The 56,059-nt window shown below is 72.6% G+C and carries 53 protein-coding genes and 1 riboswitch (2 of these 54 cut by a window edge); of the genes, 23 read left to right on the top strand and 30 right to left on the bottom strand.

Annotated elements, in window-relative coordinates; translation table 11 throughout:
• The 3 genes from EXE57_RS01030 to EXE57_RS01020 form a co-directional block, all read left to right on the top strand.
• Nucleotides 1–1,006: the 3' portion of a 3-oxoacyl-ACP reductase gene (locus EXE57_RS01030; protein WP_135073179.1), read on the top strand. 326 nt of this gene lie to the left of the window's left edge; the window shows 1,006 of its 1,332 coding nt (coding positions 327–1,332); its start codon lies beyond the left edge, outside the window; the stop codon is at nt 1,004–1,006.
• Entirely contained in the window at nt 1,006–1,848 is an 843-nt protein-coding gene (locus EXE57_RS01025) for a MaoC/PaaZ C-terminal domain-containing protein (protein ID WP_135073177.1), read from the top strand. The genes EXE57_RS01030 and EXE57_RS01025 overlap by 1 nt, the downstream gene beginning before the upstream one ends.
• A 72-nt stretch (nt 1,849–1,920) precedes the next feature.
• Nucleotides 1,921–3,789, top strand: a complete 1,869-nt coding sequence (locus EXE57_RS01020) for a Xaa-Pro dipeptidyl-peptidase (protein ID WP_135073175.1) — start codon at nt 1,921–1,923, stop codon at nt 3,787–3,789.
• 76 nt (nt 3,790–3,865) lie between these two features.
• On the opposite strand, the gene EXE57_RS01015 is transcribed toward EXE57_RS01020, so the two are convergent.
• From EXE57_RS01015 to EXE57_RS00995, 5 genes are all read right to left on the bottom strand, one after another.
• Nucleotides 3,866–4,858, bottom strand: a complete 993-nt coding sequence (locus EXE57_RS01015) for an NAD-dependent epimerase/dehydratase family protein (RefSeq protein ID WP_135073173.1) — start codon at nt 4,856–4,858, stop codon at nt 3,866–3,868.
• 70 nt (nt 4,859–4,928) lie between these two features.
• The gene (locus tag EXE57_RS01010; RefSeq protein WP_135073171.1) at nt 4,929–6,242 is read right to left on the bottom strand and encodes a M23 family metallopeptidase; all 1,314 of its coding nucleotides are present in this window, start codon (nt 6,240–6,242) and stop codon (nt 4,929–4,931) included.
• A gap of 102 nt (nt 6,243–6,344) precedes the next feature.
• Entirely contained in the window at nt 6,345–7,208 is an 864-nt protein-coding gene (locus tag EXE57_RS01005) for an acyl-CoA thioesterase (protein ID WP_135073169.1), read from the bottom strand.
• Nucleotides 7,209–7,219: 11 nt separating this feature from the next.
• Entirely contained in the window at nt 7,220–8,140 is a 921-nt protein-coding gene (locus EXE57_RS01000; RefSeq protein ID WP_135073167.1) for a PAC2 family protein, read from the bottom strand.
• A 91-nt stretch (nt 8,141–8,231) separates the two neighbouring features.
• A complete protein-coding gene (locus EXE57_RS00995; protein ID WP_135073165.1) occupies nt 8,232–9,164 on the bottom strand; it encodes a homocysteine S-methyltransferase family protein in 933 nt (310 codons plus the stop codon).
• Nucleotides 9,165–9,237: 73 nt separating this feature from the next.
• Here EXE57_RS00995 and EXE57_RS00990 point away from each other — a divergent pair, with 73 nt between their 5' ends.
• A complete protein-coding gene (locus EXE57_RS00990) occupies nt 9,238–9,849 on the top strand; it encodes a TetR/AcrR family transcriptional regulator (RefSeq protein WP_135073163.1) in 612 nt (203 codons plus the stop codon).
• A gap of 18 nt (nt 9,850–9,867) precedes the next feature.
• On the opposite strand, the gene dxs is transcribed toward EXE57_RS00990, so the two are convergent.
• From dxs to EXE57_RS00955, 6 genes are read right to left on the bottom strand one after another with little or no spacing between them, the layout of a single operon-like run.
• On the bottom strand, nt 9,868–11,772 hold the full coding sequence (gene dxs, locus EXE57_RS00985) for a 1-deoxy-D-xylulose-5-phosphate synthase (protein WP_135073161.1): 1,905 nt from the start codon (nt 11,770–11,772) through the stop codon (nt 9,868–9,870).
• A gap of 52 nt (nt 11,773–11,824) precedes the next feature.
• Nucleotides 11,825–12,478 (bottom strand): VOC family protein, encoded by a 654-nt coding sequence (locus EXE57_RS00980; RefSeq protein ID WP_135073159.1) that lies wholly within the window; start codon nt 12,476–12,478, stop codon nt 11,825–11,827.
• Nucleotides 12,475–13,341 carry an NUDIX domain-containing protein gene (locus EXE57_RS20065; RefSeq protein ID WP_244246934.1) on the bottom strand — a complete coding sequence of 289 codons (867 nt, stop codon included), beginning with the start codon at nt 13,339–13,341 and terminating at the stop codon, nt 12,475–12,477. The genes EXE57_RS00980 and EXE57_RS20065 overlap by 4 nt, the downstream gene beginning before the upstream one ends.
• Nucleotides 13,342–13,345: 4 nt before the next feature.
• Complete coding sequence (locus EXE57_RS00965; RefSeq protein WP_135073157.1) at nt 13,346–14,002, bottom strand: SDR family oxidoreductase; 657 nt, start codon at nt 14,000–14,002, stop codon at nt 13,346–13,348.
• 25 nt (nt 14,003–14,027) lie between these two features.
• Complete coding sequence (locus EXE57_RS00960) at nt 14,028–14,414, bottom strand: hypothetical protein (protein ID WP_135073155.1); 387 nt, start codon at nt 14,412–14,414, stop codon at nt 14,028–14,030.
• A gap of 57 nt (nt 14,415–14,471) precedes the next feature.
• A complete protein-coding gene (locus EXE57_RS00955; RefSeq protein ID WP_135073153.1) occupies nt 14,472–14,879 on the bottom strand; it encodes a YjbQ family protein in 408 nt (135 codons plus the stop codon).
• 36 nt (nt 14,880–14,915) lie between these two features.
• On the opposite strand from EXE57_RS00955, the gene EXE57_RS00950 reads away from it, so the two are divergent.
• Nucleotides 14,916–15,707, top strand: a complete 792-nt coding sequence (locus tag EXE57_RS00950; protein WP_135073151.1) for a GNAT family N-acetyltransferase — start codon at nt 14,916–14,918, stop codon at nt 15,705–15,707.
• Between the two features lie 85 nt (nt 15,708–15,792).
• Here the strand turns inward: EXE57_RS00950 and EXE57_RS00945 are convergent, their stop codons facing one another.
• Together EXE57_RS00945 and EXE57_RS00940 are read right to left on the bottom strand one after the other, a co-directional pair.
• Nucleotides 15,793–16,092, bottom strand: a complete 300-nt coding sequence (locus tag EXE57_RS00945; protein WP_135073149.1) for a thiamine-binding protein — start codon at nt 16,090–16,092, stop codon at nt 15,793–15,795.
• Nucleotides 16,093–16,096: 4 nt separating this feature from the next.
• On the bottom strand, nt 16,097–17,170 hold the full coding sequence (locus EXE57_RS00940; RefSeq protein WP_135073147.1) for an arginase family protein: 1,074 nt from the start codon (nt 17,168–17,170) through the stop codon (nt 16,097–16,099).
• A gap of 41 nt (nt 17,171–17,211) precedes the next feature.
• Between EXE57_RS00940 and EXE57_RS00935 the strand changes: the two genes are divergently transcribed.
• Genes EXE57_RS00935 through EXE57_RS00925 form a run of 3 tightly spaced genes read left to right on the top strand, consistent with a single transcriptional unit; the run spans nt 17,212 to nt 20,674 of the window.
• Nucleotides 17,212–18,282, top strand: coding sequence for a P1 family peptidase (locus EXE57_RS00935; RefSeq protein WP_135073145.1), 1,071 nt, complete (start codon nt 17,212–17,214; stop codon nt 18,280–18,282).
• Nucleotides 18,279–20,213, top strand: coding sequence for a CocE/NonD family hydrolase (locus tag EXE57_RS00930; RefSeq protein ID WP_135073143.1), 1,935 nt, complete (start codon nt 18,279–18,281; stop codon nt 20,211–20,213). The genes EXE57_RS00935 and EXE57_RS00930 overlap by 4 nt, the downstream gene beginning before the upstream one ends.
• A 38-nt stretch (nt 20,214–20,251) precedes the next feature.
• Entirely contained in the window at nt 20,252–20,674 is a 423-nt protein-coding gene (locus EXE57_RS00925) for a hypothetical protein (protein ID WP_135073141.1), read from the top strand.
• Here the strand turns inward: EXE57_RS00925 and EXE57_RS00920 are convergent.
• From EXE57_RS00920 to EXE57_RS00900, 5 genes are read right to left on the bottom strand one after another with little or no spacing between them, the layout of a single operon-like run.
• A complete protein-coding gene (locus EXE57_RS00920; protein ID WP_135073139.1) occupies nt 20,661–21,707 on the bottom strand; it encodes an ABC transporter ATP-binding protein in 1,047 nt (348 codons plus the stop codon). The genes EXE57_RS00925 and EXE57_RS00920 overlap by 14 nt on opposite strands.
• Entirely contained in the window at nt 21,704–22,675 is a 972-nt protein-coding gene (locus EXE57_RS00915; protein WP_135073137.1) for an ABC transporter ATP-binding protein, read from the bottom strand. The genes EXE57_RS00920 and EXE57_RS00915 overlap by 4 nt, the downstream gene beginning before the upstream one ends.
• Nucleotides 22,672–23,595, bottom strand: a complete 924-nt coding sequence (locus tag EXE57_RS00910; protein ID WP_135073135.1) for an ABC transporter permease — start codon at nt 23,593–23,595, stop codon at nt 22,672–22,674. Before EXE57_RS00910 ends, EXE57_RS00915 begins: the two co-directional genes overlap by 4 nt.
• A complete protein-coding gene (locus EXE57_RS00905) occupies nt 23,592–24,608 on the bottom strand; it encodes an ABC transporter permease (protein ID WP_208542927.1) in 1,017 nt (338 codons plus the stop codon). The genes EXE57_RS00910 and EXE57_RS00905 overlap by 4 nt, the downstream gene beginning before the upstream one ends.
• Nucleotides 24,609–24,619: 11 nt before the next feature.
• On the bottom strand, nt 24,620–26,443 hold the full coding sequence (locus tag EXE57_RS00900; protein WP_167305775.1) for an ABC transporter substrate-binding protein: 1,824 nt from the start codon (nt 26,441–26,443) through the stop codon (nt 24,620–24,622).
• 33 nt (nt 26,444–26,476) lie between these two features.
• Here EXE57_RS00900 and EXE57_RS00895 point away from each other — a divergent pair, with 33 nt between their 5' ends.
• Together EXE57_RS00895 and EXE57_RS00890 are read left to right on the top strand one after the other, a co-directional pair.
• Complete coding sequence (locus EXE57_RS00895; protein ID WP_167305774.1) at nt 26,477–28,645, top strand: S9 family peptidase; 2,169 nt, start codon at nt 26,477–26,479, stop codon at nt 28,643–28,645.
• Nucleotides 28,642–29,955, top strand: coding sequence for a M20/M25/M40 family metallo-hydrolase (locus tag EXE57_RS00890; protein WP_135073129.1), 1,314 nt, complete (start codon nt 28,642–28,644; stop codon nt 29,953–29,955). The genes EXE57_RS00895 and EXE57_RS00890 overlap by 4 nt, the downstream gene beginning before the upstream one ends.
• Here the strand turns inward: EXE57_RS00890 and EXE57_RS00885 are convergent.
• The 5 genes from EXE57_RS00885 to acnA all read right to left on the bottom strand — a co-directional run bounded on the left by EXE57_RS00885 (nt 29,952) and on the right by acnA (nt 36,674).
• Entirely contained in the window at nt 29,952–30,494 is a 543-nt protein-coding gene (locus tag EXE57_RS00885; protein WP_135073127.1) for a hypothetical protein, read from the bottom strand. The genes EXE57_RS00890 and EXE57_RS00885 overlap by 4 nt on opposite strands.
• Before the next feature lie 37 nt (nt 30,495–30,531).
• The gene (locus EXE57_RS00880) at nt 30,532–31,215 is read right to left on the bottom strand and encodes a toll/interleukin-1 receptor domain-containing protein (RefSeq protein ID WP_244246933.1); all 684 of its coding nucleotides are present in this window, start codon (nt 31,213–31,215) and stop codon (nt 30,532–30,534) included.
• Nucleotides 31,216–31,488: 273 nt separating this feature from the next.
• Nucleotides 31,489–33,207, bottom strand: coding sequence for a DEAD/DEAH box helicase (locus EXE57_RS00875; RefSeq protein ID WP_135073123.1), 1,719 nt, complete (start codon nt 33,205–33,207; stop codon nt 31,489–31,491).
• A gap of 50 nt (nt 33,208–33,257) precedes the next feature.
• A complete protein-coding gene (locus EXE57_RS00870; protein ID WP_244246932.1) occupies nt 33,258–33,986 on the bottom strand; it encodes a sulfite exporter TauE/SafE family protein in 729 nt (242 codons plus the stop codon).
• Nucleotides 33,987–33,992: 6 nt separating this feature from the next.
• Nucleotides 33,993–36,674: an aconitate hydratase AcnA gene (acnA, locus tag EXE57_RS00865; protein WP_135073121.1), complete on the bottom strand. Its 2,682-nt coding sequence runs from the start codon at nt 36,672–36,674 to the stop codon at nt 33,993–33,995.
• A gap of 207 nt (nt 36,675–36,881) precedes the next feature.
• Between acnA and EXE57_RS00860 the strand changes: the two genes are divergently transcribed.
• The 8 genes from EXE57_RS00860 to EXE57_RS00825 all read left to right on the top strand — a co-directional run bounded on the left by EXE57_RS00860 (nt 36,882) and on the right by EXE57_RS00825 (nt 41,537).
• Entirely contained in the window at nt 36,882–37,502 is a 621-nt protein-coding gene (locus EXE57_RS00860; protein ID WP_135073119.1) for a GNAT family N-acetyltransferase, read from the top strand.
• Nucleotides 37,499–38,179 (top strand): hemerythrin domain-containing protein, encoded by a 681-nt coding sequence (locus EXE57_RS00855; protein ID WP_167305773.1) that lies wholly within the window; start codon nt 37,499–37,501, stop codon nt 38,177–38,179. The genes EXE57_RS00860 and EXE57_RS00855 overlap by 4 nt, the downstream gene beginning before the upstream one ends.
• A complete protein-coding gene (locus EXE57_RS00850; protein ID WP_135073115.1) occupies nt 38,176–38,811 on the top strand; it encodes a transcriptional regulator in 636 nt (211 codons plus the stop codon). The genes EXE57_RS00855 and EXE57_RS00850 overlap by 4 nt, the downstream gene beginning before the upstream one ends.
• Nucleotides 38,808–39,041: a hypothetical protein gene (locus EXE57_RS00845; RefSeq protein WP_208543127.1), complete on the top strand. Its 234-nt coding sequence runs from the start codon at nt 38,808–38,810 to the stop codon at nt 39,039–39,041. Before EXE57_RS00850 ends, EXE57_RS00845 begins: the two co-directional genes overlap by 4 nt.
• A complete protein-coding gene (locus tag EXE57_RS00840) occupies nt 39,038–39,499 on the top strand; it encodes a P-loop nucleotide/nucleoside kinase family protein (protein WP_208542926.1) in 462 nt (153 codons plus the stop codon). The genes EXE57_RS00845 and EXE57_RS00840 overlap by 4 nt, the downstream gene beginning before the upstream one ends.
• A 57-nt stretch (nt 39,500–39,556) precedes the next feature.
• Nucleotides 39,557–40,285 (top strand): DinB family protein, encoded by a 729-nt coding sequence (locus EXE57_RS00835; RefSeq protein WP_135073113.1) that lies wholly within the window; start codon nt 39,557–39,559, stop codon nt 40,283–40,285.
• 97 nt (nt 40,286–40,382) lie between these two features.
• Nucleotides 40,383–40,952, top strand: coding sequence for a P-loop nucleotide/nucleoside kinase family protein (locus EXE57_RS00830; RefSeq protein ID WP_135073112.1), 570 nt, complete (start codon nt 40,383–40,385; stop codon nt 40,950–40,952).
• Between the two features lie 54 nt (nt 40,953–41,006).
• Nucleotides 41,007–41,537: an rRNA adenine N-6-methyltransferase family protein gene (locus EXE57_RS00825; protein ID WP_135073111.1), complete on the top strand. Its 531-nt coding sequence runs from the start codon at nt 41,007–41,009 to the stop codon at nt 41,535–41,537.
• 1 nt (nt 41,538) lies between these two features.
• Here the strand turns inward: EXE57_RS00825 and EXE57_RS00820 are convergent, their stop codons facing one another.
• Nucleotides 41,539–41,853 carry a DMT family transporter gene (locus EXE57_RS00820; protein WP_135073110.1) on the bottom strand — a complete coding sequence of 105 codons (315 nt, stop codon included), beginning with the start codon at nt 41,851–41,853 and terminating at the stop codon, nt 41,539–41,541.
• Nucleotides 41,854–41,867: 14 nt separating this feature from the next.
• A riboswitch (guanidine-III (ykkC-III) riboswitch) is annotated at nt 41,868–41,933 on the bottom strand.
• A gap of 47 nt (nt 41,934–41,980) precedes the next feature.
• Entirely contained in the window at nt 41,981–42,331 is a 351-nt protein-coding gene (locus EXE57_RS00815; RefSeq protein WP_135073108.1) for a hypothetical protein, read from the bottom strand.
• 92 nt (nt 42,332–42,423) lie between these two features.
• Here EXE57_RS00815 and EXE57_RS00810 point away from each other — a divergent pair, with 92 nt between their 5' ends.
• Together EXE57_RS00810 and EXE57_RS00805 are read left to right on the top strand one after the other, a co-directional pair.
• A complete protein-coding gene (locus tag EXE57_RS00810) occupies nt 42,424–43,734 on the top strand; it encodes a glycosyltransferase family 2 protein (protein WP_135073106.1) in 1,311 nt (436 codons plus the stop codon).
• Nucleotides 43,731–44,543: a class I SAM-dependent methyltransferase gene (locus tag EXE57_RS00805; RefSeq protein WP_135073104.1), complete on the top strand. Its 813-nt coding sequence runs from the start codon at nt 43,731–43,733 to the stop codon at nt 44,541–44,543. The genes EXE57_RS00810 and EXE57_RS00805 overlap by 4 nt, the downstream gene beginning before the upstream one ends.
• Here EXE57_RS00805 and EXE57_RS00800 read toward each other — a convergent pair.
• Nucleotides 44,530–45,495, bottom strand: a complete 966-nt coding sequence (locus EXE57_RS00800) for an NAD(P)-dependent alcohol dehydrogenase (protein ID WP_135073102.1) — start codon at nt 45,493–45,495, stop codon at nt 44,530–44,532. The genes EXE57_RS00805 and EXE57_RS00800 overlap by 14 nt on opposite strands.
• Before the next feature lie 45 nt (nt 45,496–45,540).
• The gene (locus EXE57_RS00795) at nt 45,541–46,080 is read right to left on the bottom strand and encodes a hypothetical protein (RefSeq protein ID WP_135073100.1); all 540 of its coding nucleotides are present in this window, start codon (nt 46,078–46,080) and stop codon (nt 45,541–45,543) included.
• A 150-nt stretch (nt 46,081–46,230) separates the two neighbouring features.
• Here EXE57_RS00795 and EXE57_RS00790 point away from each other — a divergent pair, with 150 nt between their 5' ends.
• Nucleotides 46,231–48,384 (top strand): MMPL family transporter, encoded by a 2,154-nt coding sequence (locus EXE57_RS00790; RefSeq protein WP_167305772.1) that lies wholly within the window; start codon nt 46,231–46,233, stop codon nt 48,382–48,384.
• Between the two features lie 29 nt (nt 48,385–48,413).
• Here EXE57_RS00790 and EXE57_RS00785 read toward each other — a convergent pair whose 3' ends face one another.
• Nucleotides 48,414–51,791 (bottom strand): ATP-binding protein, encoded by a 3,378-nt coding sequence (locus EXE57_RS00785; protein WP_135073096.1) that lies wholly within the window; start codon nt 51,789–51,791, stop codon nt 48,414–48,416.
• A gap of 99 nt (nt 51,792–51,890) precedes the next feature.
• Here EXE57_RS00785 and EXE57_RS00780 point away from each other — a divergent pair, with 99 nt between their 5' ends.
• Nucleotides 51,891–52,604 carry a hemerythrin domain-containing protein gene (locus tag EXE57_RS00780; RefSeq protein ID WP_135073094.1) on the top strand — a complete coding sequence of 238 codons (714 nt, stop codon included), beginning with the start codon at nt 51,891–51,893 and terminating at the stop codon, nt 52,602–52,604.
• A gap of 40 nt (nt 52,605–52,644) precedes the next feature.
• Nucleotides 52,645–53,334, top strand: coding sequence for a hypothetical protein (locus tag EXE57_RS00775; RefSeq protein WP_135073092.1), 690 nt, complete (start codon nt 52,645–52,647; stop codon nt 53,332–53,334).
• Nucleotides 53,335–53,697: 363 nt separating this feature from the next.
• On the opposite strand, the gene EXE57_RS00770 is transcribed toward EXE57_RS00775, so the two are convergent.
• Together EXE57_RS00770 and EXE57_RS00765 are read right to left on the bottom strand one after the other, a co-directional pair.
• Nucleotides 53,698–55,137 (bottom strand): MFS transporter, encoded by a 1,440-nt coding sequence (locus EXE57_RS00770; protein ID WP_135073090.1) that lies wholly within the window; start codon nt 55,135–55,137, stop codon nt 53,698–53,700.
• A gap of 116 nt (nt 55,138–55,253) precedes the next feature.
• Nucleotides 55,254–56,059, bottom strand: the 3' portion of a protein-coding gene (locus EXE57_RS00765) for an MFS transporter (RefSeq protein ID WP_167305771.1). Its footprint extends 562 nt past the window's final position; the window shows 806 of its 1,368 coding nt (coding positions 563–1,368); its start codon lies beyond the right edge, outside the window — the gene reads right to left on this strand; the stop codon is at nt 55,254–55,256.

Below are 56,059 nucleotides of genomic sequence, written 5' to 3'. Positions count from 1 at the left end.
CCCGCGGGTGGTCGTGCTCGGGACCCCGCCCGAGCAGGTCACCGGCAGCGAGCGGGTCGCGCAGCGCGCACTCGAGGGGTTCACCCGCTCGCTCGGCAAGGAGATCGGACGCGGCGGCACCGTCCAGCTCGTCTACGTCGCCGAGAAGGCCGAGGGGGCGGTCTCGTCCACGCTCGGCTTCCTGCTGTCGCCGAAGTCGGCGTACGTCTCGGGCCAGGTGATCCGGATCGGGACGCACGGCCACGAGGCGGCCGAGGTCGCGGACTGGCAGCAGCCGCTCGCCGGCAGGGTCGCGCTCGTGACCGGCGCCAGCCGCGGCATCGGCGAGCAGATCGCGCGCGTGCTCCACCGCGACGGAGCGACCGTCGTCGGGCTCGACGTGCCCCAGGCGGCGAGCGAGCTCCAGGCCCTGATGGGCGAGCTCGACGGCGACCACCTCACGCTCGACATCACCGCCAAGGACGCGCCGCAGCGGATCGCGCGCCACCTGAAGGAGAAGCACGGCGGGGTCGACGTCGTCGTCCACAACGCCGGCATCACCAAGGACAAGAAGCTCGCCAACATGGACGCGGCCCGCTGGGACGCCGTCCTCAACGTCAACCTCGTCGCCCCCGAGCGGATCAGCCGCGAGCTGCTCGACCAGGGCGTCGTCAACGACAACGGCCGGATCATCGGCGTCGCCTCGATCGCGGGCATCGCCGGCAACGTCGGCCAGACCAACTACGCCGCCTCCAAGGCGGGCGTGATCGGCCTGGTCGACAGCCTCGAGGACGAGCTGTCGAACGGCATCACGGTCAACGCGGTCGCCCCGGGCTTCATCATCACCCAGATGACGGCCGCGGTGCCGTTCGCGACCCGCGAGGTCGGGCAGCGGCTCAACGCGATGTCGCAGGGCGGACTGCCGGTCGACGTCGCCGAGACCATCGCGTGGTACGCCAGCCCCGGCTCCACCGCCGTCAGCGGCAACGTGGTGCGCGTCTGCGGCCAGATGATGCTGGGGGCGTAGTGATCCCCACGATCCTCCGCGCGGCACTCCCCTCGATCCCGGTCGTCAACCAGCTCCCCGGGGTCCGCAAGGACCCCTCGGCCGACCCGAGCACCCTGTCGTTCACGCGCAGCGGGGTCCGGATCGAGCGCGAGCACGTGGCGGCGTACGCCCGGGTCTGTGGCTTCGAGGCCCGCGACACCGTGCCGCTCCCCTACCCCCACCTGCTCGCCTTCCCCCTGCACATGGAGGCGATGACTGACCCGCGGTTCCCCTACCCCGCGATCGGGACGGTGCACCTCGAGAACGCCATCACCAGTCGCCGCCCGCTCCGCGCGGGCGAGGTCGTCGACGTCGCGGTCCGGGTCTCGCACCCACGGCCGCACGCCAAGGGCACGGTCGTCGACTTCGTGGCCGACGTGCGCGCGGACGGCGCACCGGTGTGGGAGTCCACGTCGACCTACCTCCGTCGTGGCCGGGGCGAGGAGTCCGCTGCTCCCGGTCTGTCCATCGACCGGACCCCGACCGGCACTGTCGAGTGGCGGCTCCCCGGCGACCTCGGGCGCCGCTACGCCGGGGTGTCGGGCGACCGCAACCCCATCCACCTCTACCCGTTGACGGCGAAGGCGCTGGGCTTCCCGCGCCAGATCGCCCACGGCATGTGGAGCCTGGCTCGGTGCGTCGCGGCCCTGGACAACCGGCTGCCGGACGCGGTCACCGTCGAGGCCGCCTTCAAGAAGCCGATCCTGCTGCCCGGCACGGTCGCCTTCGGCCACGAGGCCGTCGAGGGCGGCCAGGCCTTCGCCCTCACCAGCCCGAAGGACGGCGCTCCCCACCTCGTCGGCCGCGCCACGCGAGCCTGAGGAGCGCCTTCTCAGACGCTGTCTCCGACCCTAGGGTGTCGACCACTGGCTCACACTCTCGGGAGGCCGCTCATGCGTCGGTTCGTCGCGCTCGTGCTCACATCCGCCCTGGCGCTGGTCGCCCTGACCCCGGCGGAGGCGGCGCCCCGGCGCTCTGACCGCCCGGCGCCACCCCCCTGGCTGCAGGTCGAGGACGGGATGACCCAGCCGCAGTTCGACCTCGCCGAGGCGGTGGAGGAGACGCTGTGGGTGCAGACCACCGTCGACTCCGACCTCGACGGCCGGAACGACCGGGTGCGGATCCGGTTGTCGCGGCCGGCGGAGACCGAGACCGAGGGCATCGAGGTGCCGGTGATCTTCGAGCACAGCCCCTACCGCTCCAACACCGGGGGCGGCGTCAACCACGGCGTCGACTTCGCCCGGATGCCCCAGGAGGGGATCCAGCCGCGCAGCTCCGTCTCGCCGTTCTCCGCCACCCCGGTCAGCAAGCCGGACCTGCCCGGGAGCCTGGACAACTACTGGGTGCCCCGCGGGTACGCCGTCGTGCTCGGCGAGAGCATCGGGACCGGCTTCTCCGACGGCTGCGCGACGGTCGGCGACATGAAGGAGACGCTCGGCACCCGGGCGGTCATCGACTGGCTCAACGGCCGCGCCGCGGCGTACGACGAGGCCGGCAACCCGGTGGAGGCCGACTGGACCACCGGCGACGTGGGGATGACGGGCGTGTCCTACAACGGCACCCTGCCGAACCAGGTCGCGACCACGGGGGTCGAGGGCCTGCGCACCATCGTGCCGGTCTCGGCCATCGCCAGCTGGTACGACTACTACCGGGCCAACGGGCTGGTCAGGGCTCCGCACTCCGCACGCTCGGGTGTGGGCACGAACGCCTACCTCGGCGAGGACCTCGACGTGCTCGCCGACTACGTCAACGGCCCCACCCGCGTCGAGAAGTGCCGCCACGTCGTGGAGGAGATGCTCGCGCGCCAGGACCGGGTCACCGGCGACTACAACGCCTACTGGGCCGCCCGTGACTACCTCCCGAAGGCCGACGACGTGCAGGCCAGCGTCTTCGTCGTGCACGGCCTCGGGGACTACAACGTGATGCCCCGCGCCTTCGCCAGCTGGTGGGAGGAGCTCGGCGACGCCCGCGTGCCGCGCAAGATCTGGTTGCACAACGGCGGTCACGGCGGACCGGGCAGCACCTCGGGCTACCAGGACACGCTCAACCGGTGGATGGCCCACTGGCTCTTCGGCGTCCCCAACGGCGTCATGGACGAGCCCCGCGCCGACGTCCAGCGCCCCGACGGCACCTACGAGCAGTACGCCGACTGGCCGGCCCCCGGTTCGCGCCCGGCCACCCTCCACCTCGGCGCCACGCAGGCCGCCGAGCCCGGGACCCTCGACCTGCGACCGCAGTCCTCCGGCCCCCGCCCGAGGCAGTCCTTCACCGACAACGGTCGTGCGCTCAACACCGACGCGAGCCTGATCCAGGGTCCCGACACCGCGAACCCCCACCGGCTCGCCTACCTCTCGCCCCCGCTCCGACGGGCGGCGCACCTGTCCGGCACGCCGGAGGTGTCGCTGCGCGCGTCGGTCGACAACCGATACGCCGCCAACCTGACCGCCGTCGTCGTCGACTACGGCCCGGTCGGCAGCACCGCACCGCCCGTGATGGTGACGCGGGGCTGGACCGACGTGCAGAACCGCAGGAGCGTGGACCGCAGCACGCCGATCCAGCAGGGACGGGAGTACACGTTCCGCTGGGAGCTCGAGCCCGACGACCACGTCTTCCCGGCGGGTCACCGGATCGGTCTGGTCGTGGTGTCGACCGACCAGCAGTTCACCGTGCGCCCCGACCCGGGCACCGAGCTCACCGTGAGTCCCGGGCGCAGCTCGCTGACCCTCCCGGTCGTCGGCGGCGCCCGCACCCTTCGCCGCTGACCCGGCCCGCTCTGCTTGGGTAACGGCGGATCCGCGGCGCTCCACACGGGCCACAGCGAGGGCATCCGATCCGCCGTTACCCGAGACCAGAGGCCGCTTCCCACAGGCGCTGCTCGGCGGCGGCGTCCATGCCGGTGGCTGGGCGGTCGGCTGGCTGCGCCGGGAGACCCTCGCGCTGGAGCCACGCCCAGGTGTCGGTGACCGTCTCGGTGACCGGCCGGCAGCGCAGTCCCGCCGCCTCGGCCGCCGACACGTCGCAGTCGTGGAGGGCGGCGTACTCCCCCGTCGGCGGCACCCAGATCGGCAGCTCGGTCCACGGCTGCACGCCGGAGGCCTCGACCACCTCCGGGGCGAGCCACACCAGGTCGGCGTCCGCGCCCGTGGCGTCGACGCAGGCCTCGAGCACGTCCCCGATCGTGGCGTGGCCGGAACGGCTGACGGTGTTGAAGGTCCCGACCGGCCGGTGGTCGACGACCCACGCCGCCAGGTCGCGGGCGTCGATCAGCTGCAGCGGGCGCTCGCGGGGCCCGGGGGCCGGCACCCGGCCTCCCCGCCTGATCCGGGTCAGCCAGAACGGCAACCGGCCGACGATCTCGTACGGCCCCAGGATCAGGCCGGCACGCAGCAGCGCGACCGGCCCGTCGAACTCCTCGGTCGCGAGCTCGCCGCCCCGCTTGGCCGCCGCGTAGTCGACGGCGTCGGTGGAGGAGGGATCGGCCTCGACGACGGGTGCGGACTCGTCGGTGCCCATCGCCGGCGGCCAGGTGTAGACCGAGCGCGAGGAGACGTACGTGTAGTGGCCCGCCCGCCCCGAGAGCAGCCGGGCAGCGTCACGGACGGCCACCGGCCCCGACGACCAGGTGTCGACGACGGCGTCGAAGGAGTCGTCTCCCAGGGCGCTCGCCATCGCCTCCGGGTCGAGCCGGTCGGCGTGACGCGCGTCGACGTCGGGCGAGGTCACGCCGCTGACGCCGCGGTTGAGGGTGACGACGTCGTGACCGCGGTCGAGCGCGGTCTCGACGACGGCGCGCCCGACGTGGTGGGTGCCGCCGAGGACGAGGAGTCTCATGCGGCAGATGCTGCTGGCTGCGGCCGGCGTACGGAAGCCGCGTTCACCGAGAGCGCAACCGCGCTCCGGGTCAGCGCGGGTTGCCGAAGACGATCGTGGACGTGGTCGACCGGGCCGCGGTCGGTGCGGTGGCACGGCGCTGGGCGAAGACACCGGTCGTGGGGGTCCAGACGCCCACGTCGGTCTTGAGGTTGGCGTCCCAGTCGCCGGTCACCGGCAGGTCACCGGGCTGGCCGAAGGGGACCGACGCCGTCCACACCAGGCCGTCCTCGTCGGTGATCCGCAGCGTGAAGGTCGCAGACGCCTGGTCGTAGACGCCCAGGTCGGTGACGCCGTCACCGTCCCAGTCGCCGGTCACCGGCAGGTCGTCGACGTCACCGAGCTGGACGCCCGTCGTCGTGCCGTCGGCCATGCGCATCACGAACCGGTTCGACCTCGCGCGGCGGACGCCGACGTCGTCGATCCCGTCACCGTCCCAGTCCCCGGCGATCGGGAGGTCGTGCTGGTAGCCCAGCACCACCCGGCTGGTGCCCGCGGCCGTACGGAGCGTGAAGGTGCGGGTGGCCGGGGTACGGACGCCGACGTCGCTGCGGCCGTCGCCGTCCCAGTCGCCCACGACCGGTTGGTCGGTGGCGGCACCGAGCGCGATGACCTGGGGCCTCCGGCCGGGCCGCCGGATCCGGAACTGCGCCGGGGTGCCGCGCCGGAACACGCCCAGCTCGGCCCTGTCGTCGCGCAGGAAGTCTCCGGCCAGCGGCACGTCCACGCAGTTGCGGGAGGCGAGCGTCGAACCGAACGTGAACGAGCTCCCGTCGAACCACGGCCAGCGGACGCTGCCCGCCGCGGTGCGCTCCTCGAAGTGCAGGTGGGCGCCGAAGGAGTTGCCCGTGTTGCCGACGGTGCCGATCTGCGTGCCCTGGTCGACGCTCTGCCCGAGCGCCACCGTGAGGTCGTTCATGTGGGCGTAGACCGTCGTCTCACCGCTCGGGTGCTCGATCCGGACCCAGTGGCCGTACGACGTCGTCAGCCGCTCGGCCCGCACGACCACGCCGGGGGCACTGGCGACGACCGGGTCGTCCACGTCGTCGGCGCGGTTCCAGTCGACGGAGTACCGGCTCGGGCTGTGGCTGTCACGGGTGCTCCCGGTCCACTGCTGCCCGCACGGGAACGGCATCTGGAACCGGCTCTCGGGGGCCGCGGACGCCCGTGCCGCCGCGCTCGTCCCCGTCAACGGCTCGGAGGCGCGGTCGGGCGCGAGCCCCGGCCCGCTGCCGAGCGGCGTCGGGTCGCTCGCGGTGGCCGCGACGGTCGGCGCGGTGACCAGGCCGGTCACCAGCAGCCCGATGAGGGAACGGCGCGCACACAGCCGACGAGCAGTAGTCACAGAAACCTCACCAGGGCTCAGGAGTCACAGGGCTGATCCACCGTAGGGCCGCCAGTGGGTGCCTGTCCCGGAACTACAATCGTGTAGTTGCCGACGGCAGGGTCAGTCGGTGGCGTGCATCCGGATCAGGCCCTCCTGCGCCACCGATGCGACCAGCCGGCCGTCCTGGGTGAAGACCCGCGCCATGGCCAGCCCCCGGGCGCCCTGCGCCGCCGGGGCGTACTGGTCGTAGAGCCACCACTCGTCGGCCCGGAAGGCCTGGTGGAACCACATCGCGTGGTCCAGGGACGCCGGCTGCAGCCCGGGCGTCCCGATCGTCACCCCGTGCGGGACGAGGGCCGCGCCGAGCAGGGTCAGGTCGCTCGCGTACGTGAACGCCGCGAGGTGCTCCAGCGGGTCGTCGGAGAGCTCCCCGTTGACCCGGATCCACAGCCGCGCCCGCGCCGGGTGGTCCGGGTCCTCGGGCAGGCCCTTCCCGGGGATGCCGACGTAGCGGACGTCGAGCGCCGCCCACTCCCGGGCGAAGGCGTCGCCCTCCGCCTCGCCGCGCGCCCGGACCAGGTCGGTCAGCGGGACCCCATGCTCCGGTGGCACGGTCTCGGGCATCGCGTCCTGGTGCTCGAAGCCGCCCTCCTCGACCTGGAAGCTCGCCGTGAGGAAGAAGATCGCCCGCCCGTGCTGGCGTGCCACCACCCGCCGGGTGGCGAAGGAGCGCCCGTCACGCAGCTGCTCGACGTCGTAGACGATCGGCACGGCGGTGTCGCCGGGCAGCAGGAAGTAGGAGTGCAGGGAGTGGGCGTGGTACTTCGGGTCGACGGTCCGGCACGCCGCGATCAACGCCTGGGCAGCGACCTGACCACCGAACACGCGCTGCAGGTGGGTGTCGGGCTGCCTGCCGCGGAAGAGGTTGCGGTCGATCTCCTCGAGCGAGAGCAGCTCGACGAGCTCCTCGGTGGACGCAGGCATGGCGCTCTCCCTCAGTCTTCCTCGTCGGGGCCGTCGAGCCCGGCGAGGAACTGCTCGAACTCGGCACCGAGCTCGTCACCGGTCGGCAACGGCTGGTCGGTCGCGAGCAGGCTGTTCCCGCCGTCCTCGGCACGCTCGAAGGCGTCGTACTGCCGCTCGAGGGCGGCGACCACGTCGGCGACGTCCTCGTTGGCCGAGAGGTAGCGGGTGATCTCGGCCTCGCGGTCCTCCGCCTCGGCCCGCAGGCCCGAGAGGTCCACGGTCAGCCGGGCGGCGATCTCGAGGTGCTCGAGGAGCGAGATCGACGCCGCGGGGTAGTCGAGCTGCGCGAGGTAGTGGGGGATGTGCGCGACGAAGCCCATGGCGTCGTGGCCCCACTCCCCCAGCCGCAGCTCCAGCAGCGCCTGGGCGCTGGAGGGGATCCGCAGCTCGCCGCGCCACGGGCTCTCCCCGGTCAGCAGCTCGGCGTTGTTGGCGTGGTGGGTGATCGCGATCGGGCGGGTGTGGGGCACCGCCATCGGCACCGAGCCCATCGACACCACGGTGGTGACGCCGAAGCGCTGCACCACGGTGCGGACGGCGCGCGCGAAGGCCTCCCAGCGGATGTCGGGCTCGGGCCCGTGGAGCAGGAGGTACGCCGTCCCGCCGGTGTCCCGGACCAGCCGGACGACCAGCCGGGGCGGGTCGTAGTTGGCGTAGTGGTCGCGCACGAACGACATCGGTGGCCGACGGGCGCGGTAGTCGTGGAGCTGGTCCACGTCGAAGGTCGCCACCACCCGGCTCTCGCCGAGGTCGACGAGGTGCTGCGCCGCGCGGGCAGCCGCGTTGCCGGCGTCGAGGAACCCGTCGAGCACGAGCACCATCGGGAGCCGGTCGAGCCCCTCGAGCTCGGGCACGTCGTCGACGATGTGGACCAGGGTCGGTTCGGTCACGACAGTTCCTCCGGCACAGCCGCGATCCTACGACCCGACCGCGGGGCCGGGCCCCCTCGCCCCGCGGCGAGTGACCCGGCTCACCGCTCGGTCAGACTCCCCAGAGGGCTGCGACGTGCCGGGCGTCGGTGCCGCAGCAGCCGCCCACGACCGCCAGGGCGGGCAGCGAGCCCCGCAGCCCGTCGAGGGACGAGGTGAGCAGGTCGAGGTCGCCCTCGTCGAGCTCCTCCATCGCGTCGAGCTCCTCGTGGGTCATGGTCGAGGCGTTGGGCCGCACACTGGCGATCCGCTGCTGCCAGGCGCCGCCGTCGAGGGCCGGCGCGAGGTGGGTCGGGTGGGCGCAGTTGACGCCGAACCAGTCGGGGGCCGCCTCTGCGTCCAGCCGGACCACGGCGTCGCGAAGCGGGGTCCCGTCGGGCAGCCGGCCGTCGGTCTCGACGGTGAAGGACACCGCGACCGGCACCCCGACCGAGCGGGCGGCGCGGACGACCCCGATCCCCTCCTCCGGGGTGGTCATCGTCATGGCGTGGATCAGGTCGACCCCCTCCGCGGCGAACGACCGGGCCTGGACGGCGTGGTAGTCGGCCATCTCGTCGGCGTCCACGCGCTGACCGGCGACGTAGCCGTCGCCCCGCGGACCGTGGTCGCCCACCACGAGGGTCCGCTCCAGTCCCGACCGCTCCTGGGCGCGGCGCACGAGCGCCACGGCCGAGCGGTTGGCACGGTCGAGCGCGACGGCGTCGTAGCCGATCCGGTCCGCCCAGTCGGGGTTCGCCCGCCAGGTGGGGGTCTCGAGCATCAGCCCCTGGCCGGCCGCCGCGGCGATCTCGGCGTACTGGTCGTAGTAGGCGTCGAGGGCGTTCCGGCCGGCGGCGTCCTCGAGCAGCGGGAACGAGGCGAACTCGGGCAGCTCGAAGCCGTGGTGGAAGAGCAGGTCGGTCTCCAGGCCGCCGTCGGTGACGAACGGCCCCTGCGCGAGCAGCGGGCTCGCGGTGGTGCTGGCACTGGTGGTGGTCTCGGGCATGGTGCATTCTCCTGACAGAACAGACTGATCGGTCTGTTTGTACCAGACTATTTGGTCTGGTACAACGGGTTACATGCCCCGCGACGGAACCGCCACCCGCACCCGGATCCTCGACGCCGCCGAGCACCTCGTGATCGAGAACGGGTACGCCGCCACCTCGGTCGACCAGGTCCTCAGCCGGTCAGGGAGCTCCAAGGGCGCCTTCTTCCACCACTTCTCCTCCAAGCAGCAGCTCGCTCGCGCGCTCGTCGACCGGTACGTCGAGGGCGACCTCGCCCAGCTCGAGGGCTCCCTCGAGGCGACCGCCCACCTCACCGACCCCGCCGAGCGGGCGGTGGCGATCGTCCGCCACTTCGAGGACCTGGGCGACGAGATCATGGCGGCGCAGTCCAACTGCCTCTACGTCGCGGTGCTGACCGAGCGGCAGCTGGTCGACGACGGCACCAGCGACGAGATCGTGCGGGCGGTCGAGACCTGGCGGGTGCGGATCGCCGAGGTCCTCAAGGAGGCGCTCGCCGCCACGGGAGCCCACGACGTCGACGCGGACGCGCTGGCCGACCACCTGTTCGTGACGTTCGAGGGTGCCTACCTGCTGTGCCGCTCGACCGGGGACTCGCGCCACATGCGGACCCAGCTGGCGACCTTCCGGCGGCTGCTCCAGTCGCTGCTGGGTCCCACGACCTGACCGCAGCCCGGCGCCGGGTCAGGGCTGCCGGTGGACCTCGACGGTCGCGGCGCCCTCGCCGAGCGCGGTGACGTCCTCGACGATGCCGCGCGCGAGCGACTGGGCGTCGAGGCCGATCCGCTCCAGGATCACCGCGCGCTTGGCGTGGTCGAGGAACTCCTGGGGAATGCCGTGCAGCCGGAACGGGGTCGTGACGCCCGCGTCGTTGAGCTCCTGCAGCAGGCGTGCGCCGACGCCACCGACCCGCCCGTTGTCCTCGAGGTGGACGACCAGGTCGTGGTCACCCGCGAGGTCGACCAGCGCGGGGTCGACCGGCTTGACCCAACGCGGGTCGACGACCGTCACGCCGATGCCCTGGGCGACCAGCCGCTCGCCCACGTCGACCGCGGTCGCCGCCATCGAGCCGACCCCGACCACGAGCACGTCCCGCGCGCCGTTGCGCAGCAGCACGTCGACGCCGCCCACCCGGTCGACGGCCTCGAGGTCCTCGGGCGGCGGCCCCTTGGGGAACCGCACCACGGTGGGGGCGTCGTCGACGTCGACCGCCTCGCCGAGCAGCTCGCGCAGCCGCGTCGCGTCACGGGGAGCGGCCAGCCGCAGACCCGGGACGACCTGGAGCACCGACATGTCCCACATGCCGTTGTGGCTCGCACCGTCGTCGCCGGTCACGCCGGATCGGTCGAGGACGAAGGTGACGCCGCAGCGGTGGAGCGCACAGTCCATGAGCACCTGGTCGAAGGCGCGGTTGAGGAACGTGGCGTAGACCGCGACGACGGGGTGCAGGCCACCCATCGCGAGCCCGGCGGCGCTGGTCGCCGCGTGCTGCTCGGCGATCCCGACGTCGAAGGTCCGCTCCGGAAAGTGCGCCTCGAATCGGTCGAGCCCCACCGGGTGCATCATCGCGGCGGTGATGGCGACGACGTCCTTGCGGCGGCGGCCGACGCGGACCATCTCGTCGGCGAAGACGTCGGTCCAGATCTCGCCCTTGGGGTTCTCCTCCCCCGTCTCGAGGTCGAACGGACCGGGCGAGTGGAACTGGTCGGCCTCGTGCTGCTCGGCGGCGTCGTAGCCGAACCCCTTGCGGGTCAGCGCGTGCACGATCACCGGGCCGTCGAAGCGCTTGGCCTTCTCGAGCACCTGCTCCATGGCGGCCAGGTCGTGCCCGTCGACGGGGCCGACGTACTTCAGGCCGAGGTCCTCGAAGAGGCCCTGCGGCGCGATCGCGTCCTTCATGCCCTTCTTGACCGCGTGGAGCACGTCGTACGTCGCGGGGCCGATCCCCCGCACCGCGTTGAGCCGCTTCTTGATCAGCTCGAGGACCGCCTCGTAGCGCGGGCTCGTCCGCAGGCTGGTCAGCGCGGTCGCCAGGCCGCCGATGGTCGGGGTGTAGGAGCGACCGTTGTCGTTGACGACGATGACCAGCCGACTGTTCTTCGCGATGGCGATGTTGTTGAGGGCCTCCCACGCCATGCCGCCGGTCAACGCGCCGTCGCCGATCACGGCCACGACGTGGCGACCCTCTCCACGCACGGTGTAGGCCTTGGCGAGACCGTCGGCGTAGGACAGCGCCGTGGAGGCGTGGGAGTTCTCCACCACGTCGTGGGGCGACTCGGCCTGGCTGGGGTAGCCGCTGACGCCCCCCTCCTGGCGCAGCTTCTCGAAGCCGGCCATCCGACCGGTCAGCAGCTTGTGGACGTAGGCCTGGTGGCCGGTGTCGAAGACGACGCGGTCGGTCGGGGAGTCGAAGACGCGGTGGATCGCCATCGTCAGCTCGACGACCCCGAGGTTGGGGCCGAGGTGCCCGCCGGTGCGCGAGCAGGTCCGGACCAGGAAGTCCCGGATCTCACTCGCGAGGGCCGCGAGCTGCTCCGGCGTGAGCTCACGCAGGTCCCGCGGCGACGCGATCGACTCCAGATAACCCATGACCGGCGAGTCTATCGCTGGGTCCACGGGAGCGGCGGATCGCCGTGAGCGGTCAGCCGCGGTCCTGCCACGTGCACAGGCACGCCTTGTTGCCCTCGGGGTCGGCCAGCACCCAGAACGACGGGGCCTCGGCGTCGCTGACGAGGGTCCCGCCGGCCGCGAGCGCGGCGTGGATACGGGGCTGGACCTGCTCGGGAGGCACCCAGACGTCGAGGTGGAAGCGCTGCCGCGGCTCGTCGTGGACCTCGGTCTGCTGGAACCACAGCCCCGGCACGTCACCCGTGGGGCTGCTCACCCCGCTGTCGTCGGCCTCGCCGCCGAGGACCGCGACCCAGAAGGGGGTCAGGCCTGCCTCGTCAGGGGTGTCGATGGCGATCTCGAGCACCTGGAGGCTGGCGGTGTCGGCCTCGGCCCCCTCCTCGGCGGCCAGGGCGCTGATCGTCCGGGCGAGGTCGAGGTCGCGCGAGGTGATGCCGCCCACGTCGTGGCTCGCCAGGGACACGTCGAGCCGCCCCCAGCGCAGGTCGAGGTCGGGGTGGTGGTTCGCCGCCTCCGCCGCCTCGCCGGCGCGCTGGGTCAGCCTCGCCGCGGTGACGAAGTCGGAGGTGCGGAACCGCGCCCGCAGCCGGCCCAGCACCAGCCTCCAGTCGTCGAGCCCCTCGTCGGCCACCTGCTGCCCGGTCAGTGTCTGCTTCGGATCGCTCATGTCGCGAGTGTTGCGTAGAGGTCCGACATCAGGAAGGGGGCCACGACGAGCGCCGCCGAACGCGTCAGCGGCAGCCCGCGGACCGTCTCGGGGTCCACGAAGACCATCTGGCGTCCCTCGCGGCACTCGACCTCGTCGTCCTCCAGCGCGGTCGGCGCGACGAAGAACCGCATCCGGTCGACGGTGCCGTACTCGGCGCGGTGGTCGACCCTGACCTCGTCGACGAGCACCAGGTCGTCGGGCGCGAGCAGCACGCCGGTCTCCTCGGCCAGCTCCCGCGCGGCGCCCTGCGCGAAGGTCTCGCCAGGCTCGAGGTGCCCGCCCGGGAAGCCCCACCGCTCGGGGTCGAGCAGCGGGTGCTCGTCGCGCTCCTGGAGCAGCAGCGCCCCCTGGCGGTCGACCAGCCCGACGCCGGCGAACCGGCGGGCGGGCTCACCTCCGAAGCGCTGTCGGTAGCCCGCGGAGTCGAGGACGTCGGGCAGCTGCATCCGCGCCGCCGTCAGCAGCGGCCGGTCGAAGAGGCTCGCCGGGTCGACGAAGACCATCTGCCGCCCCTCGCCGCAGGACACGTCCGTGTCACCGACGTCGGCGTGGACCACGAACAGCTCGTAGTCGTCCTCGGTCCCGCACGGCGGGGAGTGGAAGCGGGTGCGGCCGAGGCTGGTGAGGGCGTCGGCCGTCACCTCGAGGCCGGTCTCCTCGGCGAGCTCGCGGATCGCTGCCTCCGCGTGGTCCTCCCCCGGCTCGAGCCCGCCGCCGGGGAGCCCCCAGGTGTCGGGGTGGACGGGCGCGTGCTCGTCGCGTTCCTGCATCAGCAGCCACCCGCGGCGGTCGACCACGGCGACGCTGGCGAAGGTGTGCACGGTCTCAGCCCTCGTACGGGATCTCGCTGCGCCAGCCCGACTCCGGCTGCCGGGCGGCGGCGTGGATCGCCTCGGCGACCCGGTCGGGGGTGAAGGCGCCCTCGTCGGAGAGGGTGCCGCGGACCGTGACCGACACCGCCCGGATGCCGTCGGGCTCCAGGGCCGCGTCGATGCTGTGGACCAGGTTGCGCAGCCCGGCCTTCTGGACGCCGAGCGAGGCCGCACGGTGCCACGGCTGGTCGGCCGCCATGCTGCCGGTCGCGGTGACGCGGGCCCCGGCGGACATGCTCGGCCGCGCCGCCTGGAGCGCGGTCAGCATCGCCCCGACGCCGAGCGTCAGGTCGGCGAGCAGGTCGGGGACGCTCAGCTCGAGCGGGTCCTGCTCCCGGAAGGCGCTGGGGTTGAAGTGGAGGACGTCGACGCGGCCGAGCTCGCCCGCGAGCTCGTGCACCGCACGCGTGGTGGCGGCCTCGTCGGTGAGGTCGGCGACCCGCCACGCAGTCGTGGCGCCGAGGTCCTCGACCTCGCCTGCGAGGGTGCGGAGCTGCTCCTCGCCGATGCCGAGCAGCCCGACGTCGTGGCCGTCGCGGGCGAACCGGCGGGCGACCGAGCCACTGACACCGGGCCCGGCGCCGACGACGAGGATCACTGGTCTGCTCATGCCCCGACGCTACCCGTTGGCCGGGTCAGAGCCGGGCGACGTAGCGGCGGCCCCGCAACGCCTCCTCGACCAGGCCGACCCCCCGTCGTACGGCGAGCAGGCGGGCCTCCTCGAGCTGGAAGGTCGCGATCGCGGCGTCGACGACCTCCGCTCCCGCCACCTGTCCGAGGTCGGCACGCGCCTCGCTGAGCCCGCGGCGGCAGGCCGCCTGCCCCGCCTCCACGTGGAGCACCGCGAAGCGGGCCAGCACCACGACGTGCTTGCGCAAGCCGGCGTAGCGGCGGTAGTCGGGCGGGCACAGGTCGAGCAGCCAGCTGGCCGCCGTGCGCTCCCAGTCAGGGGTGTCGGGCGGCCGGACCTCACGCGGCCAGCCGGGCGGTGCGACGTTGCGGTGCGGGTCAGGGACGGCCATGACCTGAGCGTAGTCGAACAGGTGTTCGACCACCACCCGGCCGGCGCGCCTCCCGGATCACGCGGAGGCCAGGAACGAGTAGCGGACCTCGCGCTCGGGGTTGTCGACGTTGAGGTCGACCAGGCAGATGCTCTGCCACGTGCCGAGGGCCAGCCGTCCACCCAGCACCGGCACCGTGGCGTAGGGAGGCACCAGCGCCGGCATCACGTGGCTGCGACCGTGCCCGGGGGTGCCGTGGCGGTGCCGCCAGCGGTCGTCGCCGGGGAGCAGGTCGGCCAGCGCGGCCAGCAGGTCCTCGTCGCTGCCGGCGCCGGTCTCGAGGACGGCCAGCCCGGCGGTCGCGTGCGGCACGAAGAGGTGGAGCAGGCCGTCGCCGCGCCCCTCGACGTACGCCGCGCAGTCGCGGGTCAGGTCGAGCACGCGGTCGGTGTCGCCGGTCCGGTAGTGACGGGTCTCGGAATCCACGTCGCCGATCGTGCCACGGGTGGATAGGTTGCCGGGATGGACGTGGAGTCGCTGGCCTTCCGGACCGACATCGCGCTGCTGGAGCAGACCGGGTCCGTCGCGGAGGACCGCGGGACCCACCTGGTCGTCCGGACGCCGCTCGAGCCCTCGTTCTACTGGGGCAACTTCCTGCTGCTGCCGGCGCCTCCGGCTCCCGGGCAGGTCGACCACTGGGTCCGCGAGGCCCGCCGCGAGTTCCCCGGCGCCGAGCACGTCTCGATCGGCATGGACCGGTGCGAGGACGGTGCGACCCTGCAGCCCCTGCGCGAGGCCGGCTTCCGGGTCGACACGGTGGCCGCGATGACCACCGGCGCGGTCGACGCCGGCCCTCCCCTCGCGGACGGCACCGAGGTACGGACGCTGGTCACCGACGCCGACTGGGACCAGGAGGTCGACCTCAACCTCGCGTCCGAACCGGACGACCCGCACCTGACGCGCGAGTTCCTGCAGGGGCGGGCCGCGGCCAACCGTGCCCTCGTCGCCGCCGGCCTGGGCCACTGGTGGGGCGCCTTCGTGGCCGACCAGCTGGTCTCCTCGCTGGGCATCTTCCGTGCCGGCGAGGGCCTCGCCCGCTACCAGAACGTCAAGACCCACCCCGGATTCCGGCGACGCGGCCTCGCCGGCGCCCTGGTCCGCGCCGCCGCCCGCGACGCGCTCGAGGGGCTGGGCGCCGACACCCTGGTGATGGCCGCCAACCCCGAGGACGAGGCGATCCGGATCTATCGCGCGGTCGGGTTCACCGAGGGCGGCCTCCACGCGGAGGCGACCCTGCTGCCGGCGCGCGACTGACCGGCCCGGGACCGGGGCGACGCAGCCGGCGCACCGGTCGACGTAACGGCTCCGGGACGACCGGTCTGCCGGGTGGGGGAAGTGGTCAGTCGAGCAGCGCGGCCTCGACCCGCTCCACCTTGGCGGTGAGCTGGCCGTCGTAGCCGGGGCGGATGTCGGCCTTGAGCACGAGCCCGACGCGCGGGGACGCGGCGGCCACCACGTCGACGGCCTGCTTGACGACGGCCATCACCTCGTCCCACTCCCCCTCGACGTTGGTGAACATCGCGTTGGTCTCGCAGGGAAGGCCGGACTCGCGGACCACCCGGACGGCGGCGGCGACGGCCTCGCTGACCGAGCCGGTCTCGTCGGCGGCGGTGGGGCTGATGCTGAAGGCGGCGATCATGGGATCACCGTACGGCGGCCGCGGCGTCGTGGGCGTCGAGGTACGCCGCCACCAGGCCACCGAGGCTGGGCAGGTGGTAGCCGCCCTCCTGGACGACCACCGAGGGCAGCCGCAGCCCGCCGACCAGCCGGCCCGCGTCGGCGTAGCCGCCGGCGGTCACCTGCAGCGGGCTCTCCGGGTCCTCGGCGGCGGCGTCGACCCCGAGCGAGACCACCAGCGCGTCGCAGCCGGCCGCGTCCACCCAGTCGACGAGGTCGGTCACCTCCGCGAGCCAGTCGTCGTCGCCGGTGCCCTCGGGCAGCGGCCGGTTGCGGGTGGCACCCGCGCCGGCGGCACCGCCGGTCTCCTCGGGGTGGCCGACGACGTGCGGGAACCAGCCGGCCGCCGGGTCGACGTGGAGCGAGCCGTAGAGCACGTCTGGCCGCTGCCAGAAGATCGCCTGGGTGCCGTTGCCGTGGTGGGCGTCGAGGTCGAGCACGGCCACCCGGTCGTGGCCCGCGTCGCGGAGCGCCTGGGCGGCGAGCGCGGCGTTGTTGAGGTAGCACGAGCCGCCGTACCCGGCGGGCGTCGCGTGGTGGCCGGGCGGTCGGCTCAGGGCGTACGCCGCGGGGACGCCCGCCTTCACGAGCGAGACCGCGGTCAGCGCGCAGTCGGCCGCCGCGACCGCGGCCTGCCACGTCCCGGGGCCGACCAGGGTCATGGTGTCGTAGCCGAACACCCCGGCCAGCCCGTGGAGCGCGGCCGGCAGCCGGGTCGGCATCCCGGCGGTCATCGCCGGCGTCGGGAAGACGTACGGCGTCACCCGGTCCTGGCCGACCAGCTCGGCGTACTCCCCCGCGCGCCAGCGCTCGTGCGCGGTCGCGAGGAAGTCGAGCAACGCCGGGTCGTGGACCGACCGCAACGCCTCGACGCCGTGCGGCTCGGCCTCGACGAGCTCGCGTCCGCCGACGGCCGAAAGGATCGCGTCGACCCGCTCGGCGACCTCGGTGGCGGGCGTCGCGACGCCCACCCAGACCTCGTGGCGCGGGTCGTGGCGTCGGGTCTCCGGGGACCAGACGACCGGCATCGAGCGGGACACGCGGCCAGCATCCCACCCCGGTGTTCCGGCAGGATGCTGGCATGCCACGTGCACGCGACCTCGGTGTCGTCATCGGCACCCTGCCGACCGGTCCCACCAACTCGGTGCTCGACGTCGCCGGCGTCGGCCTCGGGCACGCCACGGTCCACCGCGACGAGCCCGCACCGCCGGACGGGCGTGGCACGGCCCGCACCGGCGTGACCACCTTGCTGCTGGCCGAGGACGCCTACCACCGGCCGCTCCCTGCGGGCGGCGCCGTCCTCAACGGGGCCGGCGAGTGCACGGGCTTCCTGACGGCTGCCGAGTGGGGCGCCACCGAGACGCCGGTCCACCTCACCTCGACGATGCAGCTCGGGCGGGTCTACGACACCGCCTGCGAGATCGAGCTCGAGCGCCACCGCGAGGTGGCCGACGACGTCGTGATCCCGGTCGTCGCGGAGTGCGACGACTCCTTCCTCAACGACTGCCGCCGGATGCAGGTGACGGCCGACGACGTACGGGCCGCCCACGCCGCCGCGCTGGCCTCACGGGCCGGCAGCGGCCCCCCGGAGGAGGGCGCGGTCGGGGCCGGGACCGGGATGTCGTGCTTCGACTTCAAGGGCGGCATCGGGACCGCGTCCCGGGTCACCCCGGAGGGCCACACGGTCGCGGTGCTGCTCCTCACCAACTTCGGCGTCCGCGAGGAGTGCGTCGTCGCGGGCGTGCCGGTCGGCCGGCGCCTCGGCCCCGCCGCCACCGGCCCGAGGGCCCCCGCAGGGTCGTGCATCGGGATCGTCGTCACCGACGCACCGGTCGACGGGGCCGCCTGCGCCCGGCTCGCCCGCCGGATCGGCCTCGGCCTGGCCCGGACCGGCTCTGTCGCCCACCACGGCAGCGGCGAGATCTTCCTCGGGGTCGGGACCGGGATGCGCCTGGACCGTGACGGCCGTCCCGACCGGACCGACCTGGTCGCCGGCCGCGCCCTCGACCCGCTGTTCGCCGCCACCGTCGAGGCCGCCGAGGAGTCGGTCCTCAACTCGATGTTCACCGCACCCACCACCGTCGGGCGCGACGGCCACACCAGCGAGTCGCTCCACGCGCCCGAGGTGCTCGCCCTCCTGGAGGTCCGATGACGACCGGAACGCAGCGCGAGGTCGTGATCCCCGGCGACGGGGTCGACCTCGCCGCCACCCTCTATCTCCCCGACCCCGCGGCCGGCCCGCAGCCGTGCCTGCTCGAGGCGCTCCCCTACCGCAAGGACGACCTGACCTCGTCGTACGCCGAGAGCTACGAGGGCCTGCGCGACCGCCACGCGTACGCCGTGTGCCGGCTCGACCTGCGCGGCACCGGGTCCTCCCCCGGCGACGCCACCGACGAGTACCCCGCCGCCGAGCAGCGCGACCTGCGGGCGGTGATCGCGTGGCTGGCCGACCAGGAGTGGTGCGACGGAAAGGTCGGGATGTTCGGCACCTCCTACAGCGGCTTCAACTCGCTGCAGCTCGCGTGCGAGCGCCCGCCGGCCCTCGGCGCCATCTGCGCGATCTATGCGACCGACGACCGGTGGACCGACGACGTCCACTGGCGCGGCGGGGCGCTGCGGCTGATCGACCTGGTCGACTACTGCCACTACATGACGCCCATGAACCTGCTGCCGCCGGTGCCCGCGGTCTGGGGCGAGGGCTGGGAGCAGGAGTGGCAGCGGCGGCTGGCCGACCCGCAGCCGTGGCTGCTGACCTGGCTGGAGCAGCGCACCCACGGACCGTACTGGGCCCACGGCTCGGTCCGGCTGGGGCCCGAGGGCGACGGCTACGACCGGATCGCCTGTCCCGTGATGCTCGTGGCGGGGTGGGCCGACGGCTACCGCAACAACACCTTCCGCACCGTGGCCGCGCTCGCCGAGGCCGGCGTGCCGCACCGGCTGCTGGCCGGGCCGTGGGCGCACGCCGACGCGACGAACGCCATGCCCGGACCCCGGATCGACCTCGAGACCGAGCTCGCCGGCTGGTTCGACACCCACCTGCGGGGCCAGGGCGCCCACGAGGACCGGTGCGACGTCTTCGTACGCGGCAGCACCCGCCCGGAGCCCGACCTGGACCTCCACGAGGGCTTCTGGCTCAGCCTCCCCAGCGTCCCGCCGACCACCCGGTCGACGCTGCCGCTCTCCGGCCCCCGCTCGCTCGCCGTCGACCCGTCCGTCGGCACCACCGCGTGGATCGACTGCGCCGGCCACCTGCCGTGGGGGCTGTCGCTGGACCAGCGCACCGACGACGCCCGCTCGCTCACCTGGGACGACGCGCCGCCGGACCGCCCGCTGGTCGGCCACCCGGTCGCCCGGCTCCGGATCAGCGCCGACGCCCCCGCCGCGTCGCTGTCGGTGAAGCTGTGCGACGTCTTCCCCGACGGCACCTCCGCACTCGTCTCGCGCGGCACCCTCGACCTCGCCTTCCGCGACGGTGTGCACGGGGGCGACGTCCCGCTCGTCCCGGGTGAGGAGTACGACGTGGAGGTCGTCCTCGACGCCTGCGCCTACGAGTGGTCGCACGGCCAGCGGCTGCGGCTGAGCGTCGCCGGCGCCGACTGGCCCAACACGGTGTCGCCGCCGGCACCCCTGACGATCACGGTCCACCACGGCGAGCTGGTGCTGCCGCTGCTGGACGGGACCTGGCCCGAGCCGACCTTCACCCCCGGGGCCGGCACGACGTCGGAGTCGGAGGAGGGCATCGTGTGGTCGGTCACCGACGACGTGCTCCACCGCACCACCGTGGCGCACACGCTGTCGGAGTCCGAGTACGACGGCCCGTACGCCGGCCGGGTGCGCGAGCACTACGAGGGCGAGGTGCGGGTCGACCGACGGACGTTCGAGCAGCGCGCGCTGGCCACGACCGTCTTCGGTCTCACCTGGCCGGAGGCGGCGATCGAGGTCAGCGCCGACCTCGACGTCCGGGTCGGGCCGACCGGCTACGACGTGGCCATCGAGACCCGCGCGACCCGCGACGGGGAGGAGGTCCACCGCTGGAGCACGACGGTCGAGCTCCCCCGCTACACCTTCGACGGGAACCGCTGACGCTCCCCGGCCGTCCATCCCCCGTGCGTCGGTCGTCCATGCTGCTCACCGCCCTGCTCGGTGTCGCCCTGGCACCGTTCCCGCAGCAGACCGCGTCGGCCTCGTGCGCGGCTCCCTACCTCGAGGCTGTCGGGCGGCAGGTGCTGGAGCGCGGCGCCGCGGTCACGGTCGGGGGCCGCTCCTTCGTCGACGGCTGCCGGGACACCATGACCTGCTCGACCGGGCCCGGCTGCGGCTCCTGCTCGTACGACGACCTGCCGGTCAGGCCGTTGGAGGACGTTGTGCTCCGGCTCGTCCAGGGGGACCGGTCGTGGGAGCTCGCCGTCGCCGATGCCGACACGGCCGCGAACGACCGGCTCGGCTGGGTGACGTGGGTCTTCGAGCTGCCCGCCGGCGTCCGGCCCGGCGCCGCCCGGTTGGTCGCCGAGGACGCCCAGCCGGTGCGCATCAGGATCCGCTGAGACCGACGTCCCCGACTCGGTCGGCGCCCGCCACCGGTGCTGTGACAGCCGTGAGGTGGCACGCCACGTGGTGCCCGGTCGGGTCGGCCGGGAGCACCGGCAGCGTCCGGCCGCGGCAGGCGTCGGCCACCCCGGCGGCCTCCGCGCTCCCGTCGGCCACGGCGGGACACCGCGGGTGGAACCGGCAGCCACCGGGGATCCGCGTGGGATCGGGGATCTCCCCCTTCAGCACGACCGGCTCGACCCGGTCCATCTCCGGCACCACCGAGAGCAGCGCCTTCGTGTAGGGGTGCTGCGGCTGCGCCAGCACCTCCTCGGTCGGGCCCGTCTCGACGATGCGGCCGAGGTACATCACCGCGATCCGGTCGGCGATGTTCCACGCCAGGCCCAGGTCGTGGGTGACCACGAGCACCCCCAGCCCGAGCTCCTCGCGCAGCTTGAGCAGGAGCGCCAGGATCTCACCGCGGATCGACGCGTCGAGCGACGAGACCGGCTCGTCGGCGACGAGCAGGTCCGGCCCCATGGCCAGCGCCCCCGCGATCAGGACGCGCTGCCGCTGGCCGCCGGAGAGCTCGTAGGGGTAGCGCAGGAACAGCGACTCCGGCGGGCGCAGGCCGGCCGACGCCAGGGCAGCGGCGACCAGCTCGGCCTCCGAGCGGCCCTCGGGGTCCTGGCCGACCAGGTCGTGGATCCGCAGCCCCTCGGCCACCGACTCGTAGACGGTGTGGCGCGGGTTGAGGGCGCCGGCCGGGTCCTGCAGCACCAGCTGGGCCCGACGGCGTACGGCCCGCAGCCCGCGGATGGAGTAGTCGAGCGGCGCGCCGTCGAAGCGGACCTCTCCCGCGGCAGGTCTCTCCAGCCCGACCAGGGTGCGGGCGAGGGTCGTCTTGCCGGACCCGGACTCGCCGACCAGGGCCACCACCTCACCCGGCGCGAGCTGGACGTCGGCGCCGTCGAGGGCGTGCGCGACCGCGCCGCCGCGGCCCGTGAACTCGACGCACAGCCCGTGACCCGTCAGCAGCGGCTCGCTCATGACTCCTCCACCCGGAAGCAGGCGGCGAGCCGACCCGATCCGTGTCCCTCGAGCCGCGGCTCGGCGCCGCGGCAGGTCTCGGCGGCACGCGGGCAGCGGGGCTCGAACGAGCAGCCCGGTGGCAGCAGCCGCAGGTCCGGCGGGTCCCCGCCCAGCCCCGCCGGCGCGTAGCGGGCGGCCGGGTCACCGATCCGCGGGAACGCCGCGGACAGGGCGCGCGCGTAGGGGTGCAGCGGTGCCCCGAAGACGTCGTCGGCGCTCCCGAGCTCGACCACGCGCCCGGCGTACATGACCGCGATCCTGTCGCACAGGTCCGCGAGGACCGACAGGTCGTGGCTGATGATCATCAGGCCGACCCCCAGGTCGTTGACGAGCCCCGACAGGAGGTTCAGCACCTGGCTCTGCACCATCACGTCGAGCGCCGTGGTGGGCTCGTCGGCGATCACCAGGTCGGGCTTGCAGGCGAGGGCCATCGCGATCATCACGCGCTGCCGCTGGCCGCCGCTGAGCTGGTGGGGATAGGCCCTCGCACGCTCCGCCGGCAACCCGACCTGCTCGAGGAGGTCGCCGATCCGGCGCCCGGTGTCGGCCTCGGAGAGCGACGGCTCGTGGAGCTCGATCGGCTCGGCGATCTGGGCGCCGATCCGCTGCACCGGGTTGAGCGAGTGGAGCGCCCCCTGGAAGACGATCGACGCGCCGGCCCACCGCAGGGCGCGGAGGTCGCCCCACCGCATGGTCAGTGCGTCCTCGCCACGGACCAGCACGCGGCCCTCCACCTTCGCCGACGGCGGCTGCAGCCGCAGGATCGTGGAGGCCAGCGTCGACTTCCCGCACCCCGACTCCCCCGCCACCCCGAGGATCTCGCCGTGGTCGAGCGCGAGGTCGACTCCCCGGACGGCAGGCACGTCGCCCTCGGCGGTGCGGTAGGTCACCGACAGCCCCTCGATGCTCAGCAGCTGCCGGCTCATCGACGCTCCTTCAGCCGTGGGTCCAGGACGTCCTCGAGCGCCTGGCCGACCAGCGTGAAGCTCAGCACGACCAGCACGACGCAGACCCCCGGCGGGATGATGTACCACCAGGAACCGGTGGTGATCGCGCCGACGGAGTACGCGTCGTCGAGCATCGACCCCCAGGAGGTCCGGGTCGGGTCCCCGAGCCCGAGGAAGCTCAGGGTCGTCTCGGTGAGGATCGCGATCGAGACGGTGAGCGTGGTGTTGGCGAAGACCATCGGCATCACGTTGGGCAGGATGTGGCGGCGGATCTGGTGCCAGCGGCCGGCACCCAGGACCCTGGCCCGCTCGAGGTAGGCCCGCTCCCGGATCGACAGCGTCTGGCTCCGGATCAGCAGGGCCGTCCCCGGCCACGAGGTCACCCCGATCACGATCACGATGGTCAGCAACGACGCCCCGAGCACGGTCGCCATGACGATGGCGAGCGGGAGGAACGGGATCACGAGGAACCACTCCGTCAGCCGGAAGAGCACGGCGCCGATGCGGCCCCCGAAGTAGCCGGAGAGCAGCCCCACGAGGGTGCCGATCACCATCGAGATCACGGTGGCGAGCAGTCCGACCAGCAGTGACACCCGCGCCCCCCAGATCAGCAGGGTCAGGACGGACCGGCCCTTGTCGTCGGTCCCCAGCCAGAACTCGCTGGACGGAGGCTCCAGCACACCACCGGTGGCGCCGCTCAGCTTCAGTCCCTCCGGGTCGGCGATCAGCGGGGCGGCCACGGCCAGGAAGACGAAGAACCCGAGGATGGCCAGCCCGGCCATCCCCGACCGGTGCGTCCGGAAGTCCGCCCACGTACGGCGCCGCGCCGCGCGCCGACGCTGCCGCGTGACCTGCCGCGCCGTCAGCCGCACCGGGACGCCGTCGTCGACCGCGCTCATGTCCGCACCCTCGGGTCCAGCAGGCCGTAGACCAGGTTCGCCGCGAGGTTGGCGAAGATCACGGCGGCGGTCGACACCAGGAGCGTTCCCTGCAGCACCCAGTAGTCGGGAACGGTCAGGGCCTCGGTCGCGAGCAGCCCCAGCCCCGGGATGGAGAACACGGTCTCGACCGTGATCGCGCCCGTCACGACGAAGCCGATGCTGAGCGCGACCACGGTCGTCGTGGGCAGCAGCGCGTTGCGCACCGCGTGCCGGTTGCGGACCTGGACGTCGCGCAGGCCCTTGGCCCGGGCCGTCGTCACGTAGTCCTCACCGATCTCGTCGAGCAACGAGCTGCGCATGATCAGTGCGTAGTCGGCCAGGTAGGCCAGCGTGAGGGTCAGCACCGGGAGCGTCAGGTGCCACGCCACGTCCAGCACGCCTGCCGGCGACGACGGGTCGACGTCCGGGGAGTGGAGCCCACCGGTGGGGAAGAGCCCGGGGAGCGGGCCCGGACCGACCGCCAGCAGGTAGATGAGCAGCAGGCCGAGCCACCACTCCGGCATCGAGTAGAGGGTCAGCGAGCTGCCGGTCGCCCCGCGGTCGAACCGGCTGCCCCGCCGCCACCCGCTGTTGACGCCCATCCAGATCCCGATCACCGCGGCCAGCAGCGTCGAGGTGCCGACCAGCAGCAGCGTCGGCCACATCCGGTCGATGATCAGGTCGGAGACCGGCACCCGGTAGCGCAGCGAGATCCCCAGGTCACCGGTGAGCGTGTTCTGGACGTACGTCACGAACTGCTGCGGGAGCGACTGGTCGAGGCCGTACGTCGCGTTGAACTCCTCCAGCTGCTCCTGGGTCGTGAACCGACCGCGCCCCAGGGTCCGGGCCGGGTCTCCCGGCAGCACCCGGAACAGGAAGAAGTTGACGACCAGCATGAAGCCGAGGCTCCCCAGCGCCCCGAGCGCCTTGCCCGCGGCGTACCTGCGGTACGAGCGGCGTCGGACCCGGGTCGGCGCGGGGAGCTCCGTCACCGCCCCGATCGTCACTCGCGGTCACCCACCGTCCCGCGCCGACGCATCGCGACCACGCCGCCGACGGCCAGCAGGCCGACCAGGACGACGCCACCGCCGACGAGGAACGCGGTGCTGACACCGCCTTCACCGCCGGCCTCCTGGCTCAGCTGGGTCGTGCCCTCCTCACCGGCGCACTCGTCCGCCTCGGCGGCGGGTCGCATGTTGACGTAGTTGTGGACGCCGTACTGGATCAGGTAGACGCCGCCGGGATCGGGCTGCTGGCGCAGGCAGGCGAACCGGTCGCTGCGCCAGGCCTCGCCCACGGTGCTGTAGGCCGTGACGAGGTAGGGCGCGTCGTAGTAGAGGATCTCCTGCATCTGCTGGACCTGCTCCTCGCGGGCGGCGTCGTCCTGCTCGATCCGCTGCTGCTCGAAGAGGGTGTCGTACTCCTCGTTGCAGTACCACGAGTCCGACCAGTTCCCGCGCTCGTCGCAGGTCATGTAGGACAGCATCGAGGACGGGTCGGGTTCGACGTACCAGCCCCACTCGAAGGCGTCGAAGGTCCCCTCGTAGATGATGTCGGTCAGCTTGCTGCTCTCGAACGCACGCACCTCGGAGTCGATGTCGAGGTCGGCGAGCCACTCGGAGAAGAGCTCGATGACGTCCACCGAGGTCTGGGAGTCGCTGCGGGCGTAGAGCCGCAGCTTGCCGATCGGGTCGCCGTTGGGGAGCGTCCGGAAGCCGTCGTCGCCCACCGTGTAGCCCGCCTCGTCGAGCAGCTGGGCCGCCCGCTCCGGGTCGTAGGTCGCCGCGTCCTCCTCGGGCGGCTCCCAGCGGAAGCCGGCGTACGCGGGCGGGATGATCGTGTCGCCCGCCTGCCCGGCACCCTGGTAGGCGGTCTCGATGATCTGGTCCCGGTCGATCGCGAAGTTCAGCGCCCACCGGAAGGCAGGGTCGAGCACCGCGGGGTTGGGGTCGCCGAGCGGCTCCCCTGTGTCGGTGTCGATCGAGCCCGTGTTGAACGCGATCTCGTCGAAGCCCGGGGAGTCACCCATCTGGGCGCTGATCCCGTCGCGTCCCTCGAGCGACTGGACCTGCAGCGCGTTGATCCCCTCGACGAAGTCCACCTCGCCGGTGACCAGCGCCTGGATGGCCGGGTCCTCGGACTTGAAGACGCGGACGACGACCTCGTCGATGTGCGGGGCGCCACCCCAGTAGTCCGGGTTGACCTCGAGGCGGTACGTCGAGCCGCCGGCCGTTCCCTCGACCAGCCGGAACGGCCCGGACCCGACCACCGGCTCGCCACCCGTGGGCTCGTTGCCGTAGCTGCGCATGTCGTCGTCGGAGACGTCGCTCCACACGTGCTCCGGCACGATCGGGATGGGGAGCAGCGGCAGCAGCGCGCTCGGCTCCTCGAGCTGGAGGACGACGGTGGTGTCGTCGGGCGCGGTCACCGACTCGACGCCCTTGAGGTAGACGCCCCAGGTCGCCCGCTCCGGCCCGCCGTCACGGATCCGCTCGTAGGTGTAGAGGACGTCCTGGGCGGTGAGCGGCTCGCCGTCGGACCAGGTGGCGTCGTCGCGGATGGTGAAGGTCCAGGTCAGGCCGTCCTCGGACGTCTCCCACTCGCTGGCCAGCGCGGGGGTCGGCTGCATGTCCTCCATGGCGTAGCCGGTGAGCGAGTCGTACATCAGCGACCACATCTCGAAGGACGAGGCCTCGATGCCGAGGAACGGGTTGAAAGAGTCGACCTCGTTGAGGTACGCGACGGTGAAGGTCACCGGCTCGTCCTCGCTCGCCGTGGCGGGAGCGAGCGCCAGGCCCGGAGCCAGCGACGCGAGCGCGAGGGCCACCACGGCCAGCCAGCGAGCGGTACGTTGACCGCCGTGACGACCCAGCAGACCGGCGGCACGCCGCCGGTGGCCCGCCAGGAGCCCTTCCAGCACACCCAGCACGGAGTGGCGCGACCCGACCCCTACCACTGGATGCACGACGCGGGCTCCGCGGAGGTGCTCGGGCACCTCGCCGCCGAGCGGGCCTGGTACGACGCTTCGGTTGCTCATCTACGCTCCCTGGTGACCGATCTGAAGTCCGAGATGGTCGCCCGCGTGCCCGCGACCGACCGTTCCCCCGCGTGGAACCGTCGGCGCTTCTCGTACTACACGCTCACGCCGGCTGGAAGAGAGTATCCACGGATCTGCCGGATGATTCGTCACGATCCGATGTCATTTTCGACGGAATCTTCTGGCGGCACTCAGTCTGGCGACGATATTCGCACCACACCCTCGGACGCTCCCGAGGTGCTGCTCGATGTCGCCGAGCTCGCCGAGGGCAAGGACTACCTCGAGCTGGGGGTGACCGTGGTCAGTCCCGACGAGGGCCACCTGGCCTACTCGGCCGACGCCACCGGCGACGAGGTCTACCGGCTCCGTTTCCGCGACCTCACCACGGGCGAGGACCTCGCCGAGGAGGTCCCCCGCACCTACTACGGCGGCGCCTGGAGCGCCGACTCGCAGTGGTTCTTCTACACGGTCCACGACGCGGCCTACCGCCCCTTCCAGGTGTGGCGGCACCGCATCGGCAGCCCGGTCGCGGACGACGTCCTCGTCGCCGAGGAGCTCGACGAGCGGTTCGAGCTGCGGGTCCGCGGCACCCGCTCGGGGGACTGGGTCGTCGTGTGGGCGGAGAGCAACACCACCGCCGAGACCTGGCTGGTCGACGCCCACGACCCGACGGCTCCCCCGCGGCGTGCCGGCGGTCGGCGCGACGGTGTGCGCTACCGGGTCGACCACCGTCGCCACGAGGGTGGCGACGACCTGCTGGTCGTGGTCGACGACCGGGTCGAGGGTCGCCTCCTCCTCGCGCCCGTCCCCGGCCCCGAGGGCCACGACTGGACGGCGTGGCGCGAGGCGCGGCCCGAGAACCCTGCCGAGCACCTCGAGCGGGCCGACGCGTTCGGCGGCGGGGTCGTGCTCGCACTCCGGACCGGCGGTGCCCACCTGCTCCGGGTGGTCCCCCACGACGACCTCGCCGCACCCGGGCGCGACGTCACGAGCGCCGTCGCAGCCGGGGGCGTCCACCTGGCGAGGACGACCGAGTACGACGTCGACCGGGTGCTCGTCAGGGACGAGTCGTGGCTCGCGCCCCCCGTGTGGAGCGAGGTGTCGCTCGCGACGGGCGAGCGCACCGAGGTGCTGCGGCACGAGGCGCCGGGCTTCGACCCCGGGGACTACCTCACCGAGCGGGTCGAGCTGCCGGCACCCGACGGGACGGCCGTCCCCGCGTCGGTGATGCGCCACCGCGACACGCCCCTCGACGGCTCGGCACCGGCCGTCCTCTACGGCTACGGCGCCTACGGCTACACATTCGAGCCGGAGTGGGACCCGGCCCTCCCCTCGATCCTCGACCGCGGCGTCGTGTGGGTGCACGCGCACGTCCGCGGTGGCAGCGAGGGCGGCCGCGCCTGGTACCTCGACGGCAAGCTGGACCGCAAGCAGCACACCTTCGACGACCTGGTGGCGGTGGCCGACGGCCTGGCGGACCGCGGCCTGGTCGACCCCGCCCGCATCGCCAGCCGCGGGCTCAGCGCGGGCGGCCTGCTCCAGGGCGCGGTGTTCAGCCAGCGGCCGGACCGGTGGCGGGCCGTCGTGGCGGAGGTCCCCTTCGTCGACGTGGTGACGACCATGTTCGACGAGGCCACCCCGCTGACGATCACGGAGTGGGAGGAGTGGGGCGACCCACGGGTCCGGGCGGAGTTCGACGCGATGCTCGCGTGGTCGCCGTACGACAACCTGCCGCCGGCCGGCGGGCGTCCGGACCTGCTCGTGACCGGGGCGGTCCACGACCCCCGCGTCATGGTGCGGGAGCCGGCCAAGTGGGTCGCCGCGCTGCGCGACTCCGACCCGGAGTGGTCGCCGCGCTGCCTGTTCCGCTGCGAGGTCGGCGCCGGCGCCCACGTCGGGCCGTCCGGGAGGTTCGGCCACCTCGCCTACGAGGCGGAGGTGTATGCCTGGCTGCTCGACCGGCTGGGTCTGACCGAGGAGGCGTCATCATGACCGACCTGCACGACGAGGTGCTGGACGCGGCGCGCGCCCTGATCCGCCTCGACACGACCAACCGCGGCTACGAGGGCACCGAGACGCTGGCCGCGGAGTGGCTGGGGGGCTACCTCTCCGACGCCGGTGTCGAGGTGGAGCTCGTCGCCCGGGAGCCGTCCCGCGCCAACGTGGTCGCCCGGATCCCCGGCAGCGACCCCGCCGCGCCGTCGCTGGCCTTCGTCGGCCACACCGACGTGGTGCCGGTCGACGGCCAGACCTGGACCCACCCGCCGTTCGAGGCCGTCGTCGACGACGGCTGGCTCTACGGACGCGGTGCGATCGACATGAAGAACGAGGTGGCCGTCCGCGCCGTGGCGATGGCCCGGCTCGCACGCGAGGGCTTCCGTCCCCGCGGCGACCTCTGGTTCGTCGCGGTCGCCGACGAGGAGGACGGCCGCGCCGACGTCGGCATGCGCTGGCTGCTGGAGCAGCGGCCCGACATCCGGCCCGACCTGGCGATCAACGAGGGCGGCGGCGAGCGGCTGCCGCTCGCGGACGGGCGGACGGTGCTGTCGTTGTCGGTGGGCGAGAAGGGCACCTGCCCGGTACGGCTGGTCGCGGTCGGCGAGGCCGGCCACGCCTCGATGCCGGAGGTCGGGGACAACGCGGTGCCCCACCTGGCCGCGCTGCTGGGGCGGATCGGGACGGGCATGCCGGTGCCGGTCCACTCCCCCGAGGTCGTGTCGACGCTGGAGGTCCTGCTCGGTCGTCCGGTCGGCGACCTGGGCGCCGACCTGGCCGAGGCGGCATCGCTCCACCCAGCGCTCGGCCACCTGCTGCCCTCGCTGCCCGGGACGACGATGGCGCCGACCGTGCTCGCCGCCTCGACCGCCCGCAACGTGATGCCCGCCCGCGCCTCGGTCGAGCTCGACTGCCGCACCCTGCCCGGCACCACCGTCGAGGAGGTGTTGGCCGCCGTCCGGCAGCGGCTCGGCGACGCCACCGGCTACGAGCTGGAGCTCTGCGAGGACGCGGTCCCCGGCAGCGCCTCCCCCGCGACCGGGTTGCTGCCGGACGCGGTCGCCGCGTGTCTGGCCGAGGAGGGGGACGAGGCGATGGTGATGCCGATGCTGTGCACCGGCTTCACCGACTCGGTCCACCTGCGAGCGGCGGCCGGCACGGCGGCGTACGGCTTCAGCCCGTTCCGGGCGACGCCCGCCGAGGTGCTGGCCGCGGGCTACCACAACGCCGACGAGCGGGTGCACGTCGACGACCTGCACTTCTCGGCCCGGTTCCACCTGGCGCTGGCGAAGCGGCTGCTGGGCTAGCTACTAGATGGAGATCCACCGACCTCATGACCGTGCAGGAGCTGGATGTCGGCGACCTCCGCCAGTAGCTCGGCATAATCGAGGAGAGCCGTGCGACATGCCTCGACTTGGGCACGCATGGTCGAGGCATCGGCCCAGGCCCTTTCCCACTCCACGGGTGATCGACCCGCTGGACGGGAGCCCTCGTAGGTCTCCAGTCGTGGGTGCCACTCGGTCAGCAGCGGCCTTACAGCGCCGTTCAGGACGGCAATGGCGATATAGCCGAACGAGAGTTGCCCCCCGTCGTGGGGTCGCGCCAATTCGGGACCGTGCTTCTTGAGGATCTCTCTGGTGGTCGCGAACAGTGTGTAGTGACTAGAGAGCGCCTCCCTCAGCGAACCACCACCCTCAACCAGCGGGACTACCGCGACGCGCGTCACCATTTCCACATACAACTCCCAAGCCGCTTGCCTCTCCCGGTCGTCCGGTGCCCACACACCCGCGACCTTGCCGAGGAACGGAAGTTGAAGCTCGACGGCGAATTCCCGCAAGCGTGGCATTTCGATTGCCCTCTCGAAGAGTCGTCTGTGGCAGTAGTCAGGCCAGCCAACTGGCCGGCACCCAGGCATCGAACGGCGCTAGGTCTACCTTCACCACCAAAGTGGACTTGCCCGCAAACGCGCGCGTCCACTTCTGGCCGTCGAACCTGACTAGGACACGCGGCGGGGTCACGCCAACGACCGTGCCGACCTGCTTCCCCACCACAACCCCTGTCGAACCCGTGATATCCGCAGAGAGCCTTGCGTCCGTAGCCCTCAGTCGCACCCGTTGACCGCGGGCGAAGTTCTTGGACCCAACATTGGCGTTCAGAAATCCAAGCCCCGCGTCGTTGAAGGCCCAGCTTGCGAAGGCTGTGATCTGCCGCGTGTCGTGGGCGTGGTCGTCATGCCGAAGAGGCATCGCCCTCAACTCCAGCACGGGCCACAGAGTCTGCGGGACAGCGTGCCTCGGTGGCATTGACGCACCATCCACTAGGACCGGCAGCACGCGAACACCCGAAAAGAGCGCAGTCCGGATCTCCAGGTTGATGAAGTCGTCGGGATCGTTCAGGCGGCTCTGCCCGTACTCATCGACTTCCAGCCAGTTTCGCCCGATGAGCGCAACCAGAAGGGCACTCTGACTCATTGCGTGGGCAATGGCCTGAGGAATGCTGGCTCCGTAACCGATGTCGTCCACGTCGAGGAAGACACTGCCGACTACTGGCCGCAGGTCCGCGACCAAGGCCCTCGCCTCCGCCCGCGAATCGTTGCGGCGATGGCAGACGAAGATACCGATGCGAGGACTCAGCACACGGACCCCCCTTCAACCCGGTCCGCCACTTCCCGAAGGATACTCCCGGACTTCCCGCACCGTCAGGGCGAACGAAGTGTTGGGCGACCCCGAGACGTGACCTCAGGCGCCAGAATCAACTCCTCGCCTCCGATGCCCCCGCCTTCGGACTACGGTGCTGGCCGATGGCAGACCGGACGCACCCCGGACGTCTTGCCTGCCGGGCTAGTCGCGGGGCGGCTTGCCCTGCTTGGGGCGGCTCTGCCGCGGCCCGGCGTCCTTGCGCAGGCCGATGAGCTTGCCGGAGATCCGCGTCGACGCGAGCGCCTCCTCGGTGCCCGGGGGCAGCTCGGCGGGGAGCTCGACGAGCGAGAAGTCGGGGCGGATCGAGATGTTGCCGAAGTCGCGTCGGCTCAGGCCGCCCTCGTTGGCGAGCGCGCCGACGATCTGGCGCGGCTCCACCTTGTGGCGCTTGCCGACCGCGATCCGGTAGGTCGCCATCGGCGGTCCGTCCCCGTGCCTCGGCGGGCGCTTCCCACCCCGCTCGGGGCGGTCGCCACGGCCCGGCTGGTCGGCGCGCTCGCGCCGGGGCGGGCGTACGGGCTCGGGGTCCAGCAGCAGGGGCGTGTCGCCCTGGAGCACGACCGCGAGCGCCGCGGCCACGTCGACCTCGGGGACGTCGTGCTCACGGATGTAGTGCGACACGACGTCGCGGAAGAACGAGACCCGCTCGGTGGCGGAGAGCGCCTCGGTGATGGCGTCGTCGAAGCGGGCCAGCCTGGTGACGTTGACGTCGTCGACGGTCGGCAGCTGCATCTGGGTCAGCGGCTGACGGGTGGTCTTCTCGATCGACTTCAGCAGGTAGCGCTCGCGGGGCGTGACGAAGGAGATCGCGTCGCCGCTGCGCCCGGCGCGGCCGGTCCGGCCGATCCGGTGCACGTAGGACTCGGGGTCGGTCGGGATGTCGTAGTTGACGACGTGGCTGATCCGCTCGACGTCGAGCCCGCGCGCGGCCACGTCGGTGGCGACCAGGATGTCGAGCTTGGCGTCCTTGAGCTGGCCGATGGTCCGTTCGCGCTGGGCCTGCACGACGTCGCCGTTGATGGCGGCGGCCGAGAAGCCGCGGGCGCGGAGCTTCTCCGCGAGCGTCTCGGTCTCGTTCTTGGTCCGGACGAAGACGATCATCCCCTCGAAGTTCTCGACCTCGAGGATCCGGGTGAGGGCGTCGACCTTCTGGGGGTAGGACACCGTGAGGTAGCGCTGGGTGATGTTGGTGGCGGTCGCGGTCTTGTTCTTGACCGTGATCTCGGCCGGGTCGTTCAGGTACTTCTTCGAGATCCGCCTGATCTGCGCCGGCATCGTGGCCGAGAACAGCGCGACGTTCTTGTCGGTCGGCGTGTCGGCGAGGATCGTCTCGACGTCCTCGGCGAAGCCCATGTTGAGCATCTCGTCGGCCTCGTCGAGCACCAGGAACCGCAGCTCGCTCAGGTCGAGCGTGCCCTTGTCGAGGTGGTCCATGATCCGCCCGGGGGTGCCCACGACGACGTGGACGCCGCGGCGCAGCGCGCTGAGCTGGACGCCGTAGCCCTGGCCGCCGTAGACCGGCAGCACGTGGATGCCGGGGACGTGGGCGGCGTACCGCTCGAAGGCTTCGCAGACCTGGAGCGCGAGCTCACGGGTGGGCGCCAGCACGAGCGCCTGGGGCGTCTTCTGCTTGAGGTCGAGGCGCGAGAGGATCGGCAGCGCGAACGCGGCGGTCTTGCCGGTGCCGGTCTGGGCCAGGCCGACGAGGTCGCGCCCCTCGAGGAGCGTCGGGATGGTCGCCGCCTGGATCGGCGACGGGGTCTCGTAGCCGACCTCGCGCACCGCCTCGAGGACTCGGGGATCCAGCCCGAGGTCACCGAAGGTGACCCCCTGCTCTTGCTCGCGCACCTCGTCGGACATGAGGTCCACGGTAGGGGTATCGGAGGCTCCGCGGATATTCCGCGCAGCCCTCAGAAGACCGAGACGGCGAGCAGCACGAGGGCCGAGGTCGCACACACGGTGAGGACGCCGGTCCGCACCAGCTCACGGGGCAGCAGGCGGCGGACCGGCACGGACGCCACGATGCCCAGCAGGAGCACGGGCGAGAGCAGGGCGGCCAGCAGGAAGACGTCCACCCGGAGCTGGCCCGCCAGGCCCAGCCCGACCAGGCTGAGGGCCGCACCGATCGCGAAGTACGCCGCCAGCGTCGGCCGCAGCACCACCGGCCGGTGGTGCTGGTAGAGGATCGCCAGCGGTGGGCCGCCGATCGAGGTGGCCGTCCCGGTCACCCCGGACACCAGCCCGGCGACGGGCAGCGTCAGCCGGTTGACCGGCAGCGTCACGGTCCGCACCGTGAGCAGGACACTCGTGAGCACCATCACGCCGACCGCGATCCCGATCAGCCGGTCGGAGGCGACCGCGACCACCCAGACGCCGACGACGGTCCCCACCACGCGGGAGGGCAGCGCCCAGCCGAGGCCACGCCAGTCGGTCCCGCGGTGCTCGGTGAGCATGGTCTGGGAGGCCATCAGCATCGCCAGCCAGAGCATCATCTCCGGGACGAGCTGGGGCTCGAGCAGGCTCGCGACCGGTGCTGCCACGAGGCCGAGGCCCAGACCGACGGTGCCCTGGACGAGGGCGCCGACGAACAGCGCCACCGCCAGGACCACGACGACCCAGGCCTCGACCCCGAGCAGCACCCGGCCTCAGCCGCGCAGCAGGTTGCGCAGGACGTACGGCATGATGCCGCCGTTGCGGTAGTAGTTCGCCTCGCCGGGGGTGTCGATCCGGACCACGGCGTCGAACTCGACGTCACCCGCGGTCACCTTCACGGTGCGCGGCGTCCGGCCCTCGTTGAGCTCGGTGACACCGGTGAAGGAGAACTCCTCCTCGCCGGTGAGGCCCAGGCTCTCCGCGGTCTCGCCCTCCGGGAACTGCAGCGGCAGCACGCCCATCCCGATCAGGTTCGAGCGGTGGATGCGCTCGTAGGACTCAGCGATCACCGCCTTGACGCCGAGCAGCGCCGTGCCCTTCGCGGCCCAGTCGCGCGAGGAGCCCGAGCCGTACTCCTTGCCGGCGAGCACGACCAGCGGGATGCCGGCGTCGATGTACCGCTCGCTGGCCTCGAAGACCGTCGTCTCCTCACCGTCGCGCGTGAAGTCGCGCGTGACGCCGCCCTCGGTGCCGGGGGCCAGCTGGTTGCGCAGCCGGATGTTGGCGAAGGTGCCGCGGATCATGATCTCGTGGTTGCCGCGGCGCGACCCGTAGGAGTTGAAGTCCCGCTGCTCGACCCCGTGCTCCTGCAGGTAGCGACCCGCGGGGCTGTCCTTCTTGATGGCGCCGGCCGGGCTGATGTGGTCGGTGGTGACCGAGTCGCCCAGCTTGAGCAGCACCCGCGCACCGGAGATGTCGGCGACCGGCTCGGGCTGGTCGGGCATGCCGTCGAAGTAGGGCGCCTTGCGGACGTACGTCGAGTCGGGGTCCCAGGCGAAGGTGTCGCCCTCGGGGGTGGACAGCGAGCGCCACCGCTCGTCACCGGCGAAGACGTCCTCGTAGGACGACCCGAACATGTCGGAGTTGATCGCCTCGCCGATGACCCGCTCGATCTCGGCAGGCGAGGGCCAGAGGTCCTTGAGGAAGACGTCGTTGCCGTCGTGGTCCTGGCCCAGCGGGTCGTTGAACAGGTCCACCGTCATCGAGCCCGCCAGCGCGTAGGCGACCACGAGCGGCGGCGACGCGAGGTAGTTCATCTTCACGTCCGGGTTGATCCGGCCCTCGAAGTTGCGGTTGCCGGAGAGCACGCTGGTGACCGCGAGGTCGGCGTCGTTGACGGCCTGGCTGACCTCGGGGATGAGCGGGCCCGAGTTGCCGATGCAGGTGGTGCAGCCGTAGCCGACGAGGTTGAAGCCGAGCTTGTCGAGGTACGGCGTCAGGCCGGCGCGCTCGTAGTAGTCGCTGACCACCTTCGAGCCCGGCGCGAGCGTGGTCTTCACCCACGGCTTGCGCGTGAGGCCCTTGTCGACGGCGTTCTTGGCGAGCAGCGCCGCCCCGATCATCACGCTCGGGTTGGAGGTGTTGGTGCAGGAGGTGATCGCCGCGATCGTGACCGCGCCGTGGCCGATCTCGAGCTCCTGGCCGTCCAGGCTCAGGGTCGCGGTCGCGGCCTTGTCGTCGGTGTAGTCGGCGAGCGCCTTGTCGAACTCCGCCGCCGCCTTGGTGACCTCGACCCGGTCCTGCGGGCGCTTGGGGCCGGCCAGCGACGGCACGACCGTCGCCAGGTCGAGCTCCAGCTGCTCGGAGTAGCGGGGCTCGACGTAGCCCTCGGCGTCGGTGTCGTGCCAGAGGCCCTGCTCCCTGGCGTACGCCTCGACCAGGTCGAGCTGCTCCTGCGGCCGGCCGGTGAGCTCGAGGTACTTGATGGTCTCCTCGTCGATCGGGAAGACCGCGATGGTGGAGCCGAACTCGGGACTCATGTTGCCGATCGTGGCGCGGTTGGCGAGCGGGAGCGCGCCGACGCCGTCACCGTAGAACTCGACGAACTTCCCGACCACGCCGTGCTTGCGCAGCATCTCGGTGATCGTCAGCACGAGGTCGGTCGCGGTCGAGCCCTCCGGGAGCTCGCCGGACAGCTTGAAGCCCACGACCCGCGGGATCAGCATGCTGACCGGCTGGCCGAGCATCGCGGCCTCGGCCTCGATGCCGCCCACGCCCCAGCCGACGACGCCGATGCCGTTGACCATCGTGGTGTGGGAGTCGGTGCCGACGCAGGTGTCGGGGTACGCCTGGAGCACCCCGTCCACCTCACGGGTGAACACGGTGCGGGCGAGGTGCTCGATGTTGACCTGGTGGACGATGCCGGTGCCGGGCGGGACGACCTTGAAGTCGTCGAAGGCGCCCTGGCCCCAGCGGAGGAACTGGTAGCGCTCACGGTTGCGCTCGTACTCGATCTCGACGTTGCGCTCGAAGGCGTCGGCCGAGCCGAAGACGTCGGCGATGACGGAGTGGTCGATGACCATCTCGGCCGGGGCGAGCGGGTTGATCTTCGACGCGTCGCCGCCGAGGTCGGCCATCGCCTCGCGCATGGTGGCCAGGTCGACCACGCAGGGCACGCCGGTGAAGTCCTGCATGATCACGCGGGCCGGCGTGAACTGGATCTCCTTGTCGGGGTCGGCGTCGGCGTCCCAGCCGGCGAGCGCCTTGATGTCCTCGGCCGTGATGTCGGCACCGTCCTCGGTGCGCAGCAGGTTCTCGAGGAGCACCTTGAGGCTGAAGGGCAGGCTCTTCACGTCGAGCCCGTCTCCCTCGACGGCGTCGAGCCGGAAGATCTCGTAGTCCTGGTCGCCCACGCTGAGCGTGCTCTTGGCGCCGAAGCTGTCCTGACTGGCCATCCGTCGTCTCCTCGATCGGGGTGCTCACGTCGTCCGTGGCCCATCTTGCCGCCGGGCCGGTCGCGGGTGGAAGTGAGGCATGCCTTACCCACCCACGCACGTGATTTGTCTTGATGTCAAGATACATGACGTCGAGAGCGTCTGGCAACGCGACCCTCCGTGAATCCGGTGGCGCCAGGCGAGCCCTCCCGTCTAGCGTTCCCGGCCGTGACCCTCCCCCACCTGACCTGGCCTCGAGCGGCCGGCGGGCTGACCCTCACGCTCCCGACCCCTGAGCTCGTCGACGAGGTCCTCCGGTGGCGCAACGACCCCGCCGTGACCCGCTGGCTGATCCGGACGACCGTCGACCCGACCGCCTTCCGCACGGCCTGGCTGGCGTCCGTCGACGATCCCCGGGACCACGCCGTGGTGGCCGTGCTCGACGGACGGGCGGTCGCGACCGGGTCGCTCGAGGTCCACGACGGGATGGCGCAGACCGAGCCCGGCTCCCCCGGCGACGGCTGCGAGGGGCTGCTCGGCTACCTCGTCGACCCGGCGTACGCCGGCCGCGGCATCGCCACGGCGGTCGCGGCCTCGCTGCTGGACCTCGCGTTCCGCGACCTCGGGCTGCTGCGCGTGACCGCCGGCTGCTTCGCCGACAACGTCGCCTCGTGGGCCGTGATGGAGAAGCTCGGCATGCGGCGCGAGCAGCAAGGGGTGCGCGACTCATGGCACGTCGAGCACGGCTGGATCGACGGCTTCACCTACGCGATCCTCGCCGACGAGTGGCTCGGTCGGGGCAAACCCCTTGCCTCGGGCGGCTCGCAGGCTCGACCCTCGACGTCATGACCGTCGACACCCGGATGAACAGCATCATCCACGCGGCGCTGTGCCGCGACCTCGACCGGACCGCGCTGCTGGTCGACCGGCCGAGCGAGCTCGAGCCCGAGCGCCTCACGCAGCTGGGCACGCACCTGGTCTGGATGATGGACCTGCTGCACGACCACCACACGACCGAGGACACCCGGCTGTTCCCGGCGATGCGGGCCAACAACCCCGCCGCGCGGGAGCTGCTCGACCAGATGGACACCGAGCACCAGGCGATCGCCGACGCGATGGGCGCCCTCACCGACGCCGGCCGCCGGGCCGCCTCGGGGGACGCCGGCGCGGTCGACGCGATCCGGACCGCCCTCCCGGCGCTGCGGACCGTGCTCGACCCACACCTGGCGCACGAGGAGCAGGAGCTCGCGCCGCTCGTCCCGCAGAGCATGGGCGAGGCCGAGTGGGCTGCCTTCGAGAAGAGCAACACCGAGGGCAAGGCGCCACCCGTGCTCGCCTTCCAGGGGCACTGGATGCTCGACAACCTGGGCGACGAGCACGCAGCGGTCGTGAAGGCACAGGTGCCGGCAGTCCCGCGCTTCGTGATGCTGCGGCTGCTCGGTGGGCCCTACCGTCGGCGGCGGACGGCCGTGTGGGGCGGCACGGCAGCCGCCGACGTACGGTCACGGCCGCTGACGCCCGCGTGACGGCCTCGGACCCCGGGCTGCTGGTCCTGCACGCGGTCCGGCTGCTCGGCTTCGCGCCCACCGAACGGGTGGCCGCCCGCTTCGGGCTCGACGCGCACGACACCGCGGAGGCCCTGGAGGACGCCCGGGCCCGGGGATGGGTCGAGTGGAGCTCGTTCGGCGACGCCGCCGGCTGGTCGCTCACCCCGCGCGGGAAAGCAGAGGGCGAGCGGCTGCTCGCGGCCGAGCTCGACGCCACCGGTCGTCGCGACCTCGTGCACCGCACCTACCTCGACTTCCTCGAGCTCAACGGCTGCCTGCTGCGAGCCGTGACCGACTGGCAGACCCGGCCGGCGGCCGGGGACCCGCTGGCGGCGAACGACCACCAGGACCTGCGCTGGGACCGGCGCACCCTCGGGTCCCTCGACGAGCTGGGGATCCGGCTGCGCCCCCTGGCCGCCGTCCTCGCCGACACCCTCGACCGCCTCGACGGCTACGGCACGAGGTTCGCCGCCGCCCTGGCCGAGGTCGAGCGGGGCGACCGGCGCTGGGTCGACGCGCTCGAGGTCGACTCGTGCCACACCGTCTGGTTCCAGCTGCACGAGGACCTGCTCGCGACCCTCGGCATCGCGCGCGGCCAGGCGCAGCCGTGAGCGGCCGGCCCACCGGGGACGACGCCCTGGCAGCCGACCCGTTCGACTGGCAGGTGACGAAGGGCGGGACGGTGCTCGTCTCGCGCGGCGGACGGGCCGTGGTCACCGTGGGCGGGAGGGCCGGGGAGCGCCTGGCTGCCCAGCTCGCGGGGTGCGACGACGCGCGTGCCCAGCAGCTCCTCGCCCGGGCTACCGGCAACTACAAGCGGGGGAACGAGCGGCGCCGATGAGTCGTGTCGTGTTCATGTGCGGTCCGTCGGGGTCGGGGAAGTCGACGTACGCCCGCCGGCTGGAGGCCGGAGGCATGGTCCGGCTCTCCTTCGACCTGGAGATGTGGCGTCGCGGCATCGCGACGGCGACGCTGCCGCCGGAGACCCGCGCCGAGATCGAGGCCGACCTGCGCGCCAGGTTGCTGGAGCTCGTCGCCGCCGGCACCGACGTCGTCCTCGACTTCTCGTTCTGGTCGCGGCAGATGCGCGAGGACTACCGCGCCCTGCTCGTCCCGACGGGCGTCGTCCCCGAGACCGTCTACCTCGCGACCGACCGCGCCACGGTCCTCGCTCGGATGCGGACCAGGCGCGGCGGCCACGCCGACGACTACGTGCTCCCCGAGGAGCTCGTCGCCCGGCACTTCGACCACTTCGAGCCGCCGACGCCGGACGAGGGCCCGCTGGTCGTCGTGCGTTAGCCACGTGCTCGAACGCTCCACGGTTGCCGTGTCGGCGGTGCGGCCTAGCCTGACGGCATGCGACGCTTCGACGACGAGGACCTCACCGGCGCAGAGTTCCGCGAGTGCGACCTGAGCCGAGCGCGGATGGTCGGCGTGGTCATGCAGGACGCCGAGATCGACGGCCTGGTGACCAGTCTCGTGGTCAACGGGGTCGAGGTGATGCCGTACGTCGAGGCGGAGCTCGACCGCCGTCACCCGGTACGGCTGCTGATCCGCTCCGATCGACCGGCCGACCTGCGAGAGGCCTGGCGCCAGCTGCGGGACGACTGGGCGACGACCACCGAGCGAGTCCGCTCCATGCCCGAGAACAGCGAGCATCGCGGCGTCGACGGCGAGTGGTCGATGGTCGAGACCCTGCGTCACCTCGTCTTCGTGCACGACACCTGGTTCCGACGCTGCGTGCTCGGGCTCACCGAGCCGTTCACTGCCATGGGACTGGGGCCGCCGGACGTCATGGACCGGAAGGAGGACGGGCTCGACCGGTCCGCCCGACCGAGCCTCGACGAGGTGCTCGCCGTACGGAGCCGGCAGGCTTCGGAGATCGAGGCCTGGCTGGCCGAGGTCACGGCCGACCAGCTCACGCAGACCGCGCCGGTTCCCGACGACGACCGATGGCCCCCGTACGCGACGGGGCGGACGGTGCGGAAGTGCCTCGGCACGGTGCTCGACGAGGAGTGGGCGCACCACGGGTTCTGCAAGCGCGACCTCGACAAGCTGACGCGTCAGCACTCCCCGCAGGGTTGAGCAGCATCCTCTGCCCTGCTGATGCCGCCCTGTCGGGCGCAGGAGCACGACGCTGCCGGACGTACGGTGGCGTCCCACCGGCGGACGTGAGGACGCGATGCCACGACTGATCCACCTCAACGGCCTGCCCGGGAGCGGGAAGTCCACGCTGGGCCGCGCCTGGGTGGAGGCCCACGACGGCAGCCTGCTCGTCGACCCCGACCTGCTGCTCACCAGCATCGGCGGGTGGCGCGAGCGGTTCTTCGCCCTCATCCCGACCGCCCGCGCGCTGGCGGTCTCGCTCGTCAGCACCCACCTCACCGGCAGCTCCGACGTCGTGCTCTGCCAGCTCGCCACCGCACCGGGGGAGATCGAGCCCTACGAGCGCGCGGCCCGCGACCATGGGGCCGACGTCGTCGAGGTGCTGCTGACCTGCGACCCCGAGCTGCTGCTCGCCCGGCGGAGCGCTCGAGCCGGGGACACCGCCCATGGCATCCGTCACGACCTCGACGCCGTGATCGAGGAGCACGGCGGGGAGCAGCTGCTGCGCAGGATCCAGTCCCACTTCCAGGCCTACGCATCCCTGCGCGATCAGGCGCACCGGTTGCTCGTGCGCGACGAGCCGGTGGCGGAGACGCTGCGCCGCCTCGAGGAGCTCCTCGACCCCGGGTGCCCGAAAACCGGGTGACAGCTGCTCGCCCCCTTCCTAGGCTGCCGCGCATGTTCAACGTGATGGCGCGCCGTGTCCGCCGGCGGGACGTCACGCCGGACGTGGGGATGGCACCCGCTCCGGCCTGACTGGGCTCGCCGGGTCGTGGCCGCGGCGCCGGTGCGCCCCGGCGACCTCGTGCTCGACCTCGGCGCCGGTGACGGTGCGCTCACCGCCCCACTCGTCCGCGCCGGGGCGCGGGTGCTGGCGATCGAGCTGCACCCCGGGCGGGCCACTGCGCTGCGCCGACGGTTCGAGGACGACGACGTGACCGTGGTCGAGGCGGACCTGCGCGACCTCCGGCTGCCCGCGCGACCCTTCCGGGTCGTCGCGAGCCCGCCGTACGGGCTGTCGACGGCACTCGTGCGCACCTTGCTCTCGAGCGACCGGGTGCGCTCGGCCGACCTCGTGCTGCAACGGGCCGCCGTACGTCGGCTGGTCGGGCAGCCGCCCCGCGGCCGGCATGCCCGCCGCTACCGCCTCGATGCCGGGCTGCGACTCCCCCGGCACGCGTTCGTCCCGCCGCCGAAGGTCGACTCCGCGGTGCTGCAGGTGCGGCGGTGAGTCAGCCGACCAGCTTGAGGCCGACCACGCAGCCGACGATGCCGGCGAGCAGCAGGATCTTGAGCAGCGACACCGCCTCCGCGCCGGTCACCATCCCGTGGGCCACGGCGAGGGTGGCGCCGATCCCGACCCAGACGGCGTAGGCCGTGCCGACGGGGAGCGTGCGCATCGCCCACGCGAGCCCCGCCATGGAGAGCACGAGCGCGCCCGCGAAGGTCAGCGAGGGCGCGAGGCGGGTGAAGCCCTCGGAGCGGCCCAGGGCGACCGCCCAGACGGCCTCGAGGACACCGGACAGGACCAGGACGAGCCATGACATTGCGGACAACCCCCACAGGGCCGTCTTGTCGCAGTCCGGGTACGGCACCCCTCGTCCGGGAGCCGGGTCTCCGGCTCTGCCCCCAGCATCTCAACACCTTGTGCCGGGGCCAAGTCGGCGACAGCGGTCAGCCGCTGACCCGGTCGAGGTGCTGCAGCAGGTCGTGCGCCGCCAGCTCGACCTCCTTGTGCCGCCACTCCGAGGCGCGGTAGACGCAGGCGATCAGGGCGGTCCGGTGCACCCGGCGCAGGTCCCCGACGACGAACGCGTAGCGCGCCTTGGTGCCGTCGCTGGCTCCCTCGGTCAGGCCGAGGTGCCAGGCGGCGTACTCCTCCCACGTGTGGCGCTCGAGGTAGGCGTTCTGCGCGGCCGCGTCGGGCTGCACCTCGCCCCAGTCGCTGTCCAGGACGTACTGCCGCGCGTCGATCAGCTGCGTCACCCGCTCGACGGCGGCCCGGTTCACGACGTACTTCGCCATGCCCGGCAGCCTCGCGCGGTCGGCCCGCGATGTCGACCCCGTCGCGGCAGGAGGCGCGGCAGGTGGGGGTCGCGGACGGCTAGGGTTCGGCCATGTCCTTGAGCGTCGTCGTGCCCGTGCACAACGTCGCCCCCTACCTCGCCGAGGCGCTCGACAGCGTCCTGGCGCAGGACGACCACCTCGCCGAGGTCATCGCCGTCGACGACGGGTCCACCGACGAGAGTCCCGCGATCCTGGCGTCGTACGCCGAGCGCCGTCCCGACCTGCTGCGTGTCATCACCACGGACAACGCCGGCTCCGGGGCCGCCCGCAACCTCGCGGCCGGTCAGGCCGAGGGTGACTACCTCACCTTCGTCGACCCTGACGACGTGGTGCTGCCCGGCACCTGGGGCCGGATGCTGGAGCTCCTCGACCGCACCGGCTCCGACTTCGCCGTGTGCCACTTCGAGCGCCTCCACGCCGATGGCGGCCGCAGCACCCTCCGGTGGGCGGACCGGGTTCACGCCACCCCACGCGAGCGGGCACGCCTCGACGACGTCCCGGAGATCGTCGGTGACGTCTTCTGCTGGAACAAGGTGTTCCGGCGCGACTTCTGGCAGGACCACGGCCTGGCGTTCCCGGAGGGCACGCGCTACCAGGACCAGCCGGCCGTCACCGAGGCCTTCCTGCGATCCACCGCCTTCGACGTCACGCCCGAGGTGGGCTACCTGTGGCGGGTGCGCGAGGACGGGTCCTCGGTGACCCAGGGGCGCGCCGAGCTCGGCAACCTCCAGGACCGGGTCACGACCAAGCGCGACACCTGGAACCTGGTCCGCGAGCTCGGTTCTCCCCGGGTGCAGGAGGCCTTCCGCGACCGCGTCGCCCCCGGCGACCTCCACCAGTTCTTCGCTGCCCTCGCCGACTGCGACGACGACTACTGGGAGCTGTTCCGCTCGATGCTCCTCGAGCTGTGGGGCCCGGAGCACTCGCTCGCCCGGACCCGGCTGCTCCCCTCCCACCGCCTGATGGGCTGGCTGGTGGAGCAGGACCGTCGAGCCGACGCGACCGCGCTGTGGGGACACGTCGCGAGCGCGACCCGTCCGCTCCCGGTGCGGCCGACGGCGGACCAGCAGGGTCTGGCGCTCGACACCAGCGCGCTGTTCACCGACGCGGTCCCCGAGGACGTCGTCCGGCTCCGTGACGACGAGATCGGCTGGGACGCCACCGCCGAGGAGGTCCGCCGCGGCTGGCGTGGCCACGAGCTGACCGGCACCGTCGCCGTACGCCGCCTGGGCGCCCGCGAGCCGTTCCGGCTCAAGGTCCGCTCGCTCGAGGCCCCGGTGCTCACCCACCGCCTGGACACTCCCCACGGCCCGGTCACCCTGACCGGTCCGGTGACCCTGCCCACCACGGAGGCACGATGACCACCACCCTGCTCGTCCTGGTGCTCGTCGCCGCTCTCGCGGCCGTCGCGGTCTCCGTGTTGCTGCTACGCGAGGTCAACCACCTCAAGGCCAAGGTGGAGGAGTCCAGCGGCGGGTCGCAGGGCGTCGAGAAGCTCATCCGGGACGCCGTCGGGTCGATCCAGCAGCAGACCCTGCGCCAGCACCGCGAGACCCGTGCCGTGGCCGACGCCCTCTTCTCGCTCGGCGGGCTCGGCCCCGACGGCGCGACGACGCCCAGCACCCAGGGCTGGTCGGCCTCCCCGATGGTGCTGCGCCAGCTCGCCGAGCAGGTCACCGAGCGTCGGCCCGAGCTGGTCGTCGAGATCGGCGGCGGCGGGTCCTCGGTGCTGCTGGGTCGGCTGCTGCGCGCCCAGGGCCACGGCCGCGTCGTCAGCTTCGAGCACGACCCCGCGTTCGCCGAGATCACCCGCGGCCACCTGCGTCGCCACGGCGTCGAGGACCTGGTCGAGATCCGGGTCGCACCGCTGGTCCCCGTCGAGCTCGGCGGCGAGACCTACGAGTGGTACGACCCCGAGGCCTTCGCCGACCTCGCCGACGTCGGTCTGGTCTTCGTGGACGGCCCCCCCGGACGGACCGGCCCTCACGCCCGCTACCCGGCGGTCCCGGTCCTCGCACCGCACTGCCTGCCGGGTGCCGGCGTGCTGCTCGACGACGGGGCCCGCCAGCAGGAGCGCGAGGTGGCCGACCGCTGGATCGCCGAGCACGGCGCCACCGAGATCTGGTCCGACGACGTCGGGACCGGCTGGGTGCAGCTCACCCTTCCCTGACGTCGAGCACGATCTTGCCCATGCTGTCGCCGGCGGCGAGGCGGGCGAACGCCGCGGGGGCATCTCGCAGCGGGTAGACGTGGTCGATCCTCGGCGTGACGGCGCCCCGGGCGACGAGGGCCGTCACCGCCTCGAGCTCGGCTCGCGACTGCGGGACGACCAGCACCCCGACCCTCTTCCGGGTGGCCAGACCCACCAGCGGGCCGGCGATCGCGGTGACCAGCAGGATCCTGGCCAGGCCGCCCACCATCGCGTAGCGCCCTCCCCGCCGCAGCGCGCGGTGCACGCGGAACGGCGAGCGCTCGGCCACGAGATCCACGACCAGGTCGAAGCTGTCGCGGTCGTCGGCCCAGTCCTCGGTGGCGAAGTCGATGGTGCGGTGTGCCCCGACCTCGCGCAGGAAGTCGGCCTTGTCGGCTCGGTCGACCGCCGTCACCTCGGCACCGGCATGCGTGGCCAACGCGACCACGAACACGCCGCCGGCACCACCCGCGCCGTTGACCAGGACCCTCGTTCCCGGGCGGACGTCGGCGGTCGCCCTGCGGGCGATGCCGCCTGCCTGCGGGATCGTCGAAGCCTCCGCGAACGACAGCCAGTCGGGCTTGCGGGCCAGGAGCGTGGGTCTGGTGCAGACGAGCTCGGCAAGCCCGCCACGGTATCCGGCCAGCTCGCCGAACAGCTCGTCTCCCGGGGCGTACTCCGTGACCGCGCTGCCGACCGCGGCGACGACGCCCGCGACGTCGGAGCCGGGGACCGGGTGCCGCGGTCGTCGCAGGCCGTTGGACCAACGGGCGTACGCCGGACGTCCCGCCAGGTTCTCCCGGTCCGAGCCGTTCAGGGACACCGCACGCACCTGCAGCAGGACCTCGTCGGCAGCGGGGACGGGGTCCGGGAGCTCACCCAGCCGGAGGACGTCCGGACCGCCGTACCTGTCCTGGATGACAGCGTGCATCCCGCACCCCCCGCCTTCGACCGAGGCCCCTCGGTCCCACTCATGCTAGGGGTTCCGGAGCGGCCGCTCGGAGCTCCTCGCCCGCGATGTCGTGTCGCCGCCACCTGTGAACCACACCGGGTCGTGACCACCGATGGTCGCCGTGGATCGTGCCGGCGGCACGGCCGTCTGCACGGCTCGGGCCGTCGCCAGCAGGCCGACCACGCCGGTGACGAGGAGAAGGAAGACCTGGTACGCCGTCATCCCCGGCTCCAGGTCGGCGTGACCCAGACCGCCGTCGAAGAACCCGGACGCGAGGCTGACCAGGCACGCCGCGGCGAGCAGAACCGCCGCTGCGACCGCCCGCCGATCGCGACCACGGACCGACCACCACGTCATCAGGGCCTGGCCGCCGATCATCGGCAGCGGTGCCGCCAGCAAGGCGCGGCCGCCCCATGCCTCGCCCCAGCTGTTGATCCCGGACGTCGCGGCCCACAGGCCTCCGGCGAGGTCCACCACGAGCAGGGTGCCCATGGCAGTGACCAGCAGCAGCGACAGGGTCGGCGTACGGCGCGCGTCGGGGGTGAACAGGGAGATCTGGTGCATGGCGCGTCCTTCGGGATCGGTGAGGTGACCCCAACCTCCCCGTGAGCTCTTGTGCGGCACTTGGGGCGCGCTGGCGTCGGCACCAAGTGACACCCAAGTCGGCCACGCGAGCGTGTCTCCAACTCGACCACGATGAGGAGAACCACCGCCATGAATGCGACCCTCGAACGACTCGCCCGATTCGCCGTGCTGCACCCGTGGCGCACCATCGCCGCGTGGGCGCTGGTGCTGGGCGCCGTCATCGGGCTCGCCACCACCCTTGGTGGCCCGGCGCAGGAGGACTGGGACATCCCGGATGCCCCCGCCCAGGTCGGCATCGACCAGCTGCGCGAGCACCTGCCCGGCTACGGGAACGCGTCGGCCCAGGTCGTGGTGCACGACGACGTACCGATCCCGCCGTCCGTGCTCGCCGGCCTCGGCGCCGACCTGGCGGGCCTCGAGCACGTCGACAGCCTGCTTCCGACGCGGGTCTCCGAGGACGGTCGCACCGCCCTGCTCGTCGTCCAGTACGACGTGCCTGTCACCCACAGCGACGTCTACCAGGACATCGGGCCGCTCGAGGACACCATCACCCCCTACGAGGACGACGGTCTCCAGATCGAGCTGGGCGGCGAGCTGCCGAGCACCGCCGTCGGCACCATCGAGGGCAAGGGCGAGCTGGTGGGCGTCGTGGCCGCCCTGGTCATCCTGCTCCTGCTGTTCCGCTCCGTCGTCGCCGCCGGCCTGCCGATCCTGGTGGCGCTCGGAGGGCTGGCGATCGGTCTCACGGGCGTCACGGTCCTCTGCGGCCTGATGTCGGTGAGCCCCACCGCCCCCACCGTCGCGTCCATGGTCGGGCTCGGCGTCGGACTCGACTACGCGCTGTTGCTCCTCGTGCGCATCCTGGACAACCTCGGGACGGGCGAGGAGCTCGTCGACGCCGCCGCGGGTGCCGCTCGCACGGCCGGTCGCTCGGTCGTCCTGGCCGGCACCACTGTGCTGGTGTCGCTGATGGGTCTGCGGTTCTCAGGGCTCAACACCTTCGCCGCCTTCGGTTTCGCCACCGCGATCGCCGTGATCTCGGTGGTGTTCAGCGTGCTCGTGCTGGTCCCGGCGCTCAGCAGCCTGTGCCGCCGGCGGTTGCGCCCACGCACGGCGCGCCCGGGTCGTACGACGTCCGCCCGCACCGGTCATCGCGCCGAGCGCTGGGCACACGCGGTCGCCCGCCGTCCGTTGACGTGGGGACTGGTCGCCGCCACGGTGCTGCTGGCGCTCGCCGCGCCTGTGGTCGACCTGCGCACCTGGCCGGGCAGCGGCGCCGACGAAGCGACCTCCAACCAGCTGCGCCGGTCGCACGACCTGGTCACCGACGGATTCGGGAGAGGTGCCGCGTCCCCGCTGCTGGTGGTCATCGACACCCAGCGGCTCGGCCAGGCCGACGTCACGGACGTCCTCGCGACTCTGCGGACCGACCCGGGCATCACCACGGTCGTCGAGCCGGTCGACTCGCCCGACGGTGCGCTCGCCGTCGTGCAGGTCGAGTCGTCCTACGTCGCGAACGACGAGCGTACCGGGGCGTTGATCGAGCGGCTGCGCAGCGACCTGCCCGAGGGGGTCGAGGTCACGGGTGGTCTCGCGGTCTACTCCGACATCGTCGACCTGCTCGCGGTCCGGCTGTGGCTGGTGATCGGCTTCGTCGTCGGCATCTCGATGGTGATGCTGACGTTGATGTTCCGGGCCCCGGTCGTGGCGCTCAAGGCCGCGGTGATGAACCTGCTCAGCGTCGGCGCCGCCTACGGCATCCTGGTGGCGGTCTTCCAGTGGGGCTGGGGCGCGGGACTGCTCGGCGTCGACCACACGCTACCGGTGTCCAGCTGGCTGCCGATCCTCATGTTCACCATCTTGTTCGGGCTGTCGATGGACTACGAGGTGTTCCTGCTGAGCCGGATCCGGGAGGACTACGTCCGCACCGGCGACGCGGTGGGCAGCGTGGCCCGCGGCCTGGCCAGCACCAGCTCGGTCATCACCACTGCCGCCGCGGTGATGGTGATGGTGTTCGTCGGCTTCGCGGCCGAGTCCGGGGTGTTCTTCAAGATGATGGGTCTCGGCATGGCCGTGGCGATCGCCCTCGATGCCACCCTCGTCCGCATGGTGCTGGTGCCCGCGACCATGGCGCTGCTCGGTCACCGCAACTGGTGGATACCCGCCTGGCTCGACCGAGTGCTCCCCCGCATCGACGTCGACGTCGAGGTCGGACGTGCCGCGCAGGAACGGGCCGGGGAGCCCGAGCCGGCGGCCGAGCCTGTCGAGCTCGTGCGCAGGTGATGACAGGCACGATGCCGACGGGAGCCCGGTCAGAAGCCGAGCTTGTCTCGCCATCGCTCCAGCCAGGCGACGTACGCGGTGAGGCCGAAGTCCCGGGCCGTTGCCGTCGCTGCGTCGGCCTGGGCGGCCGCCGCCGGGAGGTCTCCCAGCACCGCGTGGGTCAGCGCGACGTACCCAGCGACCGGTCCCACCGCCAGGGCGGCCCCGGCGAGGGCGATCCGATCGGTGTACGGCGTCAGCCGCAGCGCGGCCTCGCGGGCCAGGGCGGCATCCCCCACGACTGCCGCTGCCTCGGCCTCGAACGCCCAGTCGACCAGCAGCGACCACCCCGTCGACACCTCGTCCGAGGGCGGATGGGTCACGAGCATCGCGTGCAGCCGGTCGTCGAGGCCGGCCCTCGCCAGCAGCCCGTGCGCCGGCATGACCGCGGACGGATCGTGGTCGGCAGCCTGGGCCATCAGCTCCGCCACGGTCTCGAGCGGCCCAGCCCACAGCACGTGCATCGCGGCGGCCGCGACCGGCTGCAGGTCGCGGCTGGGTACGGCCGTGCGCGGAGCGGTCTCGCCGATGCCATCGAGATGACGCTGCGCCTCCGGCTGGTCGCCCCGCATCGTCGCCAGGGTCATCTGCAGCCAGTGCCAGGTGAGCAGCACGTAGGGCAGGCGCTCCCGGTGAGCGATGTCCACCGCCACCGCGGCGTGGCGGTCGAAGTCCGCCCGGTGGCCCAGCTCGAGATGGTCGATCGCGGCCGTGATGTGGGAGACAGCCTGGGCAGCCGCGTCATCCGCGGCCTCTGCCGCCGCGAGACCCTCTGCGGCCAGCGCCACGCGCTGCACCGTGGCCGCGGGGTGCCACGACGACATCCAGGCGGCACGGCACGCCCACCAGGTCAGCAGGGGGTCGCCGATCCTGCGAGCGAGCTCCAGACCGGTGTCGAGCAGCGCCCGCGTCTCCGCTGCGGAGTCGGGCGCGTAGACGAGCTCGACGGCCAACGCGAGGTGCAGTCGGCACCGGCTGACGGCGTCGTCGTCCGGCACGTGGGTGAGCGCCCACCGCAGGTCGTCCACGGCGTCCTCCATCACGACGTCCATGTCGTGGGGCAGCCACACGCAGTACTGCGTCAGCGCGGATGCAGCCGAGGCGACCCGCGCGGGCGAACCCAGCTCACGTCCCAGCGCGATGCCCTCCACGGCCGCGTCCACGACCTGCGGCCAGTCGGCAGCGAAGGCAGCGTCCGCCGCCAGCTCGAGCAGCAGCTCGGAGCGGATCTCGAGAGAGGCGCCGACGGTGCGCCGGTGGGCCTCGACGGCGGCGCGCCGCAGCCGTGCCGCCTCCTCGTACGCCGTCAGGGAGCGCGCCTGCGCGGCCGCGTCCCCCGCGGCGGGCCATGCCCGGTCGCTGTGACTGGGCCCGGCCGCCAGCCAGTGGCGGGCCAGCTCGGAGACCAGCTGCGGCCGCGGCACCAGGACGCGGACGCGGTCGTCGCGCTCCAGCACGTGGGCCACCCTGGCGTGCAGACGGGCGGCACGGCTGGTCGACAGGGACGCCAGCACGGCGTCCCGGGTCAGCGCGTGGGCAAAGGAGTACTCCTCTGCGTCGGTCTCCAGCAGCAGCCCTGCGGCGCGCGCGGTGTCCAGGTCGTCGGCCGTTGCGTCGAGGTCGCGGTCGACGGCCGCTGCGACGGCGGCGAGCGGGAACTGACGGCCGACGACCGCGGCGGTCTGCAGCACCGTGATGGAACGCTCCGGCAACCCGGCCAGCCGCCGGGCCACGACCTCGCGCACCGTCACCGGCACCTCGTCGTGCCCGTCCGGCGCCAGGCTGGCGAGCTCCATCAGGAAGAACGGGTTGCCCGCGGAGCGGTCGTGCCAGCGGGAGGCCAGCTCGGTGGTGAGCTCCCGACCCGCGACCGCGCGCAGCAGGTCGGTCGCGCCCTCGGCGTCCAGGCCGGTCAGGTCGAGCCGGAGGGCGTGCCGTCGCGCGAAGGCCTCCGAGGCCATCGCCAGCTGTCCGGTCGCCTCGGGGTGCGCTCGACGGGTGCCCAGCAGTGCGAGCCCGCACTCGTCGGGGGCCTCCGAGACGAGGAGGGTCAGGACTCGCAGACTGACCTCGTCGGCCCAGTGCAGATCCTCCAGGACGATCAGCAGCGGCCCGACGGCAGCCCGGTCCAGGACGGCCGTGACGATCCGTTGCGCGGTCCGGAAGGCGAGCTGCTCAGGACCGAGGTCGGGCTCCGCGACCGGGTCGGGCTGCAGACCGTCGCTGTGCCCCAGCGCGGACAGCACCGCGCGCCACGGCCACAACGGAGGCACCCCGTCGTCCTGCGAGCACCGCCCGAAGGCGACCGCGACGCCGTGGTCGCGCGCGGTCGCCACCAGGTCCTCGGCGAGGCGGGACTTGCCGATGCCTGGCTCACCGAGCAGCTGCCCGGGGGCGAATCTTCCCTCGCGGGCGCGGTCCACGAGCCCGGCCAGCCGGGCCTGCTCGCTCGTCCGGCCGAAGACCGGTGCTGCCGCCCGGGCCATGGCGACCGAGGGGGCTGTGACACCCGGGCCGGTGGTGAGCGCGCGCGAGGCCTGCGCGGGTGCTCGCACGTCCAAGGACGTCGCCTGTCGCAGGATCGCGCCCTCGAGCTCCCGCAGCTGTGGGCCGGGGTCGAGGCCGAGCTCGTCGGCGAGCACAGCGCGCACCGTGCGCAGCGCGTCGAGCGCGTCGGCCTGCCGGCCGGCGCGGGTCAGGGCCAGCGCGTGGATGGCCCACAGGTTCTCTCGCAGCGGGAAGCGGGACGTGGACTGCTCGGTGCTGGCCAGCACCGCGGAGTGCTCTCCCAGGCCCAACAGACCCATCAGCCGAGCCTCCTCGGCGCTCTCGCGCACCTGCTCGAGCGCCGACCGGGCGGCGAGGACGTCGGGATGGTCGGGCAGGTCGGCGTACGGCTCCCCGCGCCAGGTGCGCAGCACCGCGTCGAGCCGGTCGACCGCGTCGGCGATCTCGCCGCGTGCCGGCCAGCCGCGCGGCTCCCGCGCCTCCACCTGCGAGGTCAGGGGGGCCAGGGTCTGCTCACAGGCGCGCACGTCCCTGGCGAACTGGTGGCTGTCGACATCGGCCGGGGCGACGTGCAGCACGTAGCCGTGGTCGGTCGTCTCGATCACGGAGGAGTGACCGCGGGCGGTGCGCTCGGGCTCGAGGACCCGACGCAGGTTGGAGAGGTAGGCGTGAAGCGCGCCGTGGGCGGCCCGGGGCGGCGCCCCTGCCCACACCAGGTCGGCGAGCTTGTCGGCCGGCACCGGTCGACCGGGAGTCATGGCCAGCGCGGCGACCAGGGAGCGCGGCTTCCGCGCCCCCAGCGCCAGCGCATCGTCGTCCCCGCGCAAGGCAGCCGTGCTGCCGAGGACCAGGACTCGCACCCGCTCACCTTAGGAGGTCGGCTCCCAAGCCGCTCGCAAGCCGCCCACAAGTGACTCCGCCGAGGCTGTCGACGTACCGAACGAACCGGAGGAGGATCCATGAAGCCCGACGACCAGCTGCCGCAGGTCTCGCTGCCGGGGCAGGCGCACGTGGCTTACGGCCCGTACGACCAGACCGGCATGTACGTGATGCACCACGCCCTGCGCCGCGACCTGGCGCGCTTCGAGTCCGCGGTCCGGAACACTCCAGTGGGCGACCGGTCGGTGTGGCGGGGTCTGTCTCAGCGCTGGGACCGGTTCGCGGAAGTGCTGCACCACCACCACTCCGTCGAGGACGCTGCGATCTGGCCGTTGATGCTGCGCCGCGTCGACGAGGCCGGCGACGCTGCGGGGCGCGCCCTGTTGGAGGCGATGGAGGCCGAGCACGAGCAGGTCGACCCCGCGCTCGCCGGGTGCGCCGCCGCGTTCGCTGCGATGGCCGAGCATCCGTGCACCGATCACCGCAACGCCCTCGACGTCCGGGTCACCGCCGTTCGCAGCGTGCTGCTGGAGCACCTGGCCCACGAGGAGACGGAGGCGCTCCCGCTCCTGCAGCGAGTGATGACGCCCGAGGACTTCGCCGCCGCCGAGACCGCGGCAGACAAGGGCTACCCCACCCGTCTCCTCCCGTTCATCCTCCCCTGGGCGATGGCGGAGGTCCCTGCTCCCGTGGTCGCCACGGTGCTGCGGGGCCAGCCCGGCCTCGGGTTCGTGCTCCGACTCCTCCGGCGCCGCTTCGAGCGACGGGAGCAGAAGGTCTTCTGTCATGCCTGACCCCACAGGAGCACACCCCGCACCGGACAAGGAGAGTGCCATGACCCAGCTCCACCCCACCCCGACCCCTGCCGGGCCGCACCAGGCGGCATCCCGCCCCCGATGGCCGCTGCTCGCCGCTGCTGCCGGACTCACGGGTCTCGTGGCCACCATGGTCCTCGACGGCCGCACGGTGTCGGACGAGGGCGCGACCCTCGACCATCAGCTGTTCGTCGACCTCGACCCGCTGACGTTCCGGCTGAGCATGGTCTTCGGCTACCTCACCGTGGTCCTGCTGCTCGTCCTCGCGGCGACGTGGCGACGACTGGTCGAGCCGCGACTCGCGGGGTCGACCGCTGCCCACGTGGTCCCGCTCGGCCTCCTGTCCTCGGCGGCCGGCCTGACCTACGGCTACGGCTGGAAGGGCGCGCTCGGCAACTACCTTCCCGACTCGTTCGAGCCCCACGCCTTCGACGACACCGGTCTCTACGTCTACTACGTGCTCAACGACTTCGGAGCCTGGATCGGCTGGCTCGGCGTCGTGATCGCCGCCGGTGCCATCGCCGTGATGAGCCTGAAGGAGCGCACCGTCCCACGCTGGATCGGTGTCGTCTCCCTCGTGCCTGTCCTCCAGACGACCCTCATGGTCGCCGGTCTCGGCGTTCCCGGCGTCCCGGCGCTGCTCGGCCCAGCCTGGCTGGCGGTGACCGGTCTGGGGCTCTACCTCGGCAGGAGCTCGATCACCTCCTGACACGGACTCACGCTGTCCCTCCGAGCCGGTCTTCGTCAGAAGCGCGATCCTTCGCCGACAACTGCGTTCATCAGAGGGGTTCCAGCCGCTGACCTACGCACCAACTGCCTGAACCTCTCGCTGAGTCTGCGCCTCTCTGCGCCCCTCCGCGAATCTAGTGCGCCGCCCAGGGTGCGCCATCGAGGAACCCGGCTCCGAGGTTCACATCCGACAAGAGCGAGGGCACCGGGCTACCCGGACTGCAGGGAGCTACTTCGAGCTGACCTACGTCGACTGAGCCACGCTCGGCGCGGGCCAGGAGACGTCCCCAGACAACCGCGGCTGTCCGGGGACGTCGCTCGTGTCCCTCGTCTGCGTGACCACTCAGTGCAGGTGCATGTGGGCCGCGTCGGCCTTCCCGGCAGGCATCCAGACGGCGGCCACCGCGGCGAAGACGACGGCGATCGCGGTGATGGCCATCGACCCGCGGGAGTACGCGTCGGCCACGCCGGAGGCCGCGGTGAGGTTGCCCGCCGTCCCGGCGACGGCGGACAGGACGGCCACGCCGAGTGCTGCTCCGACCTCGTGCCCGGTCATCAGGAACCCCGACGCCATGCCGGTGTGTTCGGCCGGAATGTCGTTCATCGCGCTGCCGGCGACGGCGGCGAACACGAGGCCCGCACCCAGACCGACCAGGCACAGCCCGGGCAGGAGTCCGCCGACGTAGGAGGACGTCGAGTCGGCACGGGACAGGAGCAGACCTCCGCCGGAGACGATGGCCAGCCCGATGGCGGCGATGGTCCGCACCGGGAGGTGCGCACTGGCGTGGGTGGCGAGGTGGGTGCCGACGACGAGGGTCATGGCGAGCGGGAGGAACGCGACGCCGGACTCCAGGGCGGAGTAGCCGAGGGCCGTCTGCCCGAAGATCGACGTCAGGAAGACCACCGCCATGAGCAGGCCGGTGATGCCGAGCATCACGGTCGTGCTCGACACCAGGCTCGAGATCTTCCAGGTGTGCGGGTGCACCAGCGGCTGCGCGGACCGGCCCTCGATGAGCATGAACGCGACCATCAGGATCCCGGCGACGCCCAGGCCGACAGCGGTCTGGACCGAGGCCCAGCCCTGGGACTCCACGCGTGCCAGGGTGAACATCAAGGTGGCCAGCGAACCGACGCCGACGAGGGCCCCGGGGACGTCGAACTCGGCCAGGCCGGCAGGACCTTTCTGGTCCTTGGCGATGACGTGGAAGGTGGCGGCGATGGCGAGCACGCCGATCGGCACGTTGATCCAGAAGATCGCCTCCCAGCTGGCCCATGTGGTGAGGACGCCACCCACGGCGACGCCGACCGCGATGCCCAGGCCGCCGATGGCTCCCCAGAGCGCAAGGCCCCGTGCCTTCTGCGTGCCCGCGTAGGTGGTGCTGATGATGGAGAGGGCCGCCGGGGTCATGAGCGCTGCAGCGGCTCCCTGGGCCGCGCGTCCGCCGATGAGCTCGGCCCCACCGCTGGCGAAACCGGTGAACAACGAGGCCGTGGTGAACAGCGTCAGGCCGGTGAGGAACACCGTACGACGCGAGATCAGATCCGCGATCCTCCCTCCGAGGAGCAGGCAGCCGCCGGACAGCAGGAGGTAGGCGGTGACGACCCACTGCAGGTCGCTGCTGCCCAGCCCGAGCTCGTGGCCGATGGTCGGCATCGCGGTGTTGACGACGGAGATGTCGATGACGACGAGGACCTGCGCGACGAGCGCGACGAGCATCGGGCCCCAGGGTCGTGTGTCGCTGTGGGCGTCCGCCTCGACGGCGGGGCCGTGGTGTCCGTGCATGGGTGCCTCCGGTGGTGAGTGGTGAGCGGTGCGGATGGGGTGGTGCTGGTTCGGTGAGTTCGAGACTGCAAGAGACGCGACCTGGTCGCCCCGGTCACATGGCCGGGGTTGACGGCTCAGGAGCGAGGCCGCGCGAGCGTCGCTCCCAGCGCAGCGGTGAGCAGCGCGACGACCGCGGCTGCGGTGAATGCTGCGGAGAAGCCCGCGGCGTCGAGGGCGCCCTCGTCCGGACGACCGGACGAGATGCCGATGACGATGAAGGCGGCCGTCCCGAGTGCGCCACCCACCTGCATCGAGGCGCCGGCGAGCCCGGACGCCAGACCGGTGTGGGTGGCGGGCACCGCAGAGGCGAGGACCATGGTGGTGGTGGTGAAGCTGAGGGCGACGCCCGTCGCGACCAGGAGCAGGCCCGGGAGGACGGCGACGACGTACGCGGATCCGGTTGGCGCGTTCGCCAGCCAGAGGTGCCCTGCGGCGAGGACGACGAGCCCCAGGACCATGCTGCGCACAGGTCCGATCGCGCCCAACACGCGCGGCAGCACGGCCAACGAGACGGCGAACCCCGTCAGGGACGTGGGGACCATGGCGAAGCCTGCCTGCTCGGGAGACATGGCCAGGACCTGCTGGAAGTACAGCGCGACCAGGACGAAGGTCGAGCCCCGGGTCGCTCCCCCGAGCAACGCAACAGCCGTGCCCCTGCGCAGCAGCCGGGACCGGAAGAGCTCGAGCGGGAGCAGCGGGTCCGTGGCCCGGCGCTCGATGACGACGAACGCCGCCATCAGGACCATCGAGACGACGAACACTCCTACGACCCGCGGGGAGGTCCACGCGTGGTCGACGGCATCGACAGCACCGTGCACGAGCGTGATCACCGCCCCGGTCACAGCGACGGCGCCCGCCCAGTCGACGGTACGTCGGGCAC

The organism is Nocardioides euryhalodurans, assembly GCF_004564375.1.
GTDB lineage: Bacteria > Actinomycetota > Actinomycetes > Propionibacteriales > Nocardioidaceae > Nocardioides > Nocardioides euryhalodurans.
Note: the sequence above shows the minus strand (reverse complement) of the source record. Positions and strands in the feature narration are given on the sequence as shown.

What these genes read in the sequence shown, in the direction of transcription:
- EXE57_RS00980 (WP_135073159.1), bottom strand. Translation starts at nt 12,478, where the DNA reads ATGAGCGATCCGAAGCAGACACTGACCGGGCAGCAGGTGGCCGACGAG.
- EXE57_RS01020 (WP_135073175.1), top strand. Translation starts at nt 1,921, where the DNA reads ATGCGTCGGTTCGTCGCGCTCGTGCTCACATCCGCCCTGGCGCTGGTC.
- acnA (WP_135073121.1), bottom strand. Translation starts at nt 36,674, where the DNA reads ATGGCCAGTCAGGACAGCTTCGGCGCCAAGAGCACGCTCAGCGTGGGC.
- EXE57_RS00780 (WP_135073094.1), top strand. Translation starts at nt 51,891, where the DNA reads ATGAAGCCCGACGACCAGCTGCCGCAGGTCTCGCTGCCGGGGCAGGCG.
- EXE57_RS00775 (WP_135073092.1), top strand. Translation starts at nt 52,645, where the DNA reads ATGACCCAGCTCCACCCCACCCCGACCCCTGCCGGGCCGCACCAGGCG.
- EXE57_RS00890 (WP_135073129.1), top strand. Translation starts at nt 28,642, where the DNA reads ATGACCGACCTGCACGACGAGGTGCTGGACGCGGCGCGCGCCCTGATC.
- EXE57_RS00815 (WP_135073108.1), bottom strand. Translation starts at nt 42,331, where the DNA reads ATGGCGAAGTACGTCGTGAACCGGGCCGCCGTCGAGCGGGTGACGCAG.
- EXE57_RS00820 (WP_135073110.1), bottom strand. Translation starts at nt 41,853, where the DNA reads ATGTCATGGCTCGTCCTGGTCCTGTCCGGTGTCCTCGAGGCCGTCTGG.
- EXE57_RS00770 (WP_135073090.1), bottom strand. Translation starts at nt 55,137, where the DNA reads ATGCACGGACACCACGGCCCCGCCGTCGAGGCGGACGCCCACAGCGAC.
- EXE57_RS00810 (WP_135073106.1), top strand. Translation starts at nt 42,424, where the DNA reads ATGTCCTTGAGCGTCGTCGTGCCCGTGCACAACGTCGCCCCCTACCTC.
- EXE57_RS00910 (WP_135073135.1), bottom strand. Translation starts at nt 23,595, where the DNA reads ATGAGCGCGGTCGACGACGGCGTCCCGGTGCGGCTGACGGCGCGGCAG.
- EXE57_RS00790 (WP_167305772.1), top strand. Translation starts at nt 46,231, where the DNA reads ATGAATGCGACCCTCGAACGACTCGCCCGATTCGCCGTGCTGCACCCG.
- EXE57_RS00795 (WP_135073100.1), bottom strand. Translation starts at nt 46,080, where the DNA reads ATGCACCAGATCTCCCTGTTCACCCCCGACGCGCGCCGTACGCCGACC.
- EXE57_RS00965 (WP_135073157.1), bottom strand. Translation starts at nt 14,002, where the DNA reads ATGAGCAGACCAGTGATCCTCGTCGTCGGCGCCGGGCCCGGTGTCAGT.
- EXE57_RS00805 (WP_135073104.1), top strand. Translation starts at nt 43,731, where the DNA reads ATGACCACCACCCTGCTCGTCCTGGTGCTCGTCGCCGCTCTCGCGGCC.
- EXE57_RS00995 (WP_135073165.1), bottom strand. Translation starts at nt 9,164, where the DNA reads ATGCCCGAGACCACCACCAGTGCCAGCACCACCGCGAGCCCGCTGCTC.
- EXE57_RS01005 (WP_135073169.1), bottom strand. Translation starts at nt 7,208, where the DNA reads ATGCCTGCGTCCACCGAGGAGCTCGTCGAGCTGCTCTCGCTCGAGGAG.
- EXE57_RS01015 (WP_135073173.1), bottom strand. Translation starts at nt 4,858, where the DNA reads ATGAGACTCCTCGTCCTCGGCGGCACCCACCACGTCGGGCGCGCCGTC.
- EXE57_RS00885 (WP_135073127.1), bottom strand. Translation starts at nt 30,494, where the DNA reads ATGCCACGCTTGCGGGAATTCGCCGTCGAGCTTCAACTTCCGTTCCTC.
- EXE57_RS00945 (WP_135073149.1), bottom strand. Translation starts at nt 16,092, where the DNA reads ATGATCGCCGCCTTCAGCATCAGCCCCACCGCCGCCGACGAGACCGGC.
- EXE57_RS00925 (WP_135073141.1), top strand. Translation starts at nt 20,252, where the DNA reads ATGCTGCTCACCGCCCTGCTCGGTGTCGCCCTGGCACCGTTCCCGCAG.
- EXE57_RS00830 (WP_135073112.1), top strand. Translation starts at nt 40,383, where the DNA reads ATGCCACGACTGATCCACCTCAACGGCCTGCCCGGGAGCGGGAAGTCC.
- EXE57_RS00920 (WP_135073139.1), bottom strand. Translation starts at nt 21,707, where the DNA reads ATGAGCGAGCCGCTGCTGACGGGTCACGGGCTGTGCGTCGAGTTCACG.
- EXE57_RS00835 (WP_135073113.1), top strand. Translation starts at nt 39,557, where the DNA reads ATGCGACGCTTCGACGACGAGGACCTCACCGGCGCAGAGTTCCGCGAG.
- EXE57_RS00855 (WP_167305773.1), top strand. Translation starts at nt 37,499, where the DNA reads ATGACCGTCGACACCCGGATGAACAGCATCATCCACGCGGCGCTGTGC.
- EXE57_RS00840 (WP_208542926.1), top strand. Translation starts at nt 39,038, where the DNA reads ATGAGTCGTGTCGTGTTCATGTGCGGTCCGTCGGGGTCGGGGAAGTCG.
- EXE57_RS00800 (WP_135073102.1), bottom strand. Translation starts at nt 45,495, where the DNA reads ATGCACGCTGTCATCCAGGACAGGTACGGCGGTCCGGACGTCCTCCGG.
- EXE57_RS00950 (WP_135073151.1), top strand. Translation starts at nt 14,916, where the DNA reads ATGGACGTGGAGTCGCTGGCCTTCCGGACCGACATCGCGCTGCTGGAG.
- EXE57_RS00930 (WP_135073143.1), top strand. Translation starts at nt 18,279, where the DNA reads ATGACGACCGGAACGCAGCGCGAGGTCGTGATCCCCGGCGACGGGGTC.
- EXE57_RS00960 (WP_135073155.1), bottom strand. Translation starts at nt 14,414, where the DNA reads ATGGCCGTCCCTGACCCGCACCGCAACGTCGCACCGCCCGGCTGGCCG.
- dxs (WP_135073161.1), bottom strand. Translation starts at nt 11,772, where the DNA reads ATGGGTTATCTGGAGTCGATCGCGTCGCCGCGGGACCTGCGTGAGCTC.
- EXE57_RS00935 (WP_135073145.1), top strand. Translation starts at nt 17,212, where the DNA reads ATGCCACGTGCACGCGACCTCGGTGTCGTCATCGGCACCCTGCCGACC.
- EXE57_RS00990 (WP_135073163.1), top strand. Translation starts at nt 9,238, where the DNA reads ATGCCCCGCGACGGAACCGCCACCCGCACCCGGATCCTCGACGCCGCC.
- EXE57_RS00915 (WP_135073137.1), bottom strand. Translation starts at nt 22,675, where the DNA reads ATGAGCCGGCAGCTGCTGAGCATCGAGGGGCTGTCGGTGACCTACCGC.
- EXE57_RS00875 (WP_135073123.1), bottom strand. Translation starts at nt 33,207, where the DNA reads ATGTCCGACGAGGTGCGCGAGCAAGAGCAGGGGGTCACCTTCGGTGAC.